Below are 55,004 nucleotides of genomic sequence, written 5' to 3' on the forward strand. Positions count from 1 at the left end.
CGTGGATCGCGGTGACGGATGTCACTCCACCTGTCTACGCTATCCTTGTGCGAGACTCACGCAGGAATCCAGCGCAATATGAATGTCCTGATCGTTGATGACGAACCACTGGCTCGCGAGCGCCTAAGCCGCATGGTAAGCGAGCTCGAGGGTTATACAGTCCTGGAGCCCAGCGCCACGAACGGCGAGGAAGCGTTGGCGCTGATCGACAGCCACAAGCCGGATATCGTATTGCTCGATATCCGCATGCCGGGCCTCGATGGCCTGCAGGTGGCTGCCCGTCTGTGCGAACGCGAAATGCCGCCAGCCGTGGTGTTTTGCACCAGCCCCGATGAATTTGCCGTGGAAGCCCTGCAGGCCAGCGCCGTGGGCTATGTGGTGAAACCCGTGCGAACCGAACATCTGCATGACGCCCTGAAACGGGCTGAACGTCCCAACCGGGCGCAACTCGCGGCCCTGACTCGTCCTGCTGCCGAAAGCGGCAACGGCCCGCGCAGTCATATCAGCGCCCGCACCCGCAAGGGCATCGAGCTGATCCCCCTGGATCAGGTGGTCTACTTCATTGCCGACCACAAGTACGTGACCCTGCGCCATGAAAGCGGCGAAGTGCTGCTGGACGAACCCCTCAAAGCCCTCGAAGACGAATTCGGCGAGCGTTTCGTGCGCATCCACCGCAACGCCCTGGTCGCCCGGGACCGCATCGAACGTCTGCAACGCACACCGCTGGGGCACTTCCAGCTGTTCCTCAAGGGCCTGAATGGCGATGCACTGATCGTCAGCCGCCGTCATGTGGCGGGTGTGCGCAAGATGATGCAGGGCTTGTAAGCCGCTCATTCCGGGCGACTCCTGAGACTGTTTACCAGGCATGGCCGGCCAGGGAGGCCACCGCGTTTCTGATTCAAGTCAAAGTGGATTTGACTGAGCTGTTATTATCCGCCGTATCTATTCAGTACGGATCGATCCATGTCCTCTCGCGAAATCCGCATCGCCACCCGTAAAAGTGCGCTCGCCCTGTGGCAGGCCGAATACGTCAAAGCCCGTCTGGAAGCGGCCCACCCGGGTCTGCTGGTGACGCTGGTGCCCATGGTCAGTCGCGGCGACAAGCTGCTCGACTCGCCACTGTCGAAAATCGGCGGCAAGGGGCTGTTCGTCAAGGAACTGGAAACCGCGCTGCTGGAAAATGAAGCCGACATTGCCGTGCACTCGATGAAAGACGTGCCGATGGATTTTCCCGAAGGCCTGGGCCTGTTCTGTATCTGCGAACGTGAAGATGCGCGCGATGCCTTTGTTTCCAATACCTATGCAAGCCTGGAAGCGTTGCCGGCCGGCGCCATCGTTGGCACCTCCAGCCTGCGTCGCCAGGCGCAATTGCTGACCCGTCGGCCTGATCTGCAGATTCGTTTCCTGCGCGGTAACGTCAACACTCGCTTGGCCAAGCTCGATGCCGGCGAGTACGACGCGATCATTCTCGCCGCGGCCGGTCTGATCCGTCTGGGTTTCGAAGATCGCATCACTTCGGCGATCAGCGTCGATGACAGCCTGCCGGCCGGTGGCCAAGGGGCTGTCGGCATCGAGTGCCGTAGCGCCGACACTGAAATCCACGCCTTGCTCGCACCGCTGCATCACGCCGATACCTCATCGCGCGTCACCGCCGAGCGTGCCCTCAACAAACATCTGAATGGCGGCTGCCAGGTGCCGATCGCCTGCTACGCCGTGCTCGAGGATGATCAACTATGGCTGCGTGGTCTGGTCGGCGAGCCGAGCGGTGGCAAGCTGCTCAGCGCCGAGGCCCGCGCACCGCGTGCCGAGGCCGAAGCCTTGGGTGTGAAGGTCGCTGAAGACCTGCTCAATCAAGGTGCCAACGACATTCTCAAAGCGGTCTACGGCGAGGCAGGTCACGAGTGACCGGCTGGCGCCTGCTGCTGACGCGCCCTGCGGAAGACTGTGTGGCGCTGGCCGAGACGTTGGCCGGGCAGGGGATTTTCAGTAGCTGTTTGCCGCTTCTGGACATTGTTCCACTGCCGGTCTCTGCCAAAATTCGTCAGGCGATTGCGCAGTTGCCGCGTTGCAGCGCGGTGATCGTGGTCAGCAAACCGGCGGCGCGCATTGCCATGGATCTGCTCGACGGTGTGCCTTCGCTGACGATGCCGTGGTTCAGTGTCGGTGCCGCTACCGCGCAGATTCTGCTGGATCGCGGCCTCGACGCACACTTCCCGGGTGCCGGTGATGACAGCGAAGCCTTGCTGCAATTGCCGCGTCTGCGGGAGGCGGTCAGCCAGCCCGGCGCGCAGGTGTTGATCCTGCGCGGGGAGGGCGGGCGCGAACTGCTCGCCGAGCGCCTGCGTGAGCTAGGTGCTAGTGTCGAGTATCTGGAGTTGTATCGACGTGACCTGCCGGCCTACCCGCCGCAAGCGCTGCCGCAGCGGATTGCAGCGGAACGCTTGAACGGGCTGGTGGTCAGCAGTGGACAGGGTTTCGAGCACCTGCAGCAAATGGCCGGGGATGCCTGGCCGGCGATTGCGCGGTTGCCGTTGTTTGTTCCAAGCCCAAGGGTCGCCGAGCTGGCACGTGCCGCCGGGGCTCAAACAGTTGTGGATTGCCGCGGCGCGAGTGCCGCGGCTTTGCTGACGGCGTTACGGGAGCATCCCGTGCCCGTTCTCTAACGCAAAGGATGGATACGTGAGCGAAACAGCCTTGCCTAAAGATGATGTCCAGCCTGTGATCGATGCGCAGGTTGAAACTCCACCGCCGGCCAACGAGCCGCGCCGGGGCAACGGCCTGGCCATTGTCGCCCTGTTGCTCGGCGCTGCCGGCGTGGCGATTGGCGGTTGGGGTGTCTGGCAGGTGCGTCACCTGCAGAGCAACACCGCACAACAGTCGGATCAGGTGCAGGCGCTGAACGATCAGGCGCAGAGCCTCAAGCTCAATGAACAACGCCTGACCGAGCGCCTCGCGCAGTTGCCGGGTGCCGAAGAACTCGCTGAGCGTCAGCGGCTGGTGACGCAACTGCAGGGCGATCAGCAACGCCTCAATCAACGCCTGGAAACCGTCCTCGGCGCCAGCCGCAAGGATTGGCGTCTGGCCGAGGCCGAGCATCTGCTGCGTCTGGCCAGCCTGCGTCTGTCCGCCTTGCAGGACATCAGCAGTGCTCAGGCGCTGGTGCAGGGCGCCGATGAGATCCTTCGTGAACAGAATGACCCGGGCTCGTTCGCCGCCCGCGAGCAAGTGGCGAAAACCCTGGTCGCCCTGCGCAGCACCGAACAACCGGATCGCACCGGGCTGTTCCTGCGCATTGGTGCGCTGCGCGATCAGGTCATCGAGCTGACCGAACTGGCGCCGGAATACAAGGATCGTGGCGAATCGCTGCTGGGTCTTACTGCCGATGGCGATGGCGCCAGCCGCTGGGCGCAGTGGTGGGAGCAGATTTCCCGCTACATCCGCATCGATTTCAACGCCGACAAGAATGTGAAGCCGCTGCTGGCCGGGCAGAGCCTGAGCCAGGTGCGTCTGGCCCTGAGCCTGGCGCTGGAGCAGGCACAATGGGCCGCGCTCAATGGTCAGGCGCCGGTTTACACCCAGGCGTTGACCGAGGCGCGTGACGTGCTCAAGGGCAATTTCAATCCGGACAATCCGCAGAGCAAAGTCATGCTCGAGCAGGTTGCCGAGCTGAGCCAGCAACCGGTCACGGTCAAGACTCCAGACCTGACCGGCACGCTGAGTGCGGTGCAGGCTTATCTGGAACGCCGTAACGTCAACGCTGAAGAATCGGTCAAACCGTTCGCCAAACCTGCCGCCAGCACTGCGCAGGAGACCACGCCATGAAACGCCTGTACGTGATCGTGTTTCTGGTGATTGCCGCGACGGCGGCATTGGGTCTGGCGATTGCCGAACACTCCGGCTACGTGCTGATTGCCTACAAGAGCTTCCGCTACGAGGCGAGCCTGTGGGCCACGCTGGGGCTGATCGCGGTGTTGTGGCTGCTGATCTGGGGGATCAAGGCGCTGGTGGAGCTGGTTATGACTTCCACAGGCGTGGTCAATCCGTGGTCGCGACGTAACCGCAGCCGTCGGGTGCAGGTGGCCATCGAGCACGGTCAACTGGATCTGGCCGAGGGGCGGTGGGCCAGCGCACAGCGGCATCTTGCTCGCGCCGCCGAAGCCGAGCGTCAGCCGCTGCTGTATTACCTCGGGGCTGCCCGTGCAGCCAACGAACAAGGCAAGTATGAAGAATGTGATCAGTTGCTCGAACGTGCTCTCGAGCGCCAGCCCCAGGCCGAACTGGCGATTGCCTTGAGTCACGCGCAGCTGCAGACCGATCGTGGCGACACCGACGGTGCGCTGGTGACGCTGCAGGCGATGCACGAGCGGCATCCGCATAACGTGCAGACCTTGCGTCAGTTGCAGCGTCTGCATCAGCAGCGTGGTGATTGGTCGGCGGTGATTCGCCTGTTGCCGGAATTGCGCAAGGACAAGGCTTTGCCAGCCTCGGAGCTGGCCGAGCTTGAGCGTCGTGCCTGGGGCAACAACCTGTCGCTGGCCGCACACCGCGACGAGGACGGCAAAGTCGGTCAGCAGTCGCTAAAGCGCGCCTGGGAGCAACTGACTGCCGCGCAACGCCAGGAACCGGCGCTGGTGCTGGCCTATGCCGAGCAACTGCGTCAGCTCGGCGCTCAGGTCGAGGCCGAAGAGGTGTTGCGTAACGCCCTCAAGCGCAAGTACGACAGCCACTTGGCGCGCCTGTATGGCCTGGTGCGCGGCAGCGATCCGGCCCGTCAGTTACAGACCGCCGAAGGCTGGCTCAAGGAGCATCCGGCCGATCCAAGCCTGCTGCTGACCCTGGGGCGTCTGTGCCTGCAAACCAGTCTGTGGGGCAAGGCGCGAGATTATCTGGAGAGCAGCCTGCGCCTGCAGCGCAATCCGGAAGCCTGTGCTGAGCTGGCACGTTTGCTCGCCCAATTGGGTGACACCGAGCGCAGCAATCAGTTGTTCCAGGAAGGTCTTGGATTGCTCGATGAACGTCTCTTGGCCGCGCCCCTGCCGGTGCCGGTCCACGCCTGAAATCACGAGGGAGGCCGCTCCCTCGTTAACGTTTAACACACAGAAAATGACCTCTGGTGGGCCTTGTGGGCAAAGTCCTACAGGGAGCTGCACCTATTCCTCTCGTGCCAGTCGGGTTTTCCCTACACTTCTGATGAACTGTCCGCGGGGACCTGCCTTGAAAGGCTGACAAGCTTTCCTCTACCGTAACTGCCTGTCTCTACTGTTACGGAAAAGCCATGTCGCTGGCCTGTTCACGCTCCTTGTTTTTCACGGCTTTCACTGCAGCGGCGCTGGCCCTGGGAGCTTCTTATTATCTTGAGTACGCGGTCGGGCTGACGCCTTGCAGTCTGTGCCTGGCGCAACGCTTCTTCATGACGCTGCTGATGGTCTGTTGTGGTTTGGCGGCAGTCCATGGACCGCGCCGGGTGGGTCTGTCGCTCTATTGGATGAGCGCGCTGTGCATCAGTCTGAGCGGGACAACCGCGGCCTGGCGGCAGGTGTTGTTGCAGAGCGATCCGCTGATGCAGATGACGCATTGTGCGCCCGACTCCGAAGCACTGTTCAGTCATTTGCCGTGGTTATGTGCCACGCTGCGGCTGTTTAAAGGCAGTGCCGATTGCGCGGAAATTTCCTGGACGCTGTTCGATCTGAGTATTCCGGAGTGGAGTCTGCTGTTCTTTGTGGCGATGTCGATCCTGGCGATGTATCAATTGCTGCGGCTGGTCTGGAGCGCTCTGCAACGACCGCTCAGCGGCGAAGCGTCGCACCGTACGCTGGTCAGGGATTAAACACTTGTATGAACATTATCTCCTGCGTACCTTGAAGCCATAGGCGTGCGGGCATAATCTGGCCCGCACGTGTCATTGGATTTATGTTGCTCGATGACGCTCTGCCCGGTCGGCCTCCAAGCGATCAAAGCCAGAAGAGGGGCGCGGGTGTAGAGCAGCATGACCCACAAGGGAAGAGAGATCACCATGCTCGAAAGTTGTCAGAATGCTCAGGAACGCTGGGGTGGAGTTCATCTGCTGATCGACCGCTGGTTGCAGGAGCGTGAAGAACTGATCGGCGCCTACGACAAGCTCGGTGCGCAGCCTGAGTCGCTCTCCGAGAGTCGCAAGCCCTTGCAGGAATTCTGCGGCGTGCTGGTCGATTACGTCTCGGCCGGGCACTTCGAAATCTATGAACAGCTGACCGGCGAAGCCAAGGCGTTCAACGACAAGCGTGGTCTGGAACTCGCCGAGACGATTTATCCGCGGATCGACGTCATCACCGAAAAGCTGCTGGCGTTCAACGATCTGTGCGACGAGGGCAAATGCGTCGCGGAGAAGTTCAAGGAGCTGGGCGGCCTGTTGCACGAGCGCTTCGAACTGGAGGACTGCCTGATTGAAGTGCTGCACACGGCGCACAAGCAGGAAGATCCGGTTCAGGCCTGATTGATTTTTCGCATAAACAAAAAACGCGGTGCGCCGAAAGGGCACCGCGTTTTTTTATGCCTGCGAGTCGGGCTTGATCAACTCGTCGCGCCGCGCAATTCGACCTCGAACACCAGCGGCGTAAATGGCGCAATCAGATCACCTGCACCGTCGGCGCCATACGCTTGATCCGAGGGAATCACCAGTCGCCACTTGGCACCCACCGGCATGTTCTGCAGCGCGGTACGCCAGCCGGCAATCACGCTGTCGAGGCTGAACCATTGCGGCTGAGTGTTCTGATCGAACACCGTGCCATCCGGCAAACGACCGACATACAACACTTGGACTTTGCCATCCGGGCCGGCCTTGGCGCCGGTGCCAGGGGTCAGCTCGGTCAGCAGAATGCCGTCGGCCAGTTGCTTCACGCCCGGCTTGGCTTTTTCGGCGGTGAGAAAGCGTTGTTCGTTTTCCATCGCGGCCTCAGTCGAAGGCTGCGAGGAGTGTTCGGCAATTTGCGATTCATGATCAGCGAGGATCTGCTCGATCCGCGCTTCGCTCAGTGCCAGGGGCTTGCCTTGATAAGCCTGCTGCAAGCCTTCAATCAAAGCCTGGATCTGCAATTGCGGCACTTCCTGGCGCAGCCGTTCACCGAGGCTGGCGCCGAGGCTGTAGGCCAGATCGTGAGCGTCGTTCGCGGTGGCTTTTTCGTCGGCGTAGGCGGTGGAAAAAATCATGCAGAGGGATAATAAAAGGTAGCGCGACATGGGCACTCTCCAGCCTGAGATGCGGGCGATTATGCCAGTGCAGACGTCTGCAACGGTGAACTGCTTTTGCCTTTGTGCAGAACATTTTCGCTTCGCTGCAACGCAACGGTTTCGTTACTGTCAAGATGACCTAGCGGCGGTAACTGCAGAGGTCTAGTATGAGCCGCACTCACGTCAGCCAGGAGGTAAACCATGTCGGCCACCAAGAAGCCTGTAAATACTCCGTTGCACTTACTCCAACAACTCTCGGGCAGCCTGCTCGAGCATCTGGAAAATGCTTGCTCTCAAGCCATGGCTGATGCTGAAAAACTGCTCGCCAAACTGGAGAAGCAACGCGGCAAGGCGCAGGAAAAACTGCACAAGTCGCGCACCAGGCTGCAGGACGCCGCCACTGCCGGCAAAGCCAAGGCACAGAACAAGGCCAAGGCTGCAATCAAAGAACTTGAAGACCTGCTCGATGCGCTGAAAGATCGCCAGTCCGATACTCGCGGCTACATTCTGCAGCTCAAGCGCGATGCCCAGGAAAGCCTGAAACTGGCCCAGGGTGTCGGTCGTGTACAAGAGGCCGCCAGCAAGGCGCTGTCCTCCCGTGCAGCCACACCTGCAGCAGCGCCTGCGAAAAAAGCGCCAGCCAAACCTGCTGCGGCAAAAGCACCGGTGAAAACCGCTGCCGCCAAACCGGCAGCCAAGCCAGCCGCCAAGGCGCCAGCCAAAGCAGCAGCCAAACCTGCGACGAAAACCGCAGCGAAAAAACCTGCTGCAGCGAGCACTGCAAAACCAGCCGCTCGTACTGTCGCCGCCAAACCGGCTGTTGCCAAATCGGCCGCCAAGCCAGCTGCCAAACCTGCTGCAAGCAAAGCAGCTCCAGCCAAAACCGCTGCCGCCAAACCTGCAGCGAAAGTAGCGGTAAAACCAGCGGCCAAAACTGCTGCTGCAAAACCGACAACCAAGCCTGCAGCCAAAACCGCTGCGGCCAAACCGGCAACCAAGCCTGCGGCGAAAACGGTTGCGGCAAAACCAGCCACCAAAACCACGGCCAAACCGGCAGCGAAGCCAGCCGCTAAAGCCAGCGCAAAACCGGCCGCCAAGCCAGCCGCTGCTGCCAAACCGGCAACCGCTGCCGCCAAGCCTGCTGCCAAGCCAGTAGCCGCCAAACCTGCAGCAAAACCGGCCGCCAAACCGGCTGCGAAAAAACCGGCCGCTGCCAAACCTGCTGCCACCAAACCAGCAACCGCCGCACCTGCCGCCAAGCCAGCCACTCCAGTGCCGGCCGCCGCACCTGCCTCCGCCGCTACCCCCGCGACTACCACGACTGCGCCAACGCCAGCCGCTGCATCGTCGAGCGTCAGCAGCAACCCGACCAGCGCTTCCTAAGTGCCGGTTGCCGCGACGCGCAGCATCTGCAGCGCGTCGCGGTTCGGGCTGGCGGCCGTACCCGCCAGATGTTCCAGCCAATTCCTCGACGCTGCAGCGTCCTGCATCGGCCAGTCCTGAGCAACCTGCTCCAGTTGCCACAGCAAATGCCGTTCGGCTTCCAGCTCCAGCGCTTTCATCTGTTCGCGCAGACGCTTGAGCACCGGATCTTCTTCGGCCAGGGTTTTCCATTGAGTACGTAACGCGCGCAGTGGTTGCACCACTTCGGTATCCCACGGTCCCACCAGCGTTTTCAGCTGCGCTACACGCTGTTCATCACAAGCCACGCCACGTTGCTCCAGCCACAGACCGCACAGCAACAGGCAGACATTTGCCCCGGTTGTTTGCAGTTGCAGACAGGCGTGTTCCACACCCGGTCGGGCGTAGGTGGCAAGGGAAAAGCTCCACAGGTCAGAGGACATCGTGCTACTCGCGCCAGTTGTGAGCGAAGCTGGTAGACTCCGCCGCCATTATGATCCGACTTCAGAACCTGACTTTACAGCGTGGCCCGCAACGTCTGCTAGAAGACGCCGAGCTGACCCTGCACGCCGGCCACAAAGCCGGCCTTATCGGTGCCAACGGCGCCGGCAAATCCAGCCTGTTTGCCTTGTTGCGCGGCGAGTTGCACCCGGACTCGGGCGACTGCCTGCTGCCGGCCGACTGGCGCATCGCGCACATGCGCCAGGAGGTCGACACCCTCGAACGCCTGGCGGTCGAATACGTGCTCGATGGCGACCTGCGTCTGCGCGAAGTGCAGCGTGACCTCGCCGCCGCCGAAGCCGCCCACGATGGTACGGCGCTGGCGCGTCTGCATGCCGAACTCGACAGCGCCGACGGCTATACCGCCGATGCGCGGGCGCGCAAGTTGCTGGCCGGTCTCGGTTTCACCAACGAGCAGATGGACCGTCAGGTCGGTGACTTCTCCGGTGGCTGGCGGATGCGTCTGAACCTGGCGCAGGCCCTGATGTGTCCGTCGGACCTGTTGCTGCTCGACGAACCGACCAACCACCTGGACCTGGACGCGATCATCTGGCTCGAAGATTGGCTGAAAAGCTACCCGGGCACCCTGCTGCTGATTTCCCACGACCGCGACTTCCTTGATGAAGTGGTCGATCACGTGGCCCACGTCGATCAGCGCAAGCTGACCCTGTACCGTGGCGGCTATACCGCGTTCGAACGTGCGCGTGCCGAGCGTCTGGCCCAGCAACAGCAGGCCTACGAGAAGCAGCAGGCGCAGCGTGCGCACATGGAAAGCTACATCGCCCGCTTCAAGGCCCAGGCGACCAAGGCTCGTCAGGCACAGAGCCGGATCAAGGCCCTGGAACGCATGGAAGAGCTGTCGGCGGCGCACGTCGATTCGCCGTTCGATTTCGTTTTTCGCGAGTCGACCAAGATCTCCAGCCCGCTGATCGACCTGTCCGACGCGCGCCTGGGTTACGGCGAGAAAACCATCCTTGAGAAGGTCAAGCTGCAACTGACTCCGGGCGCGCGCATCGGTCTGCTTGGGCCGAACGGCGCGGGTAAATCGACCCTGATCAAAAACCTCGCCGGTGAACTTGAGCCGCTGGCCGGGCGCCTGACCCGTGGCGAGAACACCGTGGTCGGTTACTTCGCCCAGCATCAGCTCGATTCGCTGGACGCCAAGGCCAGCCCATTGCTGCATCTGCAGCGTCTGGCGCCGACCGAGCGTGAGCAGACCCTGCGCGACTTCCTCGGCGGTTTCGACTTCCGTGGCGCGCGCATCGATGAGCCGGTGCTGAATTTCTCCGGTGGTGAAAAAGCCCGCCTGGCCCTGGCGTTGATCGCCTGGGAACGACCGAACCTGTTGCTGCTCGATGAACCGACCAACCACCTTGACCTGGAAATGCGTCTGGCGCTGACCATGGCGCTGCAGGAATTCAGCGGCGCGGTATTGGTGGTGTCTCACGATCGGCATTTGCTCAAGAGCACCACCGACAACTTCTATCTGGTCGCTGACGGCAAGGTCGAAGAGTTCGATGGCGACCTCGAAGACTACGCGCGCTGGCTGGTGGAGTATCGCCAGCGCAATGCCCCGGTCAGCAACACGCCGGTCAACCCGGACAAGACCGACAAGAAGGCCCAGCGTCAGGCTGCTGCGGCGTTACGTCAGCAACTGGCGCCGCACAAGCGTGAAGCCGACAAGCTCGAAGCCGAGCTGGGCAAGCTCCACGAGAAGCTCGCCAAAGTCGATGCCAGCCTCGCGGACAGCGACATCTACGAGCCGGCGCGCAAGAACGAGCTGCGCGATCTGCTGGCCGAACAGGCCAAACTGAAAGTGCGCGAAGCCGAGCTGGAAGAAGCGTGGATGGAAGCGCTCGAAACCCTGGAAAGCATGCAGGCGGAGCTGGAGGCGCTGTCCTGATGGAGGCGTTCAAGCTGCCGTTGCCGGCGATGTGGGTCGAGCCGATCTGGCTCGGTATGCAGATTCTGCTGATCCTGCTGGCCGGTTATCTGGCCCAGCGTTTTGTCGCCAAAGGCCTGACTCGCCTGGGCGAGCGCTATCCGTTCCCGCCGCAGTTGCTGATGCCGCTGCGTGGCGGACTGCGCTGGCTGATCATGGGCAGCGCGCTGATCTTTGTGCTGGAACGCCTCGGCGTGTCGGCCACGGTGTTGTGGACTGCGCTGTCGGGGTTCGTCGCGGTGGCGGCGGTGGCGTTCTTCGCCATGTGGAGTGTGCTGTCGAACCTGCTTTGCGCGATCCTGATCTTTACCGTCGGCCCGTTCCGTCTGGGCGATGTGGTCGAATTGGTGGACACCACCGACAAGCCTGGCGTTAAAGGCCGTGTGGTGGCGATCAATCTGCTTTACACCACATTGATCGAAGCGGAAGAACTTGGGACTGGCAGCGCCATGGTGCAGGTGCCGAACAGCCTGTTTTTCCAGCGCTCGGTGCGGCGCTGGCGCGGGACGGATGTGTTTCCTTCCAGCGGGTTTGAGAAGTAGCTTTTTAAAGCAGGATCAAAAGATCGCAGCCTGCGGCAGCTCCTACACGGGATTGATGTTTACCCTGTAGGAGCTGCCGCAGGCTGCGATCTTTTGCTTTTAACCCCAAACAGCATTAGCTTTGACGTCTAGTCACAAGTCTGAGTCGAGGTGTGCGATGGAGCTACAAACATGGCTGGCGTTTTTCGCCGCCTGCTGGGTGATCAGTCTGTCCCCGGGCGCCGGCGCCATTGCGTCGATGTCCAGCGGTCTGCAATACGGTTTCTGGCGCGGCTACTGGAACGCCCTCGGCCTGCAAGTCGGCCTGGCGGTACAGATTGCGATTGTCGGCGCCGGCGTGGGCGCGATCCTCACTGCTTCGGCTACGGCGTTCTATGCGATCAAATGGTTTGGCGTGGCCTATCTGGTCTACCTGGCGATCAAGCAATGGCGTGCGCTGCCCATGGACATGAGCGACGACGCGGCAGTACGACCGATCGGCAAACCGCTGGCCCTGGTGTTCCGCGGTTTTCTGGTGAACATCAGCAACCCCAAGGCGCTGGTGTTCATGCTGGCGGTGCTGCCGCAGTTCATCAATCCGAATCAGCCGCTGCTGGTGCAGTATCTGGTGATCGGCGTGACCATGATCTGTGTTGACCTGATCGTCATGGCCGGCTACACCGGGTTGGCATCGAAGGTGCTGCGCCTGTTGCGCACGCCGAAGCAGCAGAAACGCATGAACCGCACGTTTGCCGGGCTGTTCATCGGTGCGGCGGCGTTTATGGCAACGTTGCGCAAAGCGGTGGTGTAAACCTCGCAGGCAGGAAAAAGGCGACCTCAAGAGGTCGCCTTTTTTGTGCCCGCTGATTAGTCCAGTGAACACAGTTGTAGTGAGGGGATTTATCCCCGATGGACTGCGCAGCAGTCCCAATCTTATTTTGCTCAAGAGTGGGGCCGCTTCGCAGCCCGTCGGGGATGAATCCCCTCACCACAGGACTATTCATCCAGACGACTAGTGCAAAATCACCGGCGCAGTATCGCGCGGCAAATTGTTGCGCTGCGGCGCCTCACGTGGCTGCTCGTAATCACTGCCGCCGAGCTGCATGCTCAATTGCCCGGCCACGTCTTCACCCAGCGCTTTCGACACCTCACGCACCACCCGAGGGCGGTTCAGCGAGACCCTGATGTCGCGGCCGTTCACCAGTTTGGTGTCCTGTGCTTCACCCGTCGCCGTGAAGGCCGAGACGATCTCGTAGGTTTTGGTGTTGATCAGGCTGAAATCCGCCACCAGCGTCAGGCTCAGCACCGCCGAATAGCTGTCGGTGTGCGCCAGTTCATTCATGTCCTGGGTGAAGTCGATGTCGGACACGCTGCCGAACAATACGTAGTCCGCCCCCTTGAAATTGCCGGCCTTGATGCGCTTGATCACGTCGTAGACGTCACCTGTGGATGACGCGGTGTGCGGCCTGCCTTGCACCAGCTGAAACCGGCCGGTGCGGAGGATTTCACCTTTGATGTCGCCGGTGAACTTGCGCAGTTCAGTCTGCTGGATGTAGCTGGTGGTCGCTTCCAGCTCGTTGTAATTCGAAGCACCGCTGGGGCTGTAATAATCCTCGCGATAATGTTCCTGCGCCGAAACGGTGTGGATGTACTGTTCCACACGTTCCTGATAGGCCAGGTCCGTTACCGCGACTTTCGGGGCCGCTTGCACGCTGAGCGCGCAAGCCAGGGCGATCATGCCGATCCATGTGCGCATTGATTATCGCTCCGTGGTTTTGCGAATCTCTTTTTCGTCCATCCACTCGGCCAGACCGCTTTCAACGTCGATCAGTTGCAGGCTGAATTTGTAGAAGACGTCCTTGTAATCGCTGCTGCGCTTGACGATCGAACTGATCGAGCCCTCGAGGCGGTATTTGGCAGCGATCATGTTGCCAGTCTTGGCCACGGTGCTCTTCTTGTACAGGCCGCTCTGGTTTTGCAGCTTGAGGTGGTCGATCTGACTCTGCATTGCGGTGTTGTCGCTGGCGAAGCGGGCGGTGCCGGACTTCATCAGTTGGGTCTTGATGCTGGTGGTGATTTCGCGGGTATCGATGTACTCGCTGGTCTTGTTCATCACGTCATAGACCTGCACCACCGGGCGGCCCTGCAGAACGCCGGACTGCGCCAGGGAGCGGGTCATCGACTCGGCGATCATTTGCAGGTCGGTCGAGCCGAATTCGTTGGTCACTGTTTCAACCGCTTTGGGGTCACCGTAGCGGATGTTCTGACTGCCCAGTGTCGGCGAGGTGTCGGCGCAACCGGAGGCCAGCACGGCGAGGACCGCAATCAGGGAAAGGCGTGCAAACATGGGAATGCTCTCTGAAACTGAAATGGGGTGGCGGAATTAAGGCGTCTTGAGTTCCAGGCGAAAATCCACGGCTTTCGGGGTCGGGGCGATGCCCTGGAGGAAGCTCGTCTGGGCGCCGTACATCAATTGGCTTTTCCAGACCTCTTCCTCGGCGACCGGAAGACCTTCCGGGCCCAGCCAGGCGAAACGGTAATAGAACGTCTTGTTGCTGTTGAGGGTGTTGCTCAACTGCACACCGACGGTCATGAAGCCGTTCTCGCGAGCCACGCGCATGGCCCCGACCGCGATGTATTGCTGCGGCCCCATGGCCGCTACCTTGCTCGCAGCGCTGCCTGGCTCCGGTGTTGGCGCAGGCGTGGAGGCGCAGCCACTGGCCAGAGCGACGGCGACGACGGCGATGAGTTTGAAACGCATGCAAAGACTCCGTTCTTGAGGCTGTTTGCGGCGAGTGAGGTGGGTCGCGCCGGCGCTCGCAGACTGCCGTGGTCCGCGCCTTTGTTCAAGCGCCTACGCACGACCTGAATATTTTCCGGCAGGGTACGTACTTGTCAGTTTGCCGGCGTGACGGGTTTCGAGTCCGACACGGCGGCTGTCGGCGGGACGTATGCACTGCCGACAATCATCGCCAGACCACCAAAGGCGCGCAGGTTGATGACCTGGTGATCATGATCGATGCGCACGGTGAGCGGCGCTGTGAGCGTGGCGTTGGGCACCTTGAGGATGTGATCACCCTTTTTCAGGCGCAATCGTGCCACCAGGGTTCTGTCGGGCAGGGTGCGCCAGGTTCGGGTGTCGGACTCTTCGAACAGGTGCTTTTCCGTGACCACGAGTGAGGCTTTGGCGGGTTCGTACTGGTTTTTCTGAGCCTGGCCGATTGCGGCCATGTTGGCGCGAAACATGGCGGCTGAAATGATTGCGGGCATGTCGTCGCGCAGTGTTCGCATCGCCATGTCGGTAACACTGTTGATTGCGATCAGCGGGCGTTTTCTGCCATCGACCATGATGTGGCTGAACGCGGGGGTGACGGAGTCCGCGATCATGACCGGAAATGACATGGGGGCAATGATGACCAGGCTCTCATTCACATGCACCGGAATCGGTACGGTGACCGAAGCGCGAGCAGGCGCCAGACCGCTTTGCACCACGATCAACACATCGCTTTCGTCAGCCTTCGCCGCAGGTTTGTCGAGGTTGCGCAATGCCTGCTCCAGAAACGGCAGGTCCGGACGCAGTTCAATGGCTTGCCGGTAACCCGGCGCCGCCAGCGCACGCTCACCCAACGCTTCGTAGGTGAAGCCCGCAAGATAATGGCTGAACGCACTCTGATAACCGTTTTTCAGCTCAATGACCGATGGCGAGTCCAGCGTGGTCACGGGGTAACCTTGCAAGTCCTTGTATTGCAGGTGGGCGCCTTGAGCCTGGGCTTGCTCTTCGAGCTCCTGGTATTGGCGTTCGCGCTCGCGGGCGATCAGCGCCTCGCGTTCATGGGTTTTCTTGATGTCAGTGCGCGCTGCGGCGAAATCATTCAGCGCCAACTGGTTGAGCGCCATTTGTGTCGTCAGCATGACCTTCTCGTAGTCATACCCGTCGTAACGCTGCAGTTTGTCATTGACCAGCATCATGCCCATTTCCCTGGCGAAGCGATTGAGCAATTTCATCGGGGCGGAAGGCACTGCCTCTTCTCGCTGGACAATCATCTGGTCGGCACTGCGCCAGGCCATCTGGCTTTCAGGCAAAGCGTTGCCGAGGCTGAGGACGGCGCCCTTCTCGAAGTAGTAGAGCAGATCCTTGGACTCCCACGGATTGTGCTGTTCGATCAGGGCCAGCGCAGCGTCGAGATTGCCTCTCATCAATTGATCGTTGGTCTGCTGCATCTCCAGGTCGTAATTGCGGTAGGCGGCGCAACCACTCAATTGCACGAGCGCACTGAGCAGCAAGACGAGCAGGTAGTGACGCATGGCGGCGGGTTCATCCTTGAACGGCAAGGGCTGGAGGTGGCGCATTATAGGGTGGGATTGCGCACATCGGGGGAGCATGAATTAGCCGATTCTATGCCCGCTTACCAGCCATTTGACCGCTTCCACTGCGTGGATAGCGAACTCGCGCGGCGCCACCCCGGGCTGAGGTGCCCTTGCGCTGACGGGTTGCTCGTCGACAGAGCTTGAGTGAAAGCCGTTGGGAGTGAACAATATGTAACTTCGCATTTCCATTTGAGACTCATTCATGACTGCCGCGTCCCGATTCCTGGCCTGGCTGCTGTTCCCGTTGTGCGCCTTGAGCAGTTTCAACCTGCTGGCGGACACCGTGGAAGGCGCGCCGCAAGCGCTGCACCTGCTCGATTACATCAGCGCCGACTATCCGCCGACGGTAGCGGCGGGCAAGGTCGTTGACGACGGTGAGTACCGCGAGCAACTGGAATTCACCCAGGTGCTGCAAGGCTTGATCGCCGGTCTGCCGGCCAAATCTGAGAAGGCTGCGCTGGAGCAGGGCGTCGCGGCTTTGCACGACGCCATCAGCGCGAAACAGGAGGGCGCCGACGTCGCCCGTCAGGCCCGGCAGCTGGGAGCGAAACTGGCGGTGGCATATGAAGTCAGCCAGGCGCCGATCATCACCCCGGATCCGACCCGCGGCGCGCCGCTTTATGCGCAAAACTGCTCGGTGTGCCACGGCGCCAACGGTGCCGGTGACGGTCCGGCGGGTCTCGGTATGTCGCCACCGCCTGCCAACCTGCGCGATGCTGCGCGGATGGATCACCTGAGCCTGTATGCGATCTACAGCACCCTCGGTCAGGGCGTCGAGGGCACCGACATGCCGGCGTTCGCCGATCAACTGGACGACCGTCAGCGCTGGGATCTGGCGACCTACATCGCCGGCTTCAGCGCCGACCCGGCAGCGGCCAAGTCCGACAAGACCTACAACATCGCCGATCTGGCGCGCCAGACCCCGGCTGAAGTGCAGGCCGCCGAAGGCGCGCCAGCCGCCGCGACCTTCCGCGCGCAGCGCGCGCAACCGCCGCAGGTCAAGCGCGGCCCGGCGCAATTGCTGGACTACACCGCGGCGACGCTGGACAAGAGCCTGGCGGCGTATCGCGCCGGTGATCACGATCAGGCTTACGACCTGTCGGTGGCGGCGTATCTGGAAGGCTTCGAACTGGTCGAAAGCTCGCTGGATAACGTCGACGCCAACGTGCGCAAGGACACCGAAAAATCGCTGATGGCCTACCGTCAGTCATTGCAGGACGGTCTGCCGGTGGCGCAGGCCGAGCAACGTCTGGACGCGGCCAAAGCCAAATTGAAAGCGTCTGCCGAACTGCTCGGCAGCGATGGCCTGAGCTGGTCGCTGAGCTTTATTTCCGGGCTGCTGATTCTGCTGCGCGAAGGCCTTGAAGCCATTCTGGTGCTGGCGGCGATCCTCGCCTTTCTGCGCAACACCGGCCAGCAGTCGGCGGTGCGCAGCGTCAACATCGGTTGGGGTTTGGCGTTGTTGGCCGGTCTCGGCACCTGGGCGCTGGCGGCGTATGTGATTGATGTCAGCGGCTCGCAGCGTGAACTGCTCGAAGGCGCGACGGCGCTGTTTGCCAGCGTGATGGTGCTGTGGCTCGGGGTGTGGATGCACGACCGCCGGCACGCCGCAGCCTGGCAGGATTACATCAAGCAGAGTCTGGTGGGCGGTGGCGGGCGTTTCGGCTTCGCGATCCTCGCGTTCTTCTCGGTATACCGCGAGCTGTTCGAAGTGATTCTGTTCTACGAAACCCTGTGGCTGCAGGCAGGTCCGGCCGGGCACGACGCGGTGCTGGCCGGTGGCGCCACGGCGCTGGTGCTGCTGATCGGTCTGGCCTGGGTGATCCTGCGCGGCTCGGCGAAGCTGCCGCTGGCGCTGTTCTTCAGCATCAACGCCGGTCTGCTCTGCGCGTTGTCGGTGGTGTTCGCCGGACACGGCGTGAAGGCGCTGCAGGAAGCCGGGATCTTCGGCACGCGGCCAGTGGCGTTCTTCGACTTCGACTGGCTGGGGATTCATGCCGATGCCTATTCGCTGACGGCGCAGGCTGTGGCGATTGGGGCGATTGTCGTGTTGTATGGGCGCAGCCGGATGGTCGAGAAGAAGCGGGTTACCGCCTAAGAGCATTCGCTGCGCTCATATTCGCGGGCAAGCCACGCTCCCACAGGTTTAGCGTTAACCTTGTGGGAGCGTGGCTTGCCCGCGATGCTTTTGAGAGAGGAAAAAATGATGCGTGTATGGATCGATGCCGACGCCTGCCCCCGGGCCGCCAAGGATCTGGTGGTCAAGTTCGCCCTCAAGCGCCGGTTCGAGGTGGTGCTGGTGGCGGGGCAGCCGCAGAGCAAGCCGGGGCTGGCGATCGTCAAGCTGATCGTGGTGCCGAGCGGGCCGGATGCGGCGGACGACTACCTGGTCGAGCACGCGGTGCCCGGTGAACTGGTTATCTGCAGCGATATCCCGCTGGCCGATCGTCTGGTGAAGAAAGGCGTGGCAGCGCTCGATCCGCGCGGCAAGGAGTTCGATGCGCAGAACATGGGCGAGCGGCTGGCGGTGCGCAACCTGTTCACTGATCTGCGAGAGCAGGGCCAGATCAGCGGCGGCCCGGCGCCATTTGGCGAGCGCGAGAAACAGGCGTTTGCCAATGCGCTGGACCGGATCCTGACGCGTCTTTCACGCCAGTCCTGATTCAACCGAATATTTGTAGTGAGGGGATTTATCCCCGATGGGCTGCACAGCAGCCCCTCACCTGAAAGCGCTGGGCCTGCTGCGCTGGCCATCGGGGATAAATCCCCTCACCACAAAAGCCGTTCAGCATGGTCGCGTCAGGCATCGTTCTCGTGGGTCAGTTCGAGCACGCGATCCACCAGTTTATTGATCCCGGACGCCGCCTCACTGATGTTCTGCGCCAGCATGTAGGCCGGGGTGGTCACCAGTTTGCGTGCCGTGTCCTCGATGATCTCGGTCACTGCGCACTCTTCGTGGGTCGCGCCCATCTTGCTCACGGCGCTGGCGGTGTCGGCATCGTTGCCGATGGTGCAGGTCACGCCCGGGCCATAGATCTTCGCCGCCAGCGCCGGCGAGATGCACATCAGGCCGACCGGTTTGCCCGCTTCGGCGAACGCTTCGGCCAAGGCCAGCACTTCAGGCTGCACGCTGCAGCCGGCGCCTTCGACGGCGAAGTTCGAGAGGTTTTTCGCCGCGCCAAAACCGCCGGGCACGATCAGCGCGTCGAAGTCGTCGACGTCGGCTTCGCGGATGTCCTTGATGTTGCCGCGAGCAATGCGCGCCGATTCCACCAGGACGTTGCGCGTTTCGGGCATTTCTTCCCCGGTCAGGTGATTGATCACATGCAATTGCGCGATGTTCGGGGCGAAGCACTGGACTTGTGCGCCGCGTTGATCCAGGCGCAGCAGGGTGATGACGCTCTCGTGAATCTCGGCGCCGTCGTACACGCCGCTGCCGGACAGGATCACTGCAACTTTTTTGCTCATGGGTTTCTCTCCAGATTCATGGCGCTAAATGTCCACTAATTTGTCGCGTGGTGCCATAGGATCGAGGGGCGGCTGCACCTGCAGGGAACGCTTTCTACATGGATCGCGGCAATGGCGGTGTGTTCATTATTTGGCGCGATTACGCTGCTGGCGAAACGTAATTGGCCAGAGCAGTCGGGACAGGGGGTTCGATTGAAAGGTCGGCCAGCCCGCTCGGTGACGGCGGGCTAAAGGCCTAGCGCCAGCGGGTTATTCGGCTGGCGTCTTCGGTCCGGCGGCGTTGCTGTCTTCGGCCTGATTCAACCGTGCAGCCTTTGCGGCTTGCTCGTCGGCATAAACCTGCCGGGCCAGTCGCGCGTTCTTGAAGCGGCGACGCAGCCACAGACCGAGACCCAGCAACAGCAGCGCGCCGAGGACCCACAACTCGTATTTCTTGATGCTGCCGAGCATGCCTTCGAGCACCGCGCCGAAGTGGTAGGCGGCGGCGGCCAGGGCGGTGGCCCAGATCGCCGCGCCGATACCGTTGAGCAGCAAATAACGTCCCGGCGGGTAACCGGACAGGCCGATCGCCACCGGCATCACCGTGCGCAGGCCGTAGACGAAGCGGAAGCTCAGGACCCAGATGTCCGGGTGCTTGCGGATGTGTTCCAGGGCGCGATCACCCATCAGTTGCCAGCGCGGTTTGCGCGCGAGCAATTTGCGCCCGTGCTTGCGTCCCAGGAAGTACCACAGCTGATCGCCGGCATAGCTGCCGAAGAACGCCACGACCACCACCAGGTTGATGTCCATGTATCCACGGAACGCGAGGAAGCCTGCGAGCACCAGGATGGTTTCGCCTTCGAAGAACGTGCCGAGGAACAAGGCAAAGTAGCCGAAGTCATGCAGAAATTGTTGGAGCATTGTCTGGGTGCTGGCGAAATGAACGCGCAGCCTAACCCTTCAGGCACATTCAGGAAAGTGTCGAAATGTGTCTCGACGTGAACAATTCCTACACCGACAATGGAATGCGGCTACGTGCCACAGGGCACACATAACTGTCATCCGTTCGTCATAATGGCCGCTTATAACTGTCACGCTCGCCCGTTTGCGCGGGCTCAGGAGTCTGCCGTGAGCTTTACCCCTGCCAACCGTCTGTTCCCAGCCACTCGTTTGCGCCGTAACCGTCGTGACGATTTTTCGCGTCGGCTGGTGCGGGAAAACGTGCTGACGGTCGATGACCTGATCCTGCCGGTGTTCGTCCTCGACGGTGAAAACCGCCGCGAAGCTGTGGCGTCGATGCCCGGTGTCGAACGCCTGACCATCGATCTGCTGCTGGAAGAAGCGGCGAAATGGGTCGATCTGGGGATTCCGGCGCTGGCGCTGTTCCCGGTCACCCCTGTCGAATTGAAATCCCTGGATGCCGCCGAAGCCTGGAACCCGCAGGGCATTGCCCAGCGCGCCACTCGCGCCTTGCGCGAACGCTTCCCGGAGCTGGGGGTGATCACTGACGTCGCGCTTGATCCGTTCACCACCCACGGCCAGGATGGCATTCTCGACGAAGACGGCTACGTGCAGAACGACATCACCGTCGACGCCCTGGTCAAGCAGGCCCTGTCCCACGCCGAAGCCGGCGCGCAGGTGGTGGCACCGTCGGACATGATGGACGGACGGATTCAGGCGATCCGTGAAGCGCTGGAGATTGCCGGCCACGTCTACGTGCGGATCATGGCCTACTCGGCCAAGTACGCCAGCGCCTATTACGGGCCGTTCCGCGATGCGGTGGGTTCGGCGGCGAATCTGGGCAAGGCCAACAAGGCCTCCTATCAGATGGACCCGGCCAACAGCGACGAAGCGCTGCACGAAGTCGGCGCGGACTTGTCTGAAGGCGCGGACATGGTCATGGTCAAACCCGGCATGCCGTACCTGGACATTCTTTTCCGGGTAAAAGATGCCTTCAAAGTGCCGACCTTCGTCTATCAGGTCAGCGGCGAATACGCCATGCACATGGCGGCGATCCAGAATGGCTGGTTGAGCGAGGCGGTGATTGTCGAATCACTGACCGCCTTTAAACGTGCCGGCGCTGATGGCATCCTGACTTACTTTGCTGTACGCGCCGCTCAATTGTTACGAGAGCCGAAATAGCCCTCCCAGGAACATTCGATGAATACCGAAGGACTCACTGACGTTGCAGTAAAAGAAGCTCACCCGGTGGTCGAGCAAATCAGCGAAACCCCGCCGGAACTCGAGCCTGCGCCACCCGCGCCGGTCACCGAAGCCGTTGCGGCGGCGCCGGTGATTGCGATCCCGGGCCTGGATGACAGCAGCCTGTACATCCACCGCGAGCTTTCGCAACTGCAGTTCAATATCCGCGTGCTGGAACAGGCGCTGGACGAGTCCTATCCGTTGCTGGAGCGCCTGAAGTTCCTGCTGATCTTCTCCAGCAACCTCGATGAATTCTTTGAAATCCGCGTCGCCGGCCTGAAGAAGCAGATCACCTTCGCCCGGGAGCAGGCCGGTGCCGACGGTCTGCAACCGCATCAGGCGCTGGCGCGGATCAGCGAGCTGGTGCACGGTCACGTTGACCGCCAGTACGCGATCCTCAACGAAATCCTGCTGCCGGAGCTGGAAAAGCATCAGGTGCGCTTCATCCGTCGTCGCCACTGGACGACCAAGATCAAAACCTGGGTGCGCCGTTATTTCCGCGACGAGATCGCGCCGATCATCACCCCGATCGGCCTCGACCCGACGCACCCGTTCCCGTTGCTGGTGAACAAGAGCCTGAACTTCATCGTCGAACTGGAAGGCGTCGACGCCTTCGGTCGCGATTCCGGTCTGGCGATCATCCCGGCACCGCGCCTGCTGCCACGGATCATCAAGGTTCCGGAAGAAGTCGGCGGCGCCGGCGACAACTATGTGTTCCTGTCGTCGATGATCCACGCCCACGCTGATGACCTGTTCCAGGGCATGAAGGTCAAGGGCTGCTATCAGTTCCGTCTGACCCGCAACGCCGACCTGGCGCTCGACTCCGAAGACGTCGAAGACCTGGCGCGCGCCCTGCGTGGTGAGCTGTTCTCGCGACGCTATGGCGATGCGGTGCGTCTGGAAGTCGCCGACACCTGCCCGAAACACCTCTCGGACTACCTGCTCAAGCAGTTCAACCTGAGCGAGACCGAGCTGTATCAGGTCAACGGTCCGGTCAACCTGACCCGACTGTTCAGTATCACCGGTCTGGACAGCCATCCGGAGCTGCAATACACGCCGTTCACCCCGCAGATCCCGAAACTGCTGCAGAACAGCGAGAACATTTTCAGCGTGGTCAGCAAGCAGGACATTCTGTTGCTGCACCCGTTCGAGTCGTTCACCCCGGTGGTCGATCTGCTGCGTCAGGCGGCGAAAGACCCGCATGTATTGGCCGTGCGCCAGACCCTGTACCGCTCCGGCGCCAACTCGGAAATCGTCGATGCGCTGGTGGACGCCGCCCGTAACGGCAAGGAAGTGACGGCGGTCATCGAGCTGCGTGCACGTTTCGACGAAGAATCCAACCTGCAACTGGCCAGTCGTCTGCAGGCGGCGGGTGCGGTGGTGATCTACGGCGTGGTCGGCTTCAAGACCCACGCCAAGATGATGCTGATCCTGCGTCGCGAGGCCGGCGAGATCGTGCGTTACGCGCACCTCGGCACCGGCAACTACCACGCCGGCAACGCCCGTCTGTACACCGACTACAGCCTGCTGACCTCCGACGATGCCTTGTGCGAAGACGTCGGCAAACTGTTCAGCCAGTTGATCGGCATGGGTAAAACCCTGCGCATGAAGAAACTGCTGCATGCACCGTTCACCCTGAAGAAGGGCATGCTCGACATGATCGCCCGCGAGACGCAATTTGCCCTCGACGGCAAACCGGCGCACATCATCGCCAAGTTCAACTCGCTGACCGATCCGAAGATCATCCGCGCGCTGTACAAGGCCAGCCAGTCCGGGGTGCGTATCGATCTGGTGGTGCGTGGCATGTGCTGCCTGCGTCCGGGCATCGCCGGGGTTTCGCACAATATCCACGTGCGCTCGATCATTGGCCGCTTCCTCGAACACACCCGAGTGTTCTACTTCCTCAACGGTGGCGAAGAGCAGATGTTCCTCTCCAGCGCCGACTGGATGGAGCGCAACCTCGACAAGCGCGTCGAGACTTGCTTCCCGGTGGAAGGCAAGAAGCTGCTGACCCGGGTCAAGAAGGAGCTGGAGCTGTACCTGACCGACAACACCCACAGCTGGAGCCTGCAGTCGGATGGCCGTTACATCCGCAACACGCCAACCGGCAACCAGAACCCGCGCAGCGCGCAGGCGACATTGCTGGAACGACTGGGCAGCCCGATTCTGCCGGTGAGCAGCTGAGGCCTTGAAGGTCAAAAGCCCCTCACCCTAACCCTCTCCCAGAGGGAGAGGGGACTGACCGAGGTGTTTTGCGCTAGGCATCGACCTGAAATATCGAGTCGAACTCAGGCCTTGAAAAGCCTACAAGTCGGCTCCCTCTCCCTCGGGAGAGGGCTGGGCGGGCGGCGTTCCGATGAGGGGAAGCTTCACCTCCGCTCTTAAGTCGAATCCAATAAAAAAGGCGATCCCAAAGGATCGCCTTTTTTGTACCTGATAGACCAACCTGTAGGAGCTGCCGAAGGCTGCGATCTTTTGATCTTGATCTTCTCAAAAGCAAGATCAAAAGATCGCAGCCTTCGGCAGCTCCTACAGGGCTTGTCAGTGGACAGTGAGGATGATGCCTACTCGCGTCAGCCACTCGGCCTCAAGGCCAAAGTCGGCCTGAGTCAGCTGGTTTTCATCCAGCCAGTTTTCCGGGAATTCCACATCCAGGGTGTTGCCCTTGGCATGCAGTTTCACCTGCGGCATCGCCTGGGTGCCACGGATATGGTGGAACAGGATTGCGAAACGCAGCAGGACGCAGAGGCGGATCAGCTTGTCGCCGTCGTCACCGAACTCGGCAAACTTGTCCTTGGGGATGTTGCGGCGGTGGCCACGCACCAGCAGGGCGAGCATTTGCTGGTCCTCGCGGGAAAAGCCGGCGAGGTCCGAGTGTTCGATCAGGTAGGCGCCGTGCTTGTGGTAGTGGTAGTGCGCGATGTCGAGGCCGACTTCGTGGACTTTCGCCGCCCAGCCCAGCAGCTCGCGCCAGATGCCGTCATCCAGCTCCCAGTCGGCCGCGACCTGATCGAACGCGTGCAGCGCCTTGCGCTCGACCCGCGCAGCCTGTTCCAGATCGACGTGGTAACGCTCCATCAGCGAGGTCAGGGTGCGTTCGCGCACGTCTTCGTGATGATGGCGCCCGAGCAGGTCGTAGAGCACGCCTTCACGCAGCGCACCGTCGCAGTGATCCATGCGTTGCAGTTCGAGGGCGTCGAAGATCGCTTCGAGAATCGCAAGGCCCGCCGGGAAGATTGTCCGGCGATCAGGCTTGATGCCTTCGAAATCGATCTTGTCGACATCACCGAGCTTGAACAGGCGACGCTTGAGCCAGGCCAGACCTTCGGCATTCACTTCGCCGCTGCCATGCCCGCCGGCCTTCAGCGCCAGGCCGATGGCGCGGATGGTCCCCGAGGAGCCGATGGCTTCATCCCAGGTCAGGCGGTGCAGGGCGTGTTCGATGCTCATGATCTCCAGCCGCGCCGCGGTGTACGCCTGGGCGTAGCGGGCCGGGGTGATCTTGCCGTCCTTGAAGTAGCGCTGAGTAAAGCTGACGCAACCCATTTGCAGGCTCTCGCGCAGCAGCGGTTCAAAACGCTGGCCAATGATGAATTCGGTACTGCCGCCGCCAATGTCGGCCACCAGACGCTTGCCCGGAGTGTCGGCGAGGGTGTGTGAGACGCCCAGGTAAATCAGGCGCGCTTCTTCACGGCCGGAAATGACTTCCACCGGGTGGCCGAGGATTTCTTCGGCGCGGTGGATGAATTCCAGACGGTTGCGTGCTTCGCGCAGGGCGTTGGTACCAACGATGCGCACGGCGCCCAGCGGCATGCCGTTGATCAGTTGGGCGAAGCGCTTGAGGCAATCAAGCCCGCGCTGCATGGATTCTTCGTTGAGATGGCGCTCATCGTCGATGCCGGCGGCAAGCTGCACCTTCTCTCCGAGGCGCTCCAGAATACGGATCTCACCGTTCTGGGCCTTGGCCACGACCATGTGAAAGCTGTTGGAGCCCAAGTCGATTGCGGCGATCAGGGACAGATTCTTGGCTTTGGATTGCGGCATGATCAGGGGGTCTCGGTCGATAACCCCGACATCGTGCCACGATCAAACGCTGACGCCAACGCGCAGGGTTCAAACCGTTGATCCTGCGCATAAAAGCCTGAGACCGCGGCGCGGCCATTCGCGAGCAAGCCCGCTCCCACAGGTTTTCGTGTCGAACACGCCATTCGGTTTCAACACAGAACCCTGTGGGAGCGGGCTTGCCCGCGAAGAGGCCGTAGCAGTCAATGAATAACCTTCAGACCGTCGCTTCAACTGTCCCAATGAAATTCGCCAGCTCCGCCGTCTGCGGATTGGCGAACAACACTCGCGGATCCCCCACCTCATGGACCTTGCCATGGTGCATGAACACCAGTTTGTCGCCGACTTCCCGGGCGAAGCGCATTTCGTGAGTGACCATTATCAGGGTCATGCCTTCCTTTGCCAGTTGTCGCACCACCGCCAGCACTTCATTGACCAGTTCGGGGTCCAGCGCCGAGGTGATTTCGTCGCACAGCAGCACTTTCGGCGACATCGCCAGAGCCCGGGCAATCGCCACGCGTTGCTGCTGACCGCCGGAGAGGCGATCCGGAAACGCATCGAATTTTTCCCCAAGACCAACGCGTTCGAGCATCTCGCGTGCCAGTTCGGCAGCTTTGGCCTTGGGCACTTTCTGCACCACTTGCGGGGCGAGCATCACGTTCTCGCCCACCGTCAAGTGCGGGAACAGGTTGAACTGCTGGAACACCATGCCGACTTTCTGCCGCAGGCTGCGCAGATCGGCGCGCGCGGCGTCGAGGTATTCACCGTCGACTTCGATCACCCCGTCGTTGATCGACTCCAGACCGTTGAGGGTGCGCAGCAGGGTCGATTTGCCCGAGCCGCTGCGGCCGATGATCGCCACCACCTGGCCTTCCTCGACGCTCAGGTCGATGCCTTTGAGCACATGATGGTCGCCGTAGTATTTATGCAGGGCGGAAATTCTAAGCAGAGGCATGCAGTTTCCTTTCCAGGTAGCGCGCACTGAGCGACAAGGGGTAGCAAAGCAGGAAGTAGCCGAGGGCGACGAGGCCGTAGACCATGAACGGTTCGAAGGTGGCGTTGGCGAGCATGCCGCCGGTCTTGGTCAGTTCGGTGAAGCCGATGATCGACGTCACTGCCGTGCCCTTGACCACTTGCACCGAGAAGCCCACGGTCGGCGCCACGGCAATGCGCAAGGCTTGCGGCAGGATCACGTAGCGCAGTTGCTCCAGCGGATTCAGCGCCAGGCTCGAGGAGGCTTCCCACTGGCCATTGGGGATCGCTTCGACGCAACCGCGCCAGATCTCCGCCAGGTAGGCGCTGGTGAACAGCGTCAGGGCAATCGCCGCCGCCATCCACGGCGAGATTTCGATCCCGGCCAGCGCCACGCCGAAGAACACCAGAAACAGCTGCATCAGTAGCGGTGTGCCCTGAAACAGCTCGATCCAGGTGCGGGCAATATTGCTCGGCAACGGGTTTTTCGAGATGCGCATCACCAGAATCAGCAGCCCGACAATCCCGCCGCCAATAAAGGCCACCAGCGACAACGCCAGCGTCCACTGCAGCCCGGTGAGCAGGTTGCGCAGGATGTCCCAGAAAGTGAAATCGCTCATCGGCTGCTCCTCGCGATATAGCGGCGGCCGATCCAGTTGAGCAATTGGCGGATCAGCAGCGCCATGCACAGGTAGATCAGCGTGGTCAGCGCGTAGGTTTCAAAAGCGCGGAAATTGCGCGACTGAATGAAGTTGGCGGCGAAGCTCAGCTCTTCGGTAGCGATCTGCGAGCACACCGCCGAGCCGAGCATGACGATGATGATCTGGCTGCTCAGAGCCGGCCAGACCTTGCCCAGCGCCGGCAGCAGCACCACATGGCGGAACGCTTCGAAGCGACTCATCGCCAGCGCAGCGGCGGCTTCCAGTTGCCCACGGGGGATCGCCTGGATGCCGGCACGGATGATCTCGGTCGAATACGCACCGAGGTTGATCACCATCGCCAGCACCGCCGCCTGCCATTCGGAAATCTGCAGCCCGAGCGAGGGCAGGCCGAAGAAGATGAAGAACAGTTGCACCAGAAATGGCGTGTTGCGGATCAACTCGACGTAGACGCCGAAAATGGCCGAGAACGGGCGGATGTTCCACGCCCGCACCAGCGCACCGACGATGCCCACGCCGACCCCGAGCACCGCGCCAATGGCCGTCAGCTCCAGGGTGAACAGTGCGCCGCGCAGCAACAGGTCGGTGTTTTGCACCACCGGCATGAAATCGAACTGATAAGCCATCGATTGTCTCCCGCGCGACCGATCAGAGGTCGGCCGGCAGCGGCTCTTTGAGCCAGGTCTGCGAGTTCTTTTCCAGCGCGCCGTCAGCCTTGGCGGTGGCGAGGATCTCGTTGACCTTGCCCAGCAGCGCCGGCTCGTTCTTGTTCACGCCGACGTAGACCGGCGAATCCTTGAGCTTCACTTTCAGCGCCGGCACGCGTTTCGGGTTCTTCTCGCTGATCGCCACCATCACCACGTTGCCGCTGGCGATCAGGTCGACCTGACCGGCGAGGTAGGCGGCGATGGTCGAGTTGTTGTCTTCGAAGCGCTTGATGGTCACGCCTTCGGGGGCGACTTTGGTCAGCTCGATGTCTTCGATGGCGCCACGGGTGACGCTGATGGTTTTGCCCTTGAGGTCGTCAAGCGCAGTGATGGCGGCGTCAGGCGGGCCAAACACCGCGAGGTAGAAGGGTGCGTAGGCATGCGAGAAGTCGATGACTTTCTCGCGCTCCGGATTCTTGCCGAGGCTGGAAATCACCAGGTCGACCTTGCCGGTGGTCAGGAACGGGATGCGGTTGGTGCTGTTGACCGGGGTCAGTTCGAGTTTGACCTTGAGTTGCTCGGCCAGCAGTTTCGCCGTGTCGATGTCCAGGCCGCGGGGCTTCATGTCCGGGCCGACCGAACCGAACGGCGGGAAATCCTGAGGCACGGCGACTTTCAGCGTGCCGCGTTTGACCACGTCATCCAGCGCGTCGGCGTGAGCGGGGATCTGACTGAGCAACAGGCTGGAAAACAGCGCGGCGAGGAGGGCTCGGTAACGCAGGGTCATGGCAAATCTCCGGATCGGCGGGAAGTGATTTCTGCGATCGGACACAGCACGGGGCATGCCAACACGACGCGGAATGTCGCGCAGGCCGCGGATTCTGCGTGTTGCTTCGGTCTTACTGGTCTGAACAGTCAGGATGTTTTTCGCACCCTGATAGCGCATTACGCCAGTGCGCCGAACCCCGCTGGGGCACGACTTGCCGGATCCGGCGAATAGCTTTACAACTAGCCGCACCTTGGCCTGGCACGTCTGAAAAACCATGAACTCGATCTCCCGCGCGGTACCCGAAGTGGCGCTGCAAGCGATCCGCAAACTGATCACCGAGCAGGGTTTCGGCGCGGGCGATGCGTTGCCTTCGCAACGGGATCTGGCGGTGCAACTGGGGGTCAGCCGGGCGTCGTTGCGTGAGGCGCTGTCGTCGCTCAGCGCCCTGGGCGTGGTCAGTATCCAGCCGGGCAAAGGCGTGTTCGTCCAGGCGCCGGTGGAAATTGCGCAGGGTGAACATGCGCCGGGCTGGCCGTTTGCGGCGCAGGCCTCGCCGCTGGACATTTTCCAGTTGCGCTATGCGCTGGAAGGGTTTGCCGCCGGGCTGGCGGCGGTGACCTTGAGCACTTTCGACCTGGATGCGCTGGAGGACAACGTCGCGGCGATGCGTGAGCAATTGAAGGCCGGCGACTTCGAGGCCGCAGCGACACTCGACTTCGAATTCCATCGACGCATCCTGCTGGCCAGCGGCAATCAGGCGATGTTGAGCATCCTTGCCCACAGCGCCGAGATGTTTCTGGAGAGCCAGAAACTACCGTTCATCCGCGCCGAACGGGCGATGGAAACCTGGCAGGAACACCGCAAGATCCTCCGCGCCCTGGCCCGCCGCGCATCCGCTGCCGCGCAGAAAGCCATGCAGGAGCACGTGCGCAATGCCGCCCTGCGTACCGGAATCGCCTTCATCGCCCCCGCCGGCGCGTGACTTGAGCCATATCCAGATTCATGGAACGCCATAGCAAGACTCAATCATCTACGGCTTCCTGAACAGGGGAAGGGCGGCTATGATGGGCCACGCTTTTTTGCTTACAACCTGGAGAATTCCATGAGCAGCGATCTGATCAAACACGTTAGCGACGCTAGCTTCGAAGTTGACGTACTCAAGGCCGAAGGCGCTGTCCTGGTCGACTACTGGGCTGAATGGTGCGGCCCTTGCAAGATGATCGCTCCGGTTCTGGATGAGATTGCATCGACCTACGAAGGCAAGCTGACCGTTGCCAAGCTGAACATCGACGAGAACCAGGAAACCCCGGCCAAGTTCGGCGTGCGTGGTATCCCGACCCTGATGCTGTTCAAGAACGGCAACGTTGAAGCGACCAAGGTCGGCGCTCTGTCGAAATCGCAACTGGCTGCTTTCCTCGACGCCAACATGTAAGCGTCGCTGTAAAGTGTGCTGAAAAAAGCCCCGCAAATTGCGGGGCTTTTTACGTATTCAGGGCTAGACGCTCCGAAATCCAGGTGGTACATTCGGCCCCGCACTGGTTTCTCCACTGCCCCCTGCAAGCCGTCGCCGACGCACTCCTTTTCGAACAAGTTCGCGATCCTGTCGCCTTCTCCGCGGCGCGGCCTCATTAAGCCAAAAGCTTAATTTCCCCCCTCCATAAATGATTACGTCATTCCTATATGAATCTGACTGAACTCAAGCAAAAGCCGATTACCGAACTGCTCGAATTGGCCGAACAGATGGGCATAGAAAATATGGCCCGTTCGCGCAAGCAGGACGTGATTTTCTCCCTGCTGAAAAAGCACGCGAAAAGCGGCGAGGAAATCTCCGGTGATGGCGTGCTGGAGATTCTCCAGGACGGCTTCGGCTTCCTGCGCTCCGCTGACGCTTCCTACCTCGCCGGCCCGGACGATATCTACGTCTCGCCGAGCCAGATCCGTCGTTTCAACTTGCGCACCGGTGACACCATCGTTGGCAAGATCCGCCCTCCGAAGGAAGGCGAGCGTTACTTCGCTCTGCTCAAGGTCGACACGATCAACTTCGATCGTCCGGAGAACGCGAAGAACAAGATTCTCTTCGAGAACCTGACCCCGCTGTTCCCGACCGTGCGCATGAAGATGGAAGCCGGTAACGGTTCCACCGAAGACCTGACCGGTCGGGTGATCGACCTGTGCGCGCCGATCGGCAAAGGCCAGCGTGGTCTGATCGTTGCACCGCCAAAAGCCGGTAAGACGATCATGCTGCAGAACATCGCGGCGAACATCGCGCGTAACAACCCTGAAGTTCACCTGATTGTGCTGTTGATCGACGAACGTCCGGAAGAAGTGACCGAAATGCAGCGCACCGTGCGCGGTGAAGTGGTTGCGTCGACCTTCGACGAGCCGCCGACCCGTCACGTGCAGGTTGCCGAAATGGTGATCGAGAAGGCCAAGCGCCTGGTCGAACACAAGAAGGACGTGGTGATTCTGCTCGACTCCATCACCCGTCTGGCCCGTGCCTACAACACCGTGATTCCGAGCTCCGGCAAGGTCCTGACCGGTGGTGTCGATGCTCACGCCCTGGAGAAACCGAAGCGTTTCTTCGGTGCTGCGCGCAACATCGAAGAAGGCGGCTCGCTGACCATTATCGCCACCGCGCTGGTTGAAACCGGCTCGAAGATGGATGAAGTGATCTACGAAGAGTTCAAGGGTACCGGCAACATGGAACTGCCGCTGGACCGCAAGATTGCGGAAAAGCGCGTGTTCCCTGCGATCAACATCAACCGCTCCGGCACCCGCCGCGAAGAGTTGCTGACCGCCGACGACGAACTGCAGCGCATGTGGATTCTGCGCAAGCTGCTGCACCCGATGGACGAAGTCGCGGCCATCGAGTTCCTGGTCGACAAGCTGAAAACGACCAAGACCAACGACGAGTTCTTCCTGTCGATGAAGCGCAAGTAACATCGCCGGTTGAACCGATAAAAAGGGCGTCCCTTTGGGGGCGCCTTTTTTTTGCATGAAATTTGTCCCGGCAATGGGAGGTTTCTGATCTGGTAAGGTCAGTGATCGAGCATGACGACCATCGGCCTCACGAGCTTTCTGACTCAGGCTCGGGCTGTTCAAAAAATAACCATCTGATTGGCATTTAAAGATTTATGAGCACTCTCGCTTATCGAAGGGATATCGACGGCCTGCGCGCAGTCGCAGTGATCGCCGTGGTGCTGTTCCATTTCGGCGTCCCGGGGTTTACCGGCGGTTTTGTCGGCGTGGACGTGTTCTTCGTGATTTCCGGCTACCTCATCACCTCGATCATCTGGAACCAGCGTCAGGCGGGGCGTTTCAGCTTCGTCGAGTTCTGGGCACGGCGCGCGCGGCGGATTCTGCCGGCGCTGTTTGCGATGATCATCACGGTGCTGGCGGTGGGCTGGTTCCTGCTGGCACCCAAGGACTACGAAGAGCTGGGGCGCTCGGTGCGCTATCAGGTGACGTTCGTTTCGAACCTCCTGTTCATGCGTCAGGACGGTTACTTTGATGTCGCCTCTGACTTGAAACCATTGCTGCACACCTGGTCGCTGGCGGTGGAAGAACAGTTCTACATCGTCTTCCCGCTGCTGCTGACGCTGCTCTCGAGCCGCTTGAAGCATTGGCGACTGGCGCTGTTCGGCGTGCTGCTGGTGTCGTTCGGCCTGAGTGTGTGGGCGATCAATCATCACCCGGAAAAAGCCTTCTTTCTGCTGCCGATGCGCGCCTGGGAGTTGCTGGCCGGGGCGATGCTGGCGATTGCACCGAAGCACGCCTGGCGTTTGAAGCAGCAGGCCGCCGAAGCCTTGAGCCTGTTGGGCATGGGGCTGATCCTGCTGGCGGTGTTCGTCTACGACAAGTCGACACCGTTCCCGGGAGCTACCGCATTGCTGCCGGTGCTGGGCGTGGTGCTGCTGATCCTGGCCAACGGTCATCGCCAGACGCTGATCGGTCAATTGTTGAGCAGTCGGGTGATGGTCGGCCTCGGGCTGATTTCCTATTCCTGGTACCTGTGGCACTGGCCGGTGTTCGTGTTTTCCAGCTACGCCAGTGTCGATGAGCCGGGCGCGCTCGACACCGCCGGGTTGATCCTGCTGACCCTGGTGCTTGGCTACCTGTCGTGGAAATTCGTCGAAACCCCGTTCCGTGAGCGGCGCTTGCTCGCGGGGCGCCGGCAGATTCTGCTGGCCGGTTTCTGCGGGATTCTGCTGCTCGGGCTGGCCGGGCAATCCCTGCGCTGGACTGATGGCCTGCCATGGCGCCTGTCCGAGCAGGCGCTGCAATACGCCAAGGGCCGCGAGTGGCGGCCGGAGCTGATGGCCTGTCTGGCGGACGACAAGACCCCGGACGACAAGCTGTTCTGCCATTACGGCGTAACGGATCTGCCCACGCGGGCGCTGGTTTGGGGCGACAGTCACGCCACCGCGCTGATTCCGGTGTTCGATGACGGCGCCAAGGCTCATGGTGTCAGCGTGATCCTCGCCAGTTCCCCCGGCTGCATCCCGGTCGATGGGCTGGAGCATGACGGTGTCTGTGCACGCTTCAACAAGCGGGTCGAGCAGGGTCTGAAGTCGCAAACGGTCAGCGATGTGGTACTGGTCGCGCGTTGGAGCCTGTACCTGTATGGCGATGCCAAAGGCGATCTTGGCCACGTACTGAGAACACCCGATGGCCGCTATGATCGCGCCGACGCCGAACGACGCCTGGCCGAAGGCCTGCGGGCGCGGGTGGCGCAATTGCGTGCTGGCGGTCATCGCGTGTGGCTGGTGAAAGAGGCGCCGCTGCAAGCCTTCAGCCCGCCGTACCGCCTGACGCGGCTGGCGATGCTCGGTCGTCCGGTGGATGACGTCGGCCTGGACGTCGAGGCGCACCATAAACGCCAGGTGTTCATCAGTCAGTTGTTCGCGCAACTGGCGCAGGATGATCCGGCGGTGCGCGTGGTCGATCCGGCGCCGCGGCTGTGTGACGACAAAGGCCTGTGCCACGCGGAACTCGGCGGTTACTCGCTGTATACCGATGACAATCACCTGTCCGAAGTCGGTGCGCGCTTCGTCGCGCCGATCCTCGAGCCGCTGTTTATCGGCCTGCAGGCTCGGGAAAACCATGGAAAAGCGCAGACCAATGCAGCCAAGTAAGCAGCGACAGGCTGCCACAGGCCGGCTTAGCAGGTAGGATGTACGCCTATTTTGAGGGTGCCATCGTCAATGAAATTCAAGGATCTTCGGGATTTCGTGCAGCAGCTTGAGCAGCGCGGAGAGTTGAAACGCATCCAGATTCCCGTCTCGCCGGTGCTGGAGATGACCGAGGTGTGCGACCGCACACTGCGGGCCAAGGGCCCGGCGCTGCTGTTCGAAAAGCCGACCGGGCATGACATTCCGGTGCTCGGCAACCTGTTCGGCACTCCCGAGCGGGTGGCCATGGGCATGGGCGCCGAGTCGGTCAGCGAACTGCGCGAGATCGGCAAGCTGCTCGCCTTTCTCAAGGAGCCGGAGCCGCCGAAGGGCTTGAAGGACGCGTGGTCGAAGCTGCCGATCTTCCGCAAGATCATCTCGATGGCGCCGAAAGTGGTCAAGGACGCGGTGTGCCAGGAAGTGGTCATCGAAGGCGACGACGTCGATCTGGCAATGCTGCCGGTGCAGACCTGCTGGCCTGGCGATGTCGGCCCGCTGATCACCTGGGGCCTGACGGTCACCAAAGGTCCGAACAAGGACCGGCAGAACCTCGGCATCTACCGTCAGCAAGTGATCGGCCGTAACAAGGTGATCATGCGCTGGCTCAGCCACCGGGGTGGCGCGCTGGATTTCCGCGAGTGGTGCGAGAAGCATCCGGGCCAGCCGTTCCCGGTTTCGGTGGCGCTGGGCGCTGACCCGGCGACCATCCTCGGCGCGGTGACGCCCGTGCCGGACAGCCTCTCCGAATACGCTTTTGCCGGTCTGCTGCGTGGTAACCGCACCGAACTGGTCAAGTGCCGTGGCAACGACCTGCAAGTGCCGGCCACCGCCGAGATCATCCTTGAAGGCGTGATCCATCCGGGGGAAATGGCCGACGAAGGTCCGTATGGAGACCACACCGGTTATTACAACGAAGTGGACAGTTTCCCGGTGTTCACCGTCGAGCGCATCACCCACCGGATCAAGCCGATTTATCACAGCACCTACACCGGTCGGCCGCCGGATGAGCCGGCGATTCTCGGCGTGGCGCTGAACGAAGTGTTTGTGCCGATCCTGCAGAAGCAGTTCCCGGAGATCACCGACTTCTACCTGCCGCCGGAAGGCTGCTCATACCGCATGGCCGTGGTGACGATGAAGAAGTCGTATCCGGGGCATGCCAAGCGCGTGATGCTCGGTGTCTGGTCGTTTTTGCGACAGTTCATGTACACCAAGTTCGTTATCGTCACTGACGACGATATCAACGCCCGCGACTGGAACGACGTGATCTGGGCCATCACCACGCGCATGGATCCCAAGCGCGACACGGTGATGATCGATAGCACGCCGATCGACTACCTCGACTTCGCCTCGCCGGTCTCCGGTCTGGGGTCGAAAATGGGCCTGGATGCCACCCACAAGTGGCCGGGCGAAACCACTCGTGAGTGGGGCCGTGTGATCGTCAAGGACGACGCCGTCACCCAGCGGATCGATGCCATCTGGAATCAGTTAGGAATAGATTGATGCGTGTAACCCTGCAGCCCTCCGGAGCGGTGCTTGAGATACAGCCCGGTGAGCGGATTCTCGATGGTGCGCGGCGCCTGGGCTACGACTGCCCGCAGAGCTGCCGCAACGGCAATTGCCATGTGTGTGCGGCGCTGCTGGTAGAAGGCCGCGTCGAGCAGGCCGGCAAAGTCCATGATCACGGTGAGTTCTACACCTGCATCGCCGAGCCACTGGAAGACTGTGTGCTGCTGTGGGATGGCGTGCTCGCGTTGGGAGAACTCCCGGTGCGCAGCCTGGCGTGTCAGGTCATTGAGTGCCGGGACGTCGGCGGCGACACCTGGCGCGTGCGCCTGCGCGCGCCGGCGGGCAAACCGCCGCGCTATCACGCCGGGCAGTACCTGATGATCGAGCGTGAGAGCGGCGAGAAGTCGGCATTCTCGATGGCCTCGGCGCCCCACGGCGGGCGTGATCTGGAAATCCACGTGCTGGCCCGCGAAGCCAGCGCGCTGAGCCTGATCGAACAGCTGCAGCGCAACCCGCTGGTACGCGTCGAACTGCCGTTCGGCGACACCCATCTCGCTGAATTGCCTGACGGTCCGCTGGTGCTGATCGCTGCGGGCACCGGCATGGGCCAGATACACAGCCTGATCGAACACTGCCGCGCCAACGGCTTCAAACACCCGGTGCATCTGTACTGGGGCGTGCGGCGTCCGGAAGACTTCTACGCCATCGAGCATTGGGACGAGTGGCAGAAGCTGCCCAACCTGTTCCTGCACAAAGTGGTCAGTGACCAGTGCGGCTGGGAAGGGCGTTGCGGCATGTTGCACCAGGCGGTGTGTGAAGATTTCGCCGATCTGAAGCCGCTGCATGTTTACGCCAGCGGCTCGCCGGCGATGGTCTACGGCACGCTGGATGCGCTGGTGGAAGCCGGGATGGATGCGCACCAGATGCGCGCTGACGTTTTTGCTTATGCTCCGCGCTCTTGAGCCGCGCTCTTGAGCCACGTTCTTGAACTGCAGCGCTAGAAACGCACCCCGCTAGTCACCATTGCCGCATTGGCGCCGAGCAACACCAGCTCGGCCGCCACTGGGCCGTAGTGAGTGCCAATGGAGGGGATGATCACCGGCGCAACGCCGTAGCGATTCAACGGAATCTTGTTCCGATAATCACCGCGATAGCCCTGCAACAGCCCACCGGTAACTTTCAGATACAGCGGATACTCACTGCTGTCATAGCGTTTGCCGACATAGGCATAGTTTGAACGCTGGCGGAACGAGTTGCGAAAGGTGGCCCCGCCAAACACCCAGCCGGACGCCTGATGACGTTCGATGCCGATCAAGTCCTGGTGATTATTGTGTTCAGGGTCGGGCGAGTAATGTCGGGTGTAGACACTGGTCTGGGCGTACCAGAAACCCTTGTTCTTTTGTGCGTCATCCTCGGCCAGCGCCTGTTCGGTCTGAAGCAATAACAATGCGGCCAACAGCCTTGGTTTTTTCATCATGCAGCCTTGGTTAAACGGATGGCTTGCGCCAGAGGAAAGCCGTTATACGTAGGCGTTCAGCGACGGGTAAGAAAGAAAGTCCGATATTTTAGTAGGAAAATTCCCGGGTTTTCTTGAACCGAACCTGAACGCGCCAAGGCTTATGCATATTTCATTCGGGTATTTAAGATATTTTGTTGGGAGTATTAGGCTATATAAAACCCGTTAACTGCAACGGAACATCCGGCTTTAGCGTTATCTGACGGGTCATACATCCCTTAGCACTTTTCGTTTTACAGTTACTGCTATATGTTCTATCCAGCGAATTGTGCTTACATCTTGTAATACTTGCGGGGCCGAACACTTCCGTCATGACAGCCATTGAATCTGCTTTTGTGAATCTGGCTTACCCTCCGCGGCTCGATCTGGGGCCGCAGCTGACCCACGAACAATTGCTCGTCTCGATGCAATCGACCATGGCGCGCCACAAGGGCGGGCCGGTGTGGCTGTTCGCGTATGGGTCGCTGATCTGGCGTCCGGAATGCACGGCAGTGGAACGGATGCGCGGACGAGTCCACGGTTACCATCGCGGACTGTACCTGTGGTCGCACGAGCATCGCGGCACGCCGGAAATGCCCGGGCTGGTGTTTGGTCTGGATCGTGGCGGTTCGTGCAGCGGCTTCGCCTATCGGCTGCCGGAAGAGAACCTCGACAGTGCGCTCTACGCGCTGTGGAAACGCGAGATGCCGTTTCCGTCCTATCGCCCGCACTGGCTCAACTGCCGGCTCGAAGATGGCAGTCAGGTGCAGGCGTTAGGGTTTGTTCTTGAGCGACACCTGCCCAGCTATGCCGGCAACTTGCCGGATCATGTGCTGAGCCAGGTGTTCGAAAGTGCCTGTGGGCGCTACGGCACCACTCGCGATTATGTCGAGCAGACCGCTCACGCCCTGCGCAGCCACGCCATGCCAGACCGCAATCTGGAGGCGCGGCTCAAGCGCTGTCAGGCAAAAGCCGATCAGGCGGCCGCTTCGCGACTCTGACTGGCGACTTGCTTGTGCCATAACGTCGGCGCCAGGAAGGCCATCGACAACAGGCACGCGCCTACCAGCAGGACGAAACCACCGTCCCAGCCGAAATGGTCAACGGTGTAGCCCATCGCCGCGCTCGCCGCGACCGAACCACCCAGGTAACCGAAGAGGCCGGTGAAGCCCGCCGCGGTACCGGCGGCTTTCTTCGGTGCCAGCTCCAGCGCCTGCAGACCGATCAGCATCACCGGGCCGTAGATCAGGAAGCCGATCGAGAACAGTGCGATCATGTCCACGGTCGGGTTGCCGGCCGGGTTCAGCCAGTACACCAGCGTTGCGACGGTCACCAGCGCCATGAACACCATGCCGGTCAGGCCACGGTTGCCACGGAAGATCTTGTCCGACATCCAGCCGCACAGCAGCGTGCCCGGAATCCCCGCCCATTCGTAGAAGAAGTAAGCCCAGGAAGTCTTGTCGACGTCGAAGTGCTTGGCTTCTTTGAGGTAGGTCGGCGCCCAGTCCAGTACGCCGTAGCGCAGCAGGTAGACGAAGACGTTGGCCAGGGCGATGTACCAGAGCATTTTGTTGCGCAGCACGTATTTGACGAAGATTTCCTTGGCGCTGAATTCGTCTTCGTGGCTGGCGTCGTAGCCTTCCGGATAGTCGTTCTTGTACTTTTCGATAGGCGGCAGGCCGACCGATTGCGGGGTGTCACGCATGGTGATGAAGGCAAACACCGCCACGCCCAGCGCCACCGCTGCCGGTACGTAGAACGCCGCGTGCCAGTCGTTGAACAGGCCCATGCCGATCAGGAACAGCGGACCGATCAGGCCGCCGCCGACGTTATGCGCCACGTTCCACACCGAGACCACGCCGCCACGTTCCTTCTGCGACCACCAGTGCACCATGGTGCGTCCGCTCGGCGGCCAGCCCATGCCCTGGGCCCAGCCGTTGATGAACAGCAGGATGAACATCATGGTCACGCTGGACGTGGCCCATGGCGCGAAACCGAAAATGAACATCACCCCGGCCGACACCAGCAGGCCGAACGGCAGGAAGTAGCGCGGGTTGGAACGGTCGGAGACCAGGCCCATGAGGAACTTGGACAGGCCATAGGCAATGGCGATGGCCGACATCGCCAGACCCAGGTCGCCACGGCTGTAGCCTTGGTCGATCAGGTACGGCATGGCCAGCGAGAAGTTTTTGCGCAGCAGGTAGTAACCCGCGTACCCAAAGAAGATACCGGCGAAGATCTGCCAGCGCAGGCGGCGGTAAGTACTGTCTATTTTTTCTTCAGGCAGGGGCGCCTGATGTGCGGCAGGTCGAAAGAAAGCAAACATTCAAGAGCTCCAGATTTCTTGTTTTGACTGCGGATGCGAATGTTACAGTTTCGTTACCGAAAATAGCACCGGTTCGCATCGGCAAAACAGCGGAAATGTTGGAAGTCGCGCGTTCTTTTACGAACCTGTCGCTCAGCTGTAAGAACAGGGCGTTTTCACCACTTTTGCACATCGGGTGACTTAGACTCGCGGCCCGTTCAGCCAATCGATCAGCCGAGACAGGAAATGCCACTGAAGGTTCGCAGGTTGATGCCGAGGTTTTTGGTGGCGGCGGGGCTTGCCGTTGTGTTGCTGACATTGATCGCCACCGATCATCCGGCCCATTCGGGCCTGCGCAACACGACGGTGTTGATCATTCGCCATGCGGAAAAACCGACCGAGGGAGCGGTACTCAATGCCCGCGGCGAACAGCGTGCAGCTGCCTATGTTGATTATTTCAATCCGCTGAAACTCGACGGCCAGACACTCACGCCGCAGCGCTTGATCGCGGCCGGCGACACCCCGCAGAGTTCGCGTTCACGCCTGACCCTGACCCCGCTGGCCCAGCGTCTGAACCTCGCGATCGAGCAGCCCTACGACAATGGCGACCTGCACCAACTGGTCAGGCAATTGCGCAAGAGCAATCAGGCGCAAACGGTGCTGATCGCCTGGCACCACGGCCACATCAATAAACTGCTCAAAGCCTTCGGTGGCGACGCCACGGCGCTGCTGGGGCAGGAAAAATGGCCGGATGAGGTCTTCGACTGGCTGATCGTCCTGCGCTTCGACGACAAGGGGCGGCTGATGCCCTCTCGCAGCCTGAAAGTGCAGGAGCATCTGTTGCCAGGCGACGGATTGTCATCGCCCGGCGGTTGAAGCGACGCGCGGCTTCAGCGCACTTGCACCACAACCTTGCCCACCGCCTTGCGTTGCCCGAGGTCATTGATCGCTTGCGCCGCCTCGCTCAGCGGATACACCTGTGACACCAGTGGTTTCAGCTTGCCCGCGGCGAACCAGCCGAACAGTTGCTGGAAATTCGCGGCGTTGTCCTGTGGCTGACGCTGGGCGAAGGAGCCCCAAAACACGCCGAGCACCGCGGCGCCTTTGAGCAGGGCGAGGTTGACCGGCAGTTCCGGGATGCGCCCGCTGGCGAAACCGACCACCAGCAGCCGGCCGTTCCAGGCGATGGCGCGGATTGCCTGGTCGAACAGGTCGCCGCCGACCGGATCGTAGATCACGTCGGCGCCCTGGCCGTCGGTCAGGCGTTTGATTTCGTCCTTGAGGCTGGTTTCGCTGTAGTTGATCAGTTCGTCGGCACCGGCCGCCTTGGCCACCGCGAGCTTTTCCGCGCTGCTGGCGGCGGCGATGACCCGGGCGCCCATGGCCTTGCCGATTTCCACCGCCGCGAGGCCGACGCCACCGGACGCACCGAGCACCAGCAGGGTTTCACCCGCTTGCAGGTTGGCCCGCTGTTTAAGCGCGTGCATCGAAGTGCCATAGGTCATGCTGAACGCGGCGGCGGTGTGGAAATCCATCGACGGCGGGATCGGCAGGACGTTGTAGCCCGGCACCGCGACCTGTTCGGCAAAGCTGCCCCAGCCGGTCAGGGCCATGACCCGATCGCCAATCTTGAGGTGGCTGACCTTTTCGCCCACGGCGCTGACCACGCCGGCCGCTTCACCCCCTGGGGAAAACGGGAAGGGCGGCTTGAACTGGTATTTGCCCTCGATGATCAGCGTGTCCGGGAAGTTGACCCCGGCGGCGTGCACCTCCAGCAGGATTTCGTTCTTCTTCGCCACAGGACTGGCGACGTCTTCCAGCACCAGCGATTCGGCAGGGCCGAAGGCTTTGCACAGCACGGCTTTCATCAGGGCTATTCCTTTGGGAGTGATGGCCGATAAGTGTAGGTGTGTCAGTCAACGGGTCAACGAGCATGCCCGGCCCTGATAGTCAGGCATAAGCTTGTGCTTGCGCGGCGGGTCGTTATGCTAGGCCGCAAACCGGATAAGGAGCGAATTGTGAAAGCGTGGATCATGTTGTTGCTGGCCCTGTCTCTGCCTGTGGCAGCGCTGGCCGAAGAAGCCAAAGAAGGCGAAGCGCCGAAGGTCAACTACATCACCCTGAGCCCGCCGTTCGTCGGTAACTACGGGCTGGACGGCACGCCGAAGCTGAAGGTCTACAAGGCCGACGTGGCGCTGCGCGTGACGGGCGAGGAGGCGACCAAACTGGTCAAGGCCAACGAGCCGCTGATTCGCAACCAGCTGGTGGCGCTGTTCACCCAGCAGACCACCGAGGCGATGGGCAGCATCGAAGGTAAAGAGAAGCTGCGTCAGGAAGCGTTGAAACAGACCCAGCAAGTGATGAATGACGAGACCGGCAAGCCGGTGGTGGAAGACCTGTTGTTCAATAACCTGATTATTCAGTAAGACATTCGTTATCCGGGTGGGCCCCATCGCTGGCAAGCCAGCTCCCACAGGTTTTTCGGTTGGTCACAAATTATGTGTTCACTGAAAATCCCTGTGGGAGCTGGCTTGCCAGCGATTGCATTTTGGCAGGCGACAAATGAATCAGGGTTTAAGCGCAATCACCGCCGCCCATTGCTCCGCCGTCACCGGCATCACCGACAAGCGCGAACCCTTCTGCACCAGCGGCAACTCGGCCAGCGCGCTCTGCTGCTTCAGGTAATCCAGCTTCAATACCCGGGCAAACGTCTCGACATGCGCCACATCAATCGCAGTCCAGGCATTTTTCTCTGGCGTGGCTTTCGGGTCGAAGTAATGGCTCTCGGGTTCGAGTGCGGTGGGATCGGGGTACGCCGCCCGAGTAATCTTGCCGATGCCAGCAATCCCTGGTTCCGGGCAGCTGGAGTGATAGAAAAAGAACTCATCGCCTACCGCCATCGTCCGCAGGAAATTGCGCGCCTGGTAGTTGCGAACCCCGTCCCAGCGCGCGCTGCCGAGCTGCTCCAGGCCTCTGATCGAGAGTTCGTCGGGCTCGGATTTCATCAGCCAATAGGCCATGTCTTGTGCTCCTCCAGCGGTCATTGGGCAGGTTGTCGGGCAATTTTATGACAAACCGACGGTCGGTTGACGTCAGCATTTGCGCCCGGGTTCACGTTGTCGCAAAATGCCGGCCTTTAAAGCTTGACGCTGCTGCACGGCTACGAACGGAACCGCTGCTGTCATCGTGATGATGTGCCTTGAGGGGGGCAATCGATGAAACGCAAACCGGATTTGCTTTGGACTTTGGTTATTTTGTTCGGCCTGGGTGTCGTGACCACCGGTTACGCGCAAAGTCTCTGGACCAGCAAGACCGATGCTCCGGTAGCCGTCGCGCAACAGGTTCAACAGTCCAGCGCATTCAAACGCTGAAACTGCCTTTTCGACGCCGCTGATCTGCGGCGTCTAGTCTGCGAAATACCACGCCTTGTCTGTCACCGTGCCCTGTAACGGAACATCCCAGCTCGCCTGCGCCAGACGTTCGACCTTCTGACATTCATGGGCCAGCCCCAGCAGCGTCGGCTTGCGCCAGTTTTTGCGGCGGGCAAGGTACGCCAGGCTGCGGTCATAGAAACCGCCGCCCATCCCCAGGCGTCCGCCGACATCGTCAAACCCCACCAGTGGCAACAACACCAGGTCCAGCGTCCAGATCTTGCGCTGATGAGCGAGGTTGGCTCGCGGTTCGAGAATGCGAAAGCGATTGGGCTTGAGCTTTTCCCCCGGACGAATGCGCTGAAAAACCATTTTGGTCCGTGGCCAGGCACTGAGCACCGGCAGGTAGGTGGCCTTGCCGCGACGCTGGGCTTCGCGCAACAGCAGGCGCGGATCGATTTCGCCATCGGTGGGCAGGTACAGGGAGATGTGTCGCGCCCGGCGAAAGTGCGGGTCTTGTGCCAGTTGGCGGAACAGGCCTTTGGCAGCCTGGCGTTGCTCGCTCGGGGTCAGCGCGCGGCGTGCCTTGCGCAGCAGGCGGCGGAGTTGCGGGCGGGGCAGCAGCGCAGGTTCGGTCATGGTTCGGCTTCGGCAGTTGAGGGCGAAAACGCACGCATAAAAAATCCGATGTCGGCAAAAACCGGCATCGGATTCGAATCAGGCTCCCCGGATGAACCGCTGTCAACTTAGCCCTTGAACCCGAAAGTTCAAGGTGGAAGATGCAGTAGACTTTAAGGCTTTCCGTCTGGCGGACATGCACACCAGCCCAACGTGCAACTTCCAGGGTAGTGCGAATCGGCTCAGGGACATCGTCAACTGGCAAGCACCCCAGGGAGTGCCGCGAGTATACCTCAAGCGGCCAGTCGAATCAGCCCTTGCTGGTGTTCTGATCGTCGGCGAGCACCAGATCGACACGATCGAGCAAGTCGCGCACCTGTTCGCGGGTCGAGCCGCTGGCCTGGATGTCCGGGCGCTCTTCTTTGTGCAAGAGATCGTGGGTGATGTTCAGCGCGGCCATCACGGCGATACGGTCGGCACCGATGACTTTGCCGCTGCTGCGGATCTCGCGCATCTTGCCATCCAGGTAGCGGGCGGCGCTGACCAGATTGCTGCGTTCTTCCGGTGGGCAGATGATCGAATACTCTTTGTCGAGGATCTGCACGGTAACGCTATTGCTTGAACTCATGAGTCTTGCTCCAGGGCCTTGAGGCGCGAAATCATCGATTCGACCTTACGCCGGGCGATTTCGTTTTTTTCAATGAGGTGAGCGCGTTCCTCGCGCCAGGTCTTTTCCTGAGCTTGTAAGAGTGCGTTTTGACTCTTTAGTTGCTCGACTCGACCAATCAGCAGTTCGAGTCTGGCCATCAGCGCTTGCAGGTCGGTGTCTTCCATTGTGTCCACTGGGTCGGAGTCTGTCTGATGGGATAGCTGGCGGACAGCCTTTAATAGTCTTGGCGAGTCTGTCGATGTAGGATACAAGGCCTTCATTCTAGACATAGCGCCGTCTGGCGCCTAGCTGCCCATGACCATTGCGAATTCCCCGTACCAAGCCTTTGCCACCCTGCTGACCTCCAGCGGCCACAACGTCTCGCCTGCCGAACTGCATGGCGTGCTGCTCGGGCGCAGTTGCGCCGGCGCCGGCTTCGATAACGATGGCTGGCTGATCGACGCCGCCGAACTGCTCGAAGGCGACATCCAGGACAACGTCCGCAACGCCCTGATCGGCCTGCAAGAGATGGTCAAGGGCGAGCTGACCGGCGACGACGTCACCGTCGTTCTGCTGCTGCCGACCGATGATGCGCCACTGGCCGACCGCGCTGCCGCACTGGGCCAATGGTGCCAGGGCTTCCTCAGCGGTTTCGGCCTGAACTGCCGCGACAGCAGCATGCTCAGCACCGAAGCTACCGAGGTGCTGCAGGATCTGGCAGCGATCTCCCAGGTGCAAGATGCTCTGGAAGAATCCGAAGACGGCGAAACCGACTACATGGAAGTCATGGAGTACCTGCGCGTTGCGCCGCTGCTGCTGTTCTCGGAAACCAGAAAAGCCGACATGCCGCCAGCCGCCAAGCCGTCGCTGCATTAATCGCGTGCCAGGGAAAGCCATCTGCCCATGACCCATATCCCCAAAGCGGAATACAGCCGTCGCCGCAAGGCCTTGATGGCGCAGATGGAACCCAACAGCATCGCGATCCTGCCCGCCGCCGCGGTGGCGATCCGCAACCGTGACGTCGAGCACGTCTACCGTCAGGACAGCGACTTCCAGTACCTCAGTGGTTTCCCCGAGCCGCAAGCCGTCATCGTCCTGATGCCGGGGCGCGAGCATGGCGAGTACGTGTTGTTCTGCCGTGAACGCAACGCCGAACGCGAGTTGTGGGACGGCCTGCGCGCTGGCCAGGAAGGCGCGATCCGTGACTACGGCGCTGACGACGCCTTCCCGATTACCGACATCGACGACATCCTGCCGGGTCTGATCGAAGGCCGCGACCGGGTGTACTCGGCGATGGGCAGCAACCCGGAATTCGATCGGCATCTGATGGACTGGATCAACGTGATCCGCTCCAAGGCGCACCTCGGTGCCCAGCCACCGAACGAATTCGTTGCCCTGGATCATCTGCTGCACGACATGCGCCTGTATAAATCGGCGGCAGAAGTGAAGGTGATGCGCGAAGCGGCGCGGATTTCCGCTCAGGCGCATATCCGGGCGATGCAGGCCAGCCGGCCGGGACTGTACGAATACAGCCTCGAAGCCGAGCTCGATTACGAATTCCGCAAGGGCGGGGCGAAAATGCCGGCCTATGGGTCGATCGTCGCCGCCGGGCGCAACAGCTGCATCCTGCATTACCAGCAGAATGACGCGCTGCTCAAGGACGGCGATCTGGTGTTGATCGACGCCGGTTGCGAAATCGACTGCTATGCCAGCGACATCACCCGCACCTGGCCGGTCAATGGCAAGTTCTCGCCGGAACAGAAAGCGATCTACGAGTTGGTGCTGGCCTCGCAGGAAGCTGCGTTCGCTGAAATTGCTCCGAACAAAAACTGGAATCAGGCGCACGAAGCCACGGTGCGGGTCATTACCGCAGGCCTGGTCAGGCTCGGGATTCTGCAAGGCGAGGTCGACGAGCTGATCGCGACCGAAGCCTATAAAGCCTTTTACATGCACCGTGCCGGGCACTGGCTGGGCATGGATGTACACGACGTCGGCGAATACAAGGTCGGCGGCGAATGGCGGGTGCTGGAGGTCGGCATGGCGCTGACCGTGGAGCCGGGCATCTACATTGCCCCGGACAACCCGAACGTAGCGAAGAAATGGCGTGGCATTGGCGTGCGCATCGAGGATGACGTGGTAGTGACCAAGACCGGTTGTGAAATCCTGACCAGCGGCGTACCGAAAACCGTCGCCGAGATCGAAGCGCTGATGGCGCAAGCACGGACACACGCCGCATGAGTCGAGTCAATCTGGCAATCATCGGCGGCGGCCTGGTCGGCGCCAGTCTGGCGTTAGCCTTGCAGGCCGGGGCCAAGGCCCGCGGCTGGAGCATCGTGCTGATCGAGCCGTTCGCCCCCGGCGACAGCTGGCAGCCGAGCTACGATGCGCGCTCCTCGGCGCTGTCCTTCGGCTCGCGGCAGATCTATCAGCACCTCGGTGTGTGGCAGGAAATCTCCCGGCGTGCCGAGCCGATCAAACAGATTCACGTCTCCGACCGTGGCCGCTTCTCCACTGCGCGTCTGTCGGCGATGGAAGAGGGCGTACCGGCACTCGGCTACGTGGTAGAAAACGCCTGGCTCGGCCAGTGTCTGTGGCAGCACCTCGATAAAGAGGTGATCAGCTGGCGTTGCCCGGCGGAAGTCACGCACATGGAGCCGCTGCCCGATGGCTATCGCCTGACCCTCAACGATGAAACCACCATCGAATGCGATCTGGCGGTGCTCGCCGATGGCGGCCGTTCGGGCTTGCGCGAGCAATTGGGCATCAACGTGCGCAAGCGTCCGTACAACCAGAGCGCGCTGATCGCCAACATCACCCCGAGCGAAGCGCACAACGGCATGGCCTTCGAGCGCTTCACCGACGAAGGGCCGATGGCCTTGCTGCCGTTGCCGGAAAACCGTTGCGCGCTGGTCTGGACCCGTCTGGGTATGGACGCGCAACGTCTGGCCGAGCTCAGCGAGCGCGATTTCCTCAGCGAGCTGCAAGGCGTGTTCGGCTACCGTCTCGGCACCTTGAAACAGGTTGGTGCGCGGCATCTGTATCCGCTGTCGCTGGTCGAGGCCGAGGAGCAAGTGCGCTCGCATCTGGCCGTGCTCGGCAACGCCGCGCACAGCCTGCATCCGATTGCCGGGCAAGGCTTCAACCTGTCGCTGCGTGACGCCGATGCGTTGGCCACGACGCTGCTTGCCAGTGATAAACCGCTAGGTGACTTCGCCACGTTGCAGGCCTATCGCGAGCGTCAGCGTCTGGATCAGGACCTCACTGTGGGTTTCTCCGATCAGGTCACGCGGCTGTTCGGCAGCACTCAGCCGCTGGTATCGCTGGGCCGCAACATCGGCCTGCTCGGCCTCGATCTGCTGCCTCCGGCCAAACGTTGGTTCGCCCGTCAGGCCATGGGGCTTGGAACTCGTCCGGATGCTTGAGCGGCGGGTCGCTACTTTGACTTTCAGGAGCGCGCCGCCCACTGGCGCGCTCGGTAAAACCCTTTACGGGCGGCGCATGCCGCCAGCGAGACAGGCTTAAAGCATGGAAATGCGCGCAGATCTGCTGATTGTCGGAGCCGGAATGGTCGGCAGCGCCCTCGCGTTGGCGTTGCAGGACAGCGGCCTGGAAGTGTTGCTGCTCGACGGCAGCCCGCTGAGCGTCAAACCGTTCGCGGCCGACGCACCGTTCGAGCCACGGGTGAGCGCCTTGTCGGCAGCCAGCCAGCGGATTCTTGAACGCCTCGGCGTATGGGACGGCATCTCTGGACGCCGCAGCAGCCCGTACACCGACATGCACGTGTGGGACGGCAGCGGCACCGGGCAGATCCATTTCTCGGCGAGCAGTGTGCACGCCGAGGTGCTGGGGCATATCGTCGAAAACCGTGTGGTCCAGGATGCCTTGCTCGAGCGCTTGCACGACTGCGATCTGGGCCTGCTGGCCAATGCGCGCCTGGAGCAGATGCGTCGCTCCGGCGATGACTGGCTGCTGACCCTGGCCGACGGTCGCAAATTGCGCGCGCCGCTGGTGATCGCCGCCGACGGCGCCAATTCGGCGGTGCGGCGCCTGACCGGCGTGACCACCCGCGAGTGGGATTACCTGCACCACGCCATTGTCACCAGCGTGCGCAGCAGCAAGCCGCACCGGATGACCGCGTGGCAGCGTTTTACCGATCACGGACCGCTGGCGTTTCTGCCGCTGGAGCGTGACGGGCAGCAGGACTGGTGCTCAATCGTCTGGTCGACCACCCCGAGCGAAGCTGAACGCCTGATGGCGCTGGATGAAGCCGCGTTCTGCCGAGAGCTGGAACGGGCCTTCGAAGGCTGCTTGGGCGAAGTCCTCAGTGCCGATCCACGGCTGTGCGTGCCATTGCGCCAACGCCACGCCAAACGATACGTAGCCGAAGGCCTGGCGCTGATCGGCGATGCGGCGCACACCATTCACCCGTTGGCCGGGCAGGGGGTGAACCTGGGCTTCCTCGATGCGGCGGTGCTCGCGGAAGTGCTGCTACAGGCGACAGAGCGCGGTGAACGGCTGGCGGATGTGAAAGTGCTGAGCCGTTACGAGCGTCGGCGCATGCCGCACAACCTGGCGTTGATGGCGGCGATGGAGGGCTTCGAAAGGCTGTTTCAGGCCGATCCGCTGCCAGTGCGCTGGTTGCGCAATGCCGGGCTGAAGCTGGTGGAGCAGATGCCGGAGGCCAAGGCGCTGTTTGTGCGTGAGGCGCTGGGCCTCACAGGCGATCTGCCGGCGCTGGCCAAACCCTGACTTCTGCAAGGGGCTGAAGGCTCACGATTGGGATGCATTCCCCTGTAGGAGCTGCCGCAGGCTGCGATCTTTTGATCTTGATCTTAAAAAAAGCAAAGTCAAAAGATCGCAGCCTTCGGCAGCTCCTACAGGGGATATTTGTCGCGCCGTGCAACATCTGGTAACTCCTTGCACAAGAGTTCGATTGAGCCGGTAAATGTGAGTCCTTATCATTTGGCCCACATTTTTCGACCGCGAGATCACTCCCATGTTGGCACCCAAGCGTCTCCTGACCGCACTGGCCCTGACCCTGATCGGCAGCACCACCGCCCAGGCCGCCGACGAGGTGGTGGTCTACTCCTCGCGTATCGATGAGCTGATCAAACCGGTGTTCGACGCCTACACCGCCAAGACCGGGGTGAAGATCAAGTTCATCACCGACAAGGAAGCGCCGCTTATGCAGCGGATCAAGGCCGAAGGTGCAAACGCCACCGCCGACCTGCTGCTCACCGTCGATGCCGGCAACCTCTGGCAGGCCGAGCAGATGGGCATCCTGCAGCCGTTCACCTCGAAGACCATCGACGCCAACATTCCTCTGCAATATCGTTCCTCGACCCACGCCTGGACCGGCCTGAGCCTGCGCGCGCGGACCATCGCCTATTCCACCGAACGGGTAAAACCCGGTGAGCTGACCACCTACGAAGCACTGGCCGACAAGAACTGGGAAGGGCGCCTGTGCCTGCGCACGGCGAAAAAGGTCTACAACCAGTCGCTGACCGCGACCATGATCGAAGTGCACGACGCCGAGAAGACCGAGCAGATCCTCAAGGGCTGGGTCAACAACCTGTCCACCGACGTGTTCTCCGACGACGTCGCGGTGCTGGAAGCGATCAACGCCGGCCAGTGCGATGTCGGCATCGTCAACACCTACTACTACGGTCGTCTGCACCAGCAGAAACCAGACCTCCCAGTGAAACTGTTCTGGCCGAATCAGGCTGATCGCGGTGTGCACGTCAACCTGTCGGGCATCGGCCTGACCAAACACGCACCGCACCCGGAAGCGGCCAAGGCGCTGGTCGAGTGGATGACCACGCCTGAGGCGCAGAAGATCTTCGCCGACGTGAACCAGGAGTTCCCGGCCAACCCGGCGGTACAGCCTTCGGCAGAAGTGGCGGCGTGGGGCAAGTTCATCGCGGACACCTTGCCGGTGGAAGTGGCGGGCAAGCGTCAGGCTGAAGCGATCCGCATGATGGATCGGGCGGGCTGGAACTGAGGCTTTCCGATAACACTGTTCACTTTAGATCGCTGCCCTCACCCCAGCCCTCTCCCAGAGGGAGAGGGAGCCGACCTGTGTTGTTTTCGAAACTGGAGTTCGACTCGATATCTCAGGTCGATGTAGCTTGCATGAGCACCTCGGTCAGTCCCCTCTCCCTCCGGGCGGTCCGACGTTTCGGGAGGGCTAGGGTGAGGGCAACAATCCCAACCTGAAATACCCAATCCGAGAACACCCCAATCCTTCCAGAGATTCAAAAGTGGCCCACCCCGCCCAACGCCGCTGGTACCCCATTGTCTTCGCCATCGCTGCGCTGGTGCTGCTGCCCCTGAGTGTTTTGCTGCTGTCGTGGCAAGCCATCGATCAGCAGATCTGGTCGCACCTGTGGCAGACCCAGATGCCGCGCCTGCTGGGCAACACCCTGACGCTGGTGTTGGGCGTGGGTGTCGGGGTGACGCTGCTCGGTGTCAGTCTGGCCTGGCTCACCAGCCTCTGCGAATTCCCCGGACGGCGTTGGCTCGACTGGGCGTTGATGTTGCCCTTCGCGATTCCGGCCTACGTGCTGGCGTTCGTTTTCGTTGGCTTGCTGGACTTTGCCGGCCCGGTGCAAACCCTGTTGCGCGAGTGGTTCGGCAGCGGTTTGCGTCTGCCGCGCGTGCGCTCCACCGGCGGGGTGATTGTGGTGTTGGTGCTGGTGTTTTATCCCTACGTCTACCTGTTGGCGCGCACCGCGTTTCTCGCGCAGGGCAAAGGCCTGATGGAAGCGGCGCGGGTCCTCGGTCAGTCGCCATGGCAGGCGTTCTGGCGGGTGGCGTTGCCGATGGCGCGGCCGGCAATTGGCGCCGGGGTGGCGCTGGCGCTGATGGAGACCCTGGCGGATTTCGGCGCGGTATCGGTGTTCAACTTCGACACCTTCACCACCGCGATCTACAAGACCTGGTACGGCTTTTTCAGCCTGCCCAGCGCGGCGCAACTGGCGAGTCTTTTGCTGCTGGTGGTGATGCTGGTGCTCTATGGCGAGCGGCGCGCGCGGGGTGCCAACCGGACGAGCAACGAGCGCCCGCGGAGCAAGGCGCTGTATCACCTGCACGGGTTCAAGGCATTCGCCGCAACAGGCTGGTGCGCCCTGGTGTTCGCCTGTGCCTTCGTCATTCCGTTGCTGCAATTGATGGTGTGGTTTTGGCAGCGCGGCCGTTTCGATCTCGATGAGCGTTACGCTGGGCTGATCCTGCACACCTTGTATTTGGGGGGCATGGCGGCGCTGATCACCGTCAGCGTCGCCTTGCTGCTGGCCTTCGCAAGGCGATTGGCGCCGACCCGGGCGATCCGCTCCGGTGTCAGTCTGGCCAATCTCGGTTATGCGTTGCCCGGCTCGGTGCTGGCAGTGTCGATCATGCTCGCCTTCAGTTACCTCGATCGCGAATTGGTGATTCCGCTGTCAGGCTGGCTCGGGGGCGCCGGCAAGCCGCTGCTGCTCGGCAGTCTGGCGGCGTTGCTGATGGCTTATCTGGTGCGCTTCATGGCCGTGGCCTATGGGCCGCTGGAAAACAATCTGGCGCGTATACGGCCATCTTTGCCCGAAGCAGCACGTAGCCTCGGTGTCAGTGGGCCGCGACTGTTTTTCAAAGTGTATCTGCCGCTGTTGCTGCCCGGCACGCTGAGCGCGGCGTTGCTGGTATTCGTCGATGTGCTCAAGGAAATGCCCGCGACTCTGCTGATGCGCCCGTTTGGCTGGGACACGCTGGCGGTGCGGATCTTCGAAATGACCAGCGAGGGCGAGTGGGCGCGGGCGTCGTTGCCGGCGCTGACCCTGGTGTTGGTCGGTCTGTTGCCGGTGATTGGCCTGATCCGCCGCTCGGCGCACCGAAACACTTAGTAGTGAGAGCTGAATCATGCGGCTACAATGCGCGGCATTCGGTGCGGTTCGTCTGACAGACCCGTTCGCTGAGATCGGCTGAAAGCCTTATATTTCGCGGCTTTCATCCCGTACAGCGGCGGTCCGCACCTTCGCCACGCCCGGAAGGAGACACCCATGGGACAGCGTACGCCTCTGTATGACCTGCATCTCGCCCTCGGCGCGAAGATGGTCGATTTTGGCGGTTGGGACATGCCACTGCATTACGGCTCGCAGGTCGAGGAACACCACGAGGTGCGCCGCGATTGCGGGGTGTTCGATGTTTCCCATATGACCGTTATCGACGTCGATGGCCCCCAGGCCAAGGCCTGGCTCCAGCATTTGCTGGCCAATGACGTCGAGCGCTTGCACCGCCCCGGCCGCGCGCTCTACAGCACCATGCTCAACGAGCGTGGCGGCATCGTCGACGACATGATCGTCTACCGTCTCGAAGACCGTTATCGCCTGGTGTTCAACGCCTCGACCCGCGATCAGGATCTGGCCTGGATGCAGGAGCATGTCGCCGGGTTCGTGGTGCAGCTGCACGAGCGTCAGGACTTGGCGATGCTGGCCATTCAGGGGCCGCAGGCCCGGCACAAGATTGCCGAACTGGTCACCCACTCCCGTGCCGAAGTGATTCATCGGCTCAAACCGTTCGAAGCCGAAGTCGATGGCGACTGGTTCATTGCGCGCACCGGTTATACCGGTGAGGACGGTCTGGAAATCGCCTTGCCGGCCGATCAGATCCTGGGGTTTTTCAACGATCTGGTGGGCGCCGGCATTTCGCCGATCGGCCTCGGCGCTCGCGACACTTTACGGGTGGAAGCCGGAATGAACCTCTACGGTCAGGACATTCATCAAGATGTCTCGCCGCTGGCGTCCAATATGGCCTGGAGCATCGCCTGGGAACCGGCGTCGCGCCAGTTCATCGGCCGGGCCGCGCTGGAAGCGGAAAAAGCCGCCGGGGTGGCGCACAAACTGGTGGGTCTGGTGCTTGAGGAGCGCGGTGTTTTACGTGCCCATCAGGTGGTTCGTATCGCCGATGTTGGCGAAGGAGAGATCACCAGTGGTAGTTTCTCTCCTACGCTAAGCAAATCGATTGCCCTGGCGCGCGTACCGATGGCGACAGCCGACCGCGCCGAAGTGGAAATCCGCGGCAAGTGGTATCCGGTACGAGTGGTCAAACCGACCTTCGTGCGCCATGGCAAAACCTTGATCTAACCTTTCCGGCGGGCCTGACCGCTGACAATTTCTTGAGGACACCGAGCATGAGCAACATCCCCGCCGAACTGCGTTTTGCCGAAAGTCATGAATGGGCCCGTCTGGAAGCCGACGGCACCGTTACCGTGGGCATCAGCGATCACGCGCAGGAAGCGCTGGGTGATGTGGTGTTCGTTGAACTGACTGAAGTGGGCAAGGTGTTTGCCGCTGAAGACCAGGCCGGGGTGGTCGAATCGGTGAAAGCTGCTTCCGACATCTACGCGCCAATTGCCGGTGAAGTGATTGCCGTCAACGAAGAGCTGAGCGGTGCGCCGGAACTGTTGAACTCCGACCCGTACGGTGCATGGATCTTCAAGCTCAAGCCAGCCAACGCTGCTGATCTGGACAAACTGCTCGACGCTGCCGCCTACAAGGCTGCAATCGGCGAGTAAACCGCGCCATTGGTAGGAGCTGCCGCAGGCTGCGATCTTTTGATCTTGCTTTTTAAAAGATCAGGGTCAAAAGATCGCAGCCTGCGGCAGCTCCTACAAGGAAAGCGGTTCAGGGTTTCAATACGGCTTTCACCGCCGCCACCGAACGCTCGACATCGTCCTTGCTCATGCTGGTGAACATCGGCAACGACACGATCAAGCGTCCAACACGCTCGGCCACCGGCAACATCCCTTCCTTGAAACCGCGCTCGCGGTACAGACTGAGCAAATGAATCGGCGGGTAGTGATAGCCGATACCGATGCCTCTGGCCTGCATCTGTTCCATGAACGTCGCCCGTGCCGGCAAACCGTCCGTGCGCTCCGGCAGGACCAGCTGGAACAGGTGCCAGTTGCTGTTGGTGAAATCCGCGGGCGGCAGTTGCGCGCCATACAGCGCTTCAAAGTCATCACCAAAGCATTGGAAGTAATGACGGGCCAGTTCCTGGCGATGGGCGGTCAACGCTGCGATATGGGCAAACTGGCCGAGGCCGATGGTCGCGGCGACGTCGGTCATGTTGAACTTGCCACCGAGCACATCGACATCGAGGCCATCAAAACCGTTGCGCGTCACGCCTTGCAAACGGTACTTCTCCGCCAGCCGCGCTTCTTGCGCGGTACTCAGCACCAGACAGCCGCCCTCGGAGCAGGTGACGTTCTTGTTCGCCTGAAAACTGAACGACACGAAGTCGCCAGTGGCGCCGATACGCTGGCCGTTCCAGCTCGAACCCAGTGCCTGGGCAGCGTCTTCGACAATGCGCAGATTGTGTTTGCGGGCGATGGCGTACAGCCGGTCCATGTCCACCGGCAGGCCGGCGAGGTACACCGGAATCACTGCCTTGGTGCGCGGAGTAATCGCCGCTTCCAGCTGATCGAGATCGATGTTGCGGGTCACCGGGTCGATGTCGGCGAACACCGGGGTGGCGCCGACTTCGAGGATCACGTTGGCGGTGGCGACCCAGGAAATCGGTGTGGTGATCACCTCGTCACCCGGGCCGACGCCGGCAATGCGCAAGGCGATTTCCATGGTGCAGGTGCCGGAGTTGAACGTGCGCACCGGGCGCCCGCCGAAGTATTCCGACAGCTGTGCTTCAAAGGCCTGGACCTTCGGCCCGCTGGTGATCCAGCCGGAGCGCAGCACATCGCCGACAGCGGCAATCGTGGCTTCATCGATGACAGGTTTGGAAAACGGCAGGAACGGCAGTTGGCTCATGAGGGCTCGATCATCCGGAAAGTGGACGCCTGATGCAGGCGCTACAGCATGCCCCGAACGCCCGCTGGCGCCAAGCCGTGCGCGGCGGTATCGGCTGCTATGCTGGTTTGACCGTGTTTGCATTGACGCCGCGCGCCAGTCAAGAGAGAGCCCGTCATGTCCCAGTTGCCATCCCTGAGCCAGTTACGTGACCCCGAAGCCTTCCTGCGCCGCCATCTCGGCCCCGACGCCGCCGAGCAGCAAGCGATGCTCGACAGCCTCGGCCTTGGCAGCCGGGTCGAACTGATCGAACAGACGGTGCCGTCGGGTATTCGCTTCAACCGCGCGCTGGATTTGCCGCCGGCCCTGGATGAGCAGGCAGCGCTGGCCAAACTGCGCGGTTATGCCGAGCAGAAC

55 protein-coding genes, 1 other RNA gene and 1 pseudogene (2 of these 57 cut by a window edge) are annotated in these 55,004 nt (G+C 61.5%); 35 read left to right on the top strand and 22 right to left on the bottom strand.

The annotated features are described in order from the left end of the window. The 8 genes and pseudogenes from ACXR0M_RS01840 to rsd form a co-directional block, all read left to right on the top strand. Positions 1-82 (top strand): annotated as a pseudogene (locus ACXR0M_RS01840) (sensor histidine kinase) (its annotated part extends 59 nt beyond the left edge of the window); the annotation flags it as partial. Beyond that, positions 79-825: a LytR/AlgR family response regulator transcription factor gene (locus ACXR0M_RS01845; protein WP_458829378.1), complete on the top strand. Its 747-nt coding sequence runs from the start codon at positions 79-81 to the stop codon at positions 823-825. The pseudogene ACXR0M_RS01840 and the gene ACXR0M_RS01845, both read left to right, overlap by 4 nt. A 138-nt stretch (positions 826-963) precedes the next feature. After that, on the top strand, positions 964-1,905 hold the full coding sequence (gene hemC, locus ACXR0M_RS01850) for a hydroxymethylbilane synthase (protein WP_458829380.1): 942 nt from the start codon (positions 964-966) through the stop codon (positions 1,903-1,905). After that, positions 1,902-2,663, top strand: coding sequence for a uroporphyrinogen-III synthase (locus tag ACXR0M_RS01855; protein WP_458829382.1), 762 nt, complete (start codon positions 1,902-1,904; stop codon positions 2,661-2,663). Before hemC ends, ACXR0M_RS01855 begins: the two co-directional genes overlap by 4 nt. Before the next feature lie 16 nt (positions 2,664-2,679). Beyond that, positions 2,680-3,822: a uroporphyrinogen-III C-methyltransferase gene (locus ACXR0M_RS01860; protein ID WP_458829384.1), complete on the top strand. Its 1,143-nt coding sequence runs from the start codon at positions 2,680-2,682 to the stop codon at positions 3,820-3,822. Continuing rightward, the gene (locus tag ACXR0M_RS01865) at positions 3,819-5,057 is read left to right on the top strand and encodes a heme biosynthesis HemY N-terminal domain-containing protein (RefSeq protein ID WP_458829386.1); all 1,239 of its coding nucleotides are present in this window, start codon (positions 3,819-3,821) and stop codon (positions 5,055-5,057) included. The genes ACXR0M_RS01860 and ACXR0M_RS01865 overlap by 4 nt, the downstream gene beginning before the upstream one ends. A gap of 218 nt (positions 5,058-5,275) precedes the next feature. Next, entirely contained in the window at positions 5,276-5,827 is a 552-nt protein-coding gene (locus ACXR0M_RS01870) for a disulfide bond formation protein B (RefSeq protein WP_458829388.1), read from the top strand. 186 nt (positions 5,828-6,013) lie between these two features. Further along, on the top strand, positions 6,014-6,472 hold the full coding sequence (rsd, locus tag ACXR0M_RS01875) for a sigma D regulator (protein ID WP_458829390.1): 459 nt from the start codon (positions 6,014-6,016) through the stop codon (positions 6,470-6,472). Between the two features lie 77 nt (positions 6,473-6,549). Here rsd and ACXR0M_RS01880 read toward each other — a convergent pair whose 3' ends face one another. Further along, a complete protein-coding gene (locus ACXR0M_RS01880) occupies positions 6,550-7,215 on the bottom strand; it encodes an FKBP-type peptidyl-prolyl cis-trans isomerase (protein ID WP_458829392.1) in 666 nt (221 codons plus the stop codon). Between the two features lie 192 nt (positions 7,216-7,407). On the opposite strand from ACXR0M_RS01880, the gene ACXR0M_RS01885 reads away from it, so the two are divergent. Then, positions 7,408-8,589 (top strand): AlgP family protein, encoded by a 1,182-nt coding sequence (locus ACXR0M_RS01885; RefSeq protein WP_458829394.1) that lies wholly within the window; start codon positions 7,408-7,410, stop codon positions 8,587-8,589. Here the strand turns inward: ACXR0M_RS01885 and ACXR0M_RS01890 are convergent. Continuing rightward, positions 8,586-9,050, bottom strand: coding sequence for a TIGR02444 family protein (locus ACXR0M_RS01890; protein ID WP_458829396.1), 465 nt, complete (start codon positions 9,048-9,050; stop codon positions 8,586-8,588). The two genes, ACXR0M_RS01885 and ACXR0M_RS01890, sit on opposite strands and share 4 nt — an antisense overlap. Positions 9,051-9,100: 50 nt before the next feature. On the opposite strand from ACXR0M_RS01890, the gene ACXR0M_RS01895 reads away from it, so the two are divergent. From ACXR0M_RS01895 to rhtB, 3 genes are all read left to right on the top strand, one after another. After that, on the top strand, positions 9,101-11,011 hold the full coding sequence (locus ACXR0M_RS01895) for an ATP-binding cassette domain-containing protein (RefSeq protein WP_458829398.1): 1,911 nt from the start codon (positions 9,101-9,103) through the stop codon (positions 11,009-11,011). Next, positions 11,011-11,592 (top strand): mechanosensitive ion channel domain-containing protein, encoded by a 582-nt coding sequence (locus ACXR0M_RS01900; RefSeq protein ID WP_458829400.1) that lies wholly within the window; start codon positions 11,011-11,013, stop codon positions 11,590-11,592. The genes ACXR0M_RS01895 and ACXR0M_RS01900 overlap by 1 nt, the downstream gene beginning before the upstream one ends. 157 nt (positions 11,593-11,749) lie before the next feature. After that, complete coding sequence (gene rhtB, locus ACXR0M_RS01905) at positions 11,750-12,382, top strand: homoserine/homoserine lactone efflux protein (RefSeq protein WP_458829402.1); 633 nt, start codon at positions 11,750-11,752, stop codon at positions 12,380-12,382. A 201-nt stretch (positions 12,383-12,583) separates the two neighbouring features. On the opposite strand, the gene ACXR0M_RS01910 is transcribed toward rhtB, so the two are convergent. From ACXR0M_RS01910 to ACXR0M_RS01925, 4 genes are all read right to left on the bottom strand, one after another. Then, a complete protein-coding gene (locus ACXR0M_RS01910) occupies positions 12,584-13,327 on the bottom strand; it encodes a penicillin-binding protein activator LpoB (RefSeq protein ID WP_458829404.1) in 744 nt (247 codons plus the stop codon). A gap of 3 nt (positions 13,328-13,330) precedes the next feature. Next, complete coding sequence (gene lpoB, locus ACXR0M_RS01915; protein ID WP_458829406.1) at positions 13,331-13,918, bottom strand: penicillin-binding protein activator LpoB; 588 nt, start codon at positions 13,916-13,918, stop codon at positions 13,331-13,333. A 36-nt stretch (positions 13,919-13,954) separates the two neighbouring features. Beyond that, positions 13,955-14,332 (bottom strand): YcfL family protein, encoded by a 378-nt coding sequence (locus tag ACXR0M_RS01920; protein WP_458829408.1) that lies wholly within the window; start codon positions 14,330-14,332, stop codon positions 13,955-13,957. 134 nt (positions 14,333-14,466) lie between these two features. Further along, positions 14,467-15,876, bottom strand: a complete 1,410-nt coding sequence (locus ACXR0M_RS01925) for a COG3014 family protein (RefSeq protein ID WP_458829410.1) — start codon at positions 15,874-15,876, stop codon at positions 14,467-14,469. Positions 15,877-16,141: 265 nt separating this feature from the next. Between ACXR0M_RS01925 and ACXR0M_RS01930 the strand changes: the two genes are divergently transcribed. Beyond that, positions 16,142-18,037, top strand: coding sequence for an FTR1 family protein (locus ACXR0M_RS01930; protein WP_458829412.1), 1,896 nt, complete (start codon positions 16,142-16,144; stop codon positions 18,035-18,037). A 108-nt stretch (positions 18,038-18,145) separates the two neighbouring features. After that, positions 18,146-18,601 (top strand): YaiI/YqxD family protein, encoded by a 456-nt coding sequence (locus tag ACXR0M_RS01935; protein ID WP_458829414.1) that lies wholly within the window; start codon positions 18,146-18,148, stop codon positions 18,599-18,601. Between the two features lie 137 nt (positions 18,602-18,738). On the opposite strand, the gene elbB is transcribed toward ACXR0M_RS01935, so the two are convergent. Together elbB and ACXR0M_RS01945 are read right to left on the bottom strand one after the other, a co-directional pair. Continuing rightward, positions 18,739-19,407 carry an isoprenoid biosynthesis glyoxalase ElbB gene (gene elbB, locus ACXR0M_RS01940; RefSeq protein ID WP_458829416.1) on the bottom strand — a complete coding sequence of 223 codons (669 nt, stop codon included), beginning with the start codon at positions 19,405-19,407 and terminating at the stop codon, positions 18,739-18,741. Between the two features lie 249 nt (positions 19,408-19,656). After that, on the bottom strand, positions 19,657-20,307 hold the full coding sequence (locus ACXR0M_RS01945) for a DedA family protein (RefSeq protein WP_458829418.1): 651 nt from the start codon (positions 20,305-20,307) through the stop codon (positions 19,657-19,659). Positions 20,308-20,514: 207 nt separating this feature from the next. On the opposite strand from ACXR0M_RS01945, the gene hemB reads away from it, so the two are divergent. Further along, on the top strand, positions 20,515-21,528 hold the full coding sequence (gene hemB / locus ACXR0M_RS01950; RefSeq protein WP_458829420.1) for a porphobilinogen synthase: 1,014 nt from the start codon (positions 20,515-20,517) through the stop codon (positions 21,526-21,528). Positions 21,529-21,546: 18 nt separating this feature from the next. Then, a complete protein-coding gene (gene ppk1 / locus ACXR0M_RS01955) occupies positions 21,547-23,772 on the top strand; it encodes a polyphosphate kinase 1 (protein WP_458829422.1) in 2,226 nt (741 codons plus the stop codon). A 357-nt stretch (positions 23,773-24,129) separates the two neighbouring features. Here ppk1 and ppx read toward each other — a convergent pair whose 3' ends face one another. The 5 genes from ppx to ACXR0M_RS01980 form a co-directional block, all read right to left on the bottom strand. Then, complete coding sequence (ppx, locus tag ACXR0M_RS01960) at positions 24,130-25,632, bottom strand: exopolyphosphatase (RefSeq protein WP_458829424.1); 1,503 nt, start codon at positions 25,630-25,632, stop codon at positions 24,130-24,132. 235 nt (positions 25,633-25,867) lie between these two features. Then, the gene (locus ACXR0M_RS01965; protein WP_458829425.1) at positions 25,868-26,605 is read right to left on the bottom strand and encodes an amino acid ABC transporter ATP-binding protein; all 738 of its coding nucleotides are present in this window, start codon (positions 26,603-26,605) and stop codon (positions 25,868-25,870) included. Further along, entirely contained in the window at positions 26,592-27,242 is a 651-nt protein-coding gene (locus tag ACXR0M_RS01970) for an amino acid ABC transporter permease (RefSeq protein WP_458829427.1), read from the bottom strand. Before ACXR0M_RS01970 ends, ACXR0M_RS01965 begins: the two co-directional genes overlap by 14 nt. Next, positions 27,239-27,907 carry an amino acid ABC transporter permease gene (locus ACXR0M_RS01975; protein WP_458829429.1) on the bottom strand — a complete coding sequence of 223 codons (669 nt, stop codon included), beginning with the start codon at positions 27,905-27,907 and terminating at the stop codon, positions 27,239-27,241. Before ACXR0M_RS01975 ends, ACXR0M_RS01970 begins: the two co-directional genes overlap by 4 nt. A 22-nt stretch (positions 27,908-27,929) precedes the next feature. Then, positions 27,930-28,715, bottom strand: a complete 786-nt coding sequence (locus tag ACXR0M_RS01980; protein ID WP_458829431.1) for a transporter substrate-binding domain-containing protein — start codon at positions 28,713-28,715, stop codon at positions 27,930-27,932. Positions 28,716-28,971: 256 nt separating this feature from the next. Between ACXR0M_RS01980 and ACXR0M_RS01985 the strand changes: the two genes are divergently transcribed. The 6 genes from ACXR0M_RS01985 to ACXR0M_RS02010 all read left to right on the top strand — a co-directional run bounded on the left by ACXR0M_RS01985 (position 28,972) and on the right by ACXR0M_RS02010 (position 36,336). Then, positions 28,972-29,679, top strand: coding sequence for a FadR/GntR family transcriptional regulator (locus ACXR0M_RS01985; RefSeq protein WP_458829432.1), 708 nt, complete (start codon positions 28,972-28,974; stop codon positions 29,677-29,679). 120 nt (positions 29,680-29,799) lie between these two features. Continuing rightward, the gene (gene trxA, locus ACXR0M_RS01990; protein ID WP_458829434.1) at positions 29,800-30,129 is read left to right on the top strand and encodes a thioredoxin TrxA; all 330 of its coding nucleotides are present in this window, start codon (positions 29,800-29,802) and stop codon (positions 30,127-30,129) included. A gap of 248 nt (positions 30,130-30,377) precedes the next feature. After that, positions 30,378-31,637, top strand: a complete 1,260-nt coding sequence (gene rho / locus ACXR0M_RS01995; RefSeq protein ID WP_003229334.1) for a transcription termination factor Rho — start codon at positions 30,378-30,380, stop codon at positions 31,635-31,637. A gap of 194 nt (positions 31,638-31,831) precedes the next feature. Continuing rightward, positions 31,832-33,832 carry an acyltransferase family protein gene (locus tag ACXR0M_RS02000; RefSeq protein ID WP_458829437.1) on the top strand — a complete coding sequence of 667 codons (2,001 nt, stop codon included), beginning with the start codon at positions 31,832-31,834 and terminating at the stop codon, positions 33,830-33,832. Between the two features lie 69 nt (positions 33,833-33,901). Continuing rightward, positions 33,902-35,368 carry a 4-hydroxy-3-polyprenylbenzoate decarboxylase gene (gene ubiD, locus ACXR0M_RS02005; protein WP_458829439.1) on the top strand — a complete coding sequence of 489 codons (1,467 nt, stop codon included), beginning with the start codon at positions 33,902-33,904 and terminating at the stop codon, positions 35,366-35,368. Further along, positions 35,368-36,336, top strand: a complete 969-nt coding sequence (locus ACXR0M_RS02010; RefSeq protein WP_458829441.1) for a CDP-6-deoxy-delta-3,4-glucoseen reductase — start codon at positions 35,368-35,370, stop codon at positions 36,334-36,336. The genes ubiD and ACXR0M_RS02010 overlap by 1 nt, the downstream gene beginning before the upstream one ends. A gap of 35 nt (positions 36,337-36,371) precedes the next feature. Here the strand turns inward: ACXR0M_RS02010 and ACXR0M_RS02015 are convergent, their stop codons facing one another. Beyond that, the gene (locus ACXR0M_RS02015) at positions 36,372-36,848 is read right to left on the bottom strand and encodes a sn-glycerol-3-phosphate transporter (RefSeq protein WP_458829443.1); all 477 of its coding nucleotides are present in this window, start codon (positions 36,846-36,848) and stop codon (positions 36,372-36,374) included. 353 nt (positions 36,849-37,201) lie between these two features. On the opposite strand from ACXR0M_RS02015, the gene ACXR0M_RS02020 reads away from it, so the two are divergent. Beyond that, the gene (locus tag ACXR0M_RS02020; protein WP_458829445.1) at positions 37,202-37,870 is read left to right on the top strand and encodes a gamma-glutamylcyclotransferase; all 669 of its coding nucleotides are present in this window, start codon (positions 37,202-37,204) and stop codon (positions 37,868-37,870) included. On the opposite strand, the gene glpT is transcribed toward ACXR0M_RS02020, so the two are convergent. Next, a complete protein-coding gene (glpT, locus tag ACXR0M_RS02025) occupies positions 37,846-39,195 on the bottom strand; it encodes a glycerol-3-phosphate transporter (RefSeq protein ID WP_458829446.1) in 1,350 nt (449 codons plus the stop codon). The two genes, ACXR0M_RS02020 and glpT, sit on opposite strands and share 25 nt — an antisense overlap. 225 nt (positions 39,196-39,420) lie before the next feature. Between glpT and ACXR0M_RS02030 the strand changes: the two genes are divergently transcribed. Continuing rightward, positions 39,421-40,050, top strand: a complete 630-nt coding sequence (locus ACXR0M_RS02030; RefSeq protein ID WP_458829448.1) for a flagellar basal body-associated protein FliL — start codon at positions 39,421-39,423, stop codon at positions 40,048-40,050. A 14-nt stretch (positions 40,051-40,064) separates the two neighbouring features. On the opposite strand, the gene ACXR0M_RS02035 is transcribed toward ACXR0M_RS02030, so the two are convergent. Continuing rightward, complete coding sequence (locus ACXR0M_RS02035) at positions 40,065-41,042, bottom strand: NADPH:quinone oxidoreductase family protein (protein ID WP_458829450.1); 978 nt, start codon at positions 41,040-41,042, stop codon at positions 40,065-40,067. 150 nt (positions 41,043-41,192) lie between these two features. Between ACXR0M_RS02035 and ACXR0M_RS02040 the strand changes: the two genes are divergently transcribed. Then, positions 41,193-41,600 (top strand): flagellar basal body-associated protein FliL, encoded by a 408-nt coding sequence (locus ACXR0M_RS02040; protein WP_027610485.1) that lies wholly within the window; start codon positions 41,193-41,195, stop codon positions 41,598-41,600. 141 nt (positions 41,601-41,741) lie between these two features. Here ACXR0M_RS02040 and ACXR0M_RS02045 read toward each other — a convergent pair whose 3' ends face one another. Next, complete coding sequence (locus tag ACXR0M_RS02045) at positions 41,742-42,194, bottom strand: EVE domain-containing protein (protein ID WP_458829452.1); 453 nt, start codon at positions 42,192-42,194, stop codon at positions 41,742-41,744. Between the two features lie 195 nt (positions 42,195-42,389). Between ACXR0M_RS02045 and ACXR0M_RS02050 the strand changes: the two genes are divergently transcribed. After that, complete coding sequence (locus ACXR0M_RS02050; RefSeq protein ID WP_458829454.1) at positions 42,390-42,545, top strand: hypothetical protein; 156 nt, start codon at positions 42,390-42,392, stop codon at positions 42,543-42,545. Between the two features lie 33 nt (positions 42,546-42,578). Here ACXR0M_RS02050 and ACXR0M_RS02055 read toward each other — a convergent pair whose 3' ends face one another. The 4 genes from ACXR0M_RS02055 to ACXR0M_RS02070 all read right to left on the bottom strand — a co-directional run bounded on the left by ACXR0M_RS02055 (position 42,579) and on the right by ACXR0M_RS02070 (position 43,997). Further along, a complete protein-coding gene (locus ACXR0M_RS02055; RefSeq protein WP_458829456.1) occupies positions 42,579-43,184 on the bottom strand; it encodes a 5-formyltetrahydrofolate cyclo-ligase in 606 nt (201 codons plus the stop codon). 80 nt (positions 43,185-43,264) lie between these two features. Then, positions 43,265-43,443, bottom strand: a non-coding RNA gene (gene ssrS / locus ACXR0M_RS02060) — 6S RNA. A gap of 30 nt (positions 43,444-43,473) precedes the next feature. Next, a complete protein-coding gene (locus ACXR0M_RS02065; protein WP_458829458.1) occupies positions 43,474-43,791 on the bottom strand; it encodes a cell division protein ZapA in 318 nt (105 codons plus the stop codon). Continuing rightward, positions 43,788-43,997: a TIGR02449 family protein gene (locus ACXR0M_RS02070; protein ID WP_186569751.1), complete on the bottom strand. Its 210-nt coding sequence runs from the start codon at positions 43,995-43,997 to the stop codon at positions 43,788-43,790. Before ACXR0M_RS02070 ends, ACXR0M_RS02065 begins: the two co-directional genes overlap by 4 nt. A gap of 130 nt (positions 43,998-44,127) precedes the next feature. On the opposite strand from ACXR0M_RS02070, the gene ACXR0M_RS02075 reads away from it, so the two are divergent. The 8 genes from ACXR0M_RS02075 to gcvH all read left to right on the top strand — a co-directional run bounded on the left by ACXR0M_RS02075 (position 44,128) and on the right by gcvH (position 53,359). Beyond that, positions 44,128-44,688 (top strand): YecA/YgfB family protein, encoded by a 561-nt coding sequence (locus tag ACXR0M_RS02075; protein ID WP_458829460.1) that lies wholly within the window; start codon positions 44,128-44,130, stop codon positions 44,686-44,688. A gap of 27 nt (positions 44,689-44,715) precedes the next feature. After that, positions 44,716-46,050 (top strand): Xaa-Pro aminopeptidase, encoded by a 1,335-nt coding sequence (gene pepP / locus ACXR0M_RS02080; RefSeq protein ID WP_458829462.1) that lies wholly within the window; start codon positions 44,716-44,718, stop codon positions 46,048-46,050. Next, positions 46,047-47,234, top strand: coding sequence for a 2-octaprenyl-6-methoxyphenyl hydroxylase (ubiH, locus tag ACXR0M_RS02085; RefSeq protein ID WP_458829463.1), 1,188 nt, complete (start codon positions 46,047-46,049; stop codon positions 47,232-47,234). The genes pepP and ubiH overlap by 4 nt, the downstream gene beginning before the upstream one ends. Positions 47,235-47,343: 109 nt before the next feature. Next, entirely contained in the window at positions 47,344-48,561 is a 1,218-nt protein-coding gene (locus ACXR0M_RS02090; protein ID WP_458829846.1) for a 2-octaprenyl-3-methyl-6-methoxy-1,4-benzoquinol hydroxylase, read from the top strand. Between the two features lie 247 nt (positions 48,562-48,808). Continuing rightward, positions 48,809-49,813 (top strand): extracellular solute-binding protein, encoded by a 1,005-nt coding sequence (locus tag ACXR0M_RS02095; protein ID WP_458829465.1) that lies wholly within the window; start codon positions 48,809-48,811, stop codon positions 49,811-49,813. A 259-nt stretch (positions 49,814-50,072) separates the two neighbouring features. Beyond that, positions 50,073-51,689 (top strand): ABC transporter permease, encoded by a 1,617-nt coding sequence (locus tag ACXR0M_RS02100; protein WP_458829466.1) that lies wholly within the window; start codon positions 50,073-50,075, stop codon positions 51,687-51,689. A 156-nt stretch (positions 51,690-51,845) separates the two neighbouring features. Then, positions 51,846-52,928, top strand: coding sequence for a glycine cleavage system aminomethyltransferase GcvT (gene gcvT, locus ACXR0M_RS02105; RefSeq protein WP_458829468.1), 1,083 nt, complete (start codon positions 51,846-51,848; stop codon positions 52,926-52,928). A 47-nt stretch (positions 52,929-52,975) separates the two neighbouring features. Then, positions 52,976-53,359, top strand: coding sequence for a glycine cleavage system protein GcvH (gene gcvH, locus ACXR0M_RS02110; RefSeq protein WP_458829469.1), 384 nt, complete (start codon positions 52,976-52,978; stop codon positions 53,357-53,359). A gap of 109 nt (positions 53,360-53,468) precedes the next feature. On the opposite strand, the gene ACXR0M_RS02115 is transcribed toward gcvH, so the two are convergent. Continuing rightward, a complete protein-coding gene (locus ACXR0M_RS02115; RefSeq protein WP_458829471.1) occupies positions 53,469-54,608 on the bottom strand; it encodes a DegT/DnrJ/EryC1/StrS family aminotransferase in 1,140 nt (379 codons plus the stop codon). 156 nt (positions 54,609-54,764) lie between these two features. Here ACXR0M_RS02115 and gcvP point away from each other — a divergent pair, with 156 nt between their 5' ends. Beyond that, positions 54,765-55,004 carry the start of an aminomethyl-transferring glycine dehydrogenase gene (gcvP, locus tag ACXR0M_RS02120; RefSeq protein WP_458829472.1) on the top strand. Its footprint extends 2,634 nt past the window's final position, so the window shows 240 of its 2,874 coding nt (coding positions 1-240); its start codon is at positions 54,765-54,767; its stop codon lies beyond the right edge, outside the window.

This window comes from Pseudomonas sp. Eth.TT006 (genome assembly GCF_054456575.1).

Bases quoted from the DNA above. Each gene is read 5' to 3' on its own strand.
- ACXR0M_RS01845 (WP_458829378.1), top strand. From the start codon at position 79: ATGAATGTCCTGATCGTTGATGACGAACCACTGGCTCGCGAGCGCCTA.
- hemC (WP_458829380.1), top strand. From the start codon at position 964: ATGTCCTCTCGCGAAATCCGCATCGCCACCCGTAAAAGTGCGCTCGCC.
- ACXR0M_RS01865 (WP_458829386.1), top strand. From the start codon at position 3,819: ATGAAACGCCTGTACGTGATCGTGTTTCTGGTGATTGCCGCGACGGCG.
- ACXR0M_RS01870 (WP_458829388.1), top strand. From the start codon at position 5,276: ATGTCGCTGGCCTGTTCACGCTCCTTGTTTTTCACGGCTTTCACTGCA.
- rsd (WP_458829390.1), top strand. From the start codon at position 6,014: ATGCTCGAAAGTTGTCAGAATGCTCAGGAACGCTGGGGTGGAGTTCAT.
- ACXR0M_RS01880 (WP_458829392.1), bottom strand. From the start codon at position 7,215: ATGTCGCGCTACCTTTTATTATCCCTCTGCATGATTTTTTCCACCGCC.
- ACXR0M_RS01885 (WP_458829394.1), top strand. From the start codon at position 7,408: ATGTCGGCCACCAAGAAGCCTGTAAATACTCCGTTGCACTTACTCCAA.
- ACXR0M_RS01890 (WP_458829396.1), bottom strand. From the start codon at position 9,050: ATGTCCTCTGACCTGTGGAGCTTTTCCCTTGCCACCTACGCCCGACCG.
- ACXR0M_RS01895 (WP_458829398.1), top strand. From the start codon at position 9,101: ATGATCCGACTTCAGAACCTGACTTTACAGCGTGGCCCGCAACGTCTG.
- ACXR0M_RS01900 (WP_458829400.1), top strand. From the start codon at position 11,011: ATGGAGGCGTTCAAGCTGCCGTTGCCGGCGATGTGGGTCGAGCCGATC.
- rhtB (WP_458829402.1), top strand. From the start codon at position 11,750: ATGGAGCTACAAACATGGCTGGCGTTTTTCGCCGCCTGCTGGGTGATC.
- ACXR0M_RS01910 (WP_458829404.1), bottom strand. From the start codon at position 13,327: ATGCGCACATGGATCGGCATGATCGCCCTGGCTTGCGCGCTCAGCGTG.
- lpoB (WP_458829406.1), bottom strand. From the start codon at position 13,918: ATGTTTGCACGCCTTTCCCTGATTGCGGTCCTCGCCGTGCTGGCCTCC.
- ACXR0M_RS01920 (WP_458829408.1), bottom strand. From the start codon at position 14,332: ATGCGTTTCAAACTCATCGCCGTCGTCGCCGTCGCTCTGGCCAGTGGC.
- ACXR0M_RS01925 (WP_458829410.1), bottom strand. From the start codon at position 15,876: ATGCGTCACTACCTGCTCGTCTTGCTGCTCAGTGCGCTCGTGCAATTG.
- ACXR0M_RS01930 (WP_458829412.1), top strand. From the start codon at position 16,142: ATGACTGCCGCGTCCCGATTCCTGGCCTGGCTGCTGTTCCCGTTGTGC.
- ACXR0M_RS01935 (WP_458829414.1), top strand. From the start codon at position 18,146: ATGCGTGTATGGATCGATGCCGACGCCTGCCCCCGGGCCGCCAAGGAT.
- elbB (WP_458829416.1), bottom strand. From the start codon at position 19,407: ATGAGCAAAAAAGTTGCAGTGATCCTGTCCGGCAGCGGCGTGTACGAC.
- ACXR0M_RS01945 (WP_458829418.1), bottom strand. From the start codon at position 20,307: ATGCTCCAACAATTTCTGCATGACTTCGGCTACTTTGCCTTGTTCCTC.
- ppk1 (WP_458829422.1), top strand. From the start codon at position 21,547: ATGAATACCGAAGGACTCACTGACGTTGCAGTAAAAGAAGCTCACCCG.
- ppx (WP_458829424.1), bottom strand. From the start codon at position 25,632: ATGCCGCAATCCAAAGCCAAGAATCTGTCCCTGATCGCCGCAATCGAC.
- ACXR0M_RS01965 (WP_458829425.1), bottom strand. From the start codon at position 26,605: ATGCCTCTGCTTAGAATTTCCGCCCTGCATAAATACTACGGCGACCAT.
- ACXR0M_RS01970 (WP_458829427.1), bottom strand. From the start codon at position 27,242: ATGAGCGATTTCACTTTCTGGGACATCCTGCGCAACCTGCTCACCGGG.
- ACXR0M_RS01975 (WP_458829429.1), bottom strand. From the start codon at position 27,907: ATGGCTTATCAGTTCGATTTCATGCCGGTGGTGCAAAACACCGACCTG.
- ACXR0M_RS01980 (WP_458829431.1), bottom strand. From the start codon at position 28,715: ATGACCCTGCGTTACCGAGCCCTCCTCGCCGCGCTGTTTTCCAGCCTG.
- ACXR0M_RS01985 (WP_458829432.1), top strand. From the start codon at position 28,972: ATGAACTCGATCTCCCGCGCGGTACCCGAAGTGGCGCTGCAAGCGATC.
- trxA (WP_458829434.1), top strand. From the start codon at position 29,800: ATGAGCAGCGATCTGATCAAACACGTTAGCGACGCTAGCTTCGAAGTT.
- rho (WP_003229334.1), top strand. From the start codon at position 30,378: ATGAATCTGACTGAACTCAAGCAAAAGCCGATTACCGAACTGCTCGAA.
- ACXR0M_RS02000 (WP_458829437.1), top strand. From the start codon at position 31,832: ATGAGCACTCTCGCTTATCGAAGGGATATCGACGGCCTGCGCGCAGTC.
- ubiD (WP_458829439.1), top strand. From the start codon at position 33,902: ATGAAATTCAAGGATCTTCGGGATTTCGTGCAGCAGCTTGAGCAGCGC.
- ACXR0M_RS02010 (WP_458829441.1), top strand. From the start codon at position 35,368: ATGCGTGTAACCCTGCAGCCCTCCGGAGCGGTGCTTGAGATACAGCCC.
- ACXR0M_RS02015 (WP_458829443.1), bottom strand. From the start codon at position 36,848: ATGAAAAAACCAAGGCTGTTGGCCGCATTGTTATTGCTTCAGACCGAA.
- ACXR0M_RS02020 (WP_458829445.1), top strand. From the start codon at position 37,202: ATGACAGCCATTGAATCTGCTTTTGTGAATCTGGCTTACCCTCCGCGG.
- glpT (WP_458829446.1), bottom strand. From the start codon at position 39,195: ATGTTTGCTTTCTTTCGACCTGCCGCACATCAGGCGCCCCTGCCTGAA.
- ACXR0M_RS02030 (WP_458829448.1), top strand. From the start codon at position 39,421: ATGCCACTGAAGGTTCGCAGGTTGATGCCGAGGTTTTTGGTGGCGGCG.
- ACXR0M_RS02035 (WP_458829450.1), bottom strand. From the start codon at position 41,042: ATGAAAGCCGTGCTGTGCAAAGCCTTCGGCCCTGCCGAATCGCTGGTG.
- ACXR0M_RS02045 (WP_458829452.1), bottom strand. From the start codon at position 42,194: ATGGCCTATTGGCTGATGAAATCCGAGCCCGACGAACTCTCGATCAGA.
- ACXR0M_RS02050 (WP_458829454.1), top strand. From the start codon at position 42,390: ATGAAACGCAAACCGGATTTGCTTTGGACTTTGGTTATTTTGTTCGGC.
- ACXR0M_RS02055 (WP_458829456.1), bottom strand. From the start codon at position 43,184: ATGACCGAACCTGCGCTGCTGCCCCGCCCGCAACTCCGCCGCCTGCTG.
- ACXR0M_RS02065 (WP_458829458.1), bottom strand. From the start codon at position 43,791: ATGAGTTCAAGCAATAGCGTTACCGTGCAGATCCTCGACAAAGAGTAT.
- ACXR0M_RS02070 (WP_186569751.1), bottom strand. From the start codon at position 43,997: ATGGAAGACACCGACCTGCAAGCGCTGATGGCCAGACTCGAACTGCTG.
- ACXR0M_RS02075 (WP_458829460.1), top strand. From the start codon at position 44,128: ATGACCATTGCGAATTCCCCGTACCAAGCCTTTGCCACCCTGCTGACC.
- pepP (WP_458829462.1), top strand. From the start codon at position 44,716: ATGACCCATATCCCCAAAGCGGAATACAGCCGTCGCCGCAAGGCCTTG.
- ubiH (WP_458829463.1), top strand. From the start codon at position 46,047: ATGAGTCGAGTCAATCTGGCAATCATCGGCGGCGGCCTGGTCGGCGCC.
- ACXR0M_RS02090 (WP_458829846.1), top strand. From the start codon at position 47,344: ATGCGCGCAGATCTGCTGATTGTCGGAGCCGGAATGGTCGGCAGCGCC.
- ACXR0M_RS02095 (WP_458829465.1), top strand. From the start codon at position 48,809: ATGTTGGCACCCAAGCGTCTCCTGACCGCACTGGCCCTGACCCTGATC.
- gcvT (WP_458829468.1), top strand. From the start codon at position 51,846: ATGGGACAGCGTACGCCTCTGTATGACCTGCATCTCGCCCTCGGCGCG.
- gcvH (WP_458829469.1), top strand. From the start codon at position 52,976: ATGAGCAACATCCCCGCCGAACTGCGTTTTGCCGAAAGTCATGAATGG.
- ACXR0M_RS02115 (WP_458829471.1), bottom strand. From the start codon at position 54,608: ATGAGCCAACTGCCGTTCCTGCCGTTTTCCAAACCTGTCATCGATGAA.